Origin of the sequence: Algoriphagus sediminis, assembly GCF_030403435.1 — a bacterium.
In the GTDB taxonomy this organism is placed as follows: domain Bacteria; phylum Bacteroidota; class Bacteroidia; order Cytophagales; family Cyclobacteriaceae; genus Algoriphagus; species Algoriphagus sediminis.
Window position 1 is genome coordinate 346,029 of sequence record NZ_JAUEPH010000004.1, and the last position, 57,671, is coordinate 403,699.

Consider the following 57,671-nt stretch of genomic DNA (forward strand, 5'->3'; position numbering starts at 1 on the left):
GGCCTGGAAATAAAGATTTCCCAGAACCCTCATTTTATGCTTATATCTATCCAAACCTACCCGAATTCCGAAAAGAAAAGGTAAAGCCAAAGGAGGCCTATTGGAATGACAATCTCGGGGAATTCATGCTTCCTTATAATGTGGTGCAAAAATCAGCCAATGGTAACAAAACTCTTTTAGAATTTTTAAATTCAGCCTATGATGCGGGTGCTAAGGTCGCAGGCTGGGACACTGAAGCTCTTGAAACCAAATTCTAAGAGGTAAAAATTAATGAATCGAAAAGTTGCTATTATAGGTGCAGGACCCTCTGGGATTACTGCTTTAAAAAATTTATTGGACAAAGGAATTGAAGCTGTCGCTTTTGACAGGAATTCGGATGTAGGTGGAAACTGGATTTATTCTGAGTCAGAAAGTCACTCCAGCGTATTTGAAACCACCCACATAATTTCGTCTAAGACCCTTTCCCAATACGAAGATTTCACCTTCGATGAATTTGATCCGGAAACTTCTGATTATCCCTCACACGATGAATTAAGACGATATTTCCAGGCTTATGCCAAAAAATTCGACCTTTACCCTTTCATTCGATTCGAAACCATGGTCAAATCCTGTAAGTGGATAGATGATCAAACCTGGGAAATTACTATAGAAAAAGACGGAATCGAGGAAAAGGAAATTTTTACAGATCTGGCAGTATGCAATGGGCATCATTGGAAACCTAGATATCCGGATTATCCGGGGGAGTTCACTGGTGAGTTTATCCATTCCCACCACTTTAAGAAAGCAGCTCCTTTTAAGGATAAAAAAGTGCTGGTTATCGGTGGAGGGAATTCAGCTTGCGACGTAGCGGTGGAAACTTCCAGGGTCAGTAAAAAAACAGCCATCAGTTGGAGAAGAGGATATAGAATAGTTCCAAAGTTCTTTTTTGGAAAACCATCAGATAAAGTGGCTGAACGAACCAAATGGCTTCCAGTGGAAGTCCGCATGTGGCTGAATCAGATTTTATTAAAAATCATGATTGGTGATAATGAAGCCTATGGGCTCAGGCCGGTAACTGAACCATTTGGTGCTACTCACCCCACGATCAATGATGAACTTCTGCACAAAATCAGACATGGGAAAGTTAAACCACGGATGGATATTGAACGCTTTGATGGTAAAAAAGTCATTTTTGAAGATGGAAAAGAGGAAGATTATGATGCAATTGTAGCTTGCACGGGTTACTGGTTAAGCCATCCGTTTTTTGATCCGGAATTCATTGATTACAGCAAGGGCCCTGTACCCCTTTATTTAAAAATGTTTCATGAAAAATACCCCAACCTATTTTTTATAGGGATGTTCCAGCCATTGGGATGTATCTGGCCCGGAGCAGAGCTCCAAAGTAAAATTATGGCTAGAAACCTGAGCGGTGAATGGAAAAGACCGGAAAACATCCAGGAGCTTTGTGAAAAGGAAGTAAAAAACCCTCATTTCAAACAAGTCAATACTCCAAGACATACCATAACCGTCGATTATCATTTGTTTATCAAAGCCCTGAAAAAGCAACTACCAAAAGAATATGTTTCTAAATCAAAGCGGAAATCAAAGCTAGTTTCTTCATAGATTTAATCTCAACCCTCAATTATGAAGCTAAGCTTTCCTCACCCTATTATTATCCTACTCTCCTTTGTAGTGATATCCGCTCTTGCAACACTGATTATTCCTTCGGGTGAATTTGATCGGGTGCTGGATGAACAAACCGGAAGAGCTGTGGTGGTACCGGGAAGCTACCATGAGATTGAAGACAGGAATGCCAGCGTTTATGATATCTTCCTTGCTGTGCCAGAAGGCTTTATTGAAGGAGCAGATATCATTGTACTAATATTGCTTTTGGGTAGTTCCTTTTACGTCATCGAAAAAACAGGAGCTTTGGAGGCAGGTTTGACAGCTTTAATCTCTTCTTTTGGTAAAGCTAAATCTCTTCTCTTTTACCTTCTCTCCATATTCTTTGCTCTTTGCGGGGCGACTTTTGCCATGCAGGAAGAGATTATTGCTTTGGCACCAGTCCTTGTGATTTTTGGACAAAGAATTAATTATGATTTAAGAAGCGTAGTAGCCATTGTGTTGGGTTCCTCATTGATTGGAGGTAGCTTCTCACCCATGAACCCTTTTGGTTCTCTTTTGGCATTAAATACAGCTGAACTTGATCCTTCTGAGGGATTCATTTACCGCCTAGCCTTTTTGGCCTTGGCCATTCTGATCTGGACTACCTATCATGTCCGAGCTGGAAAATTAAAGGGAGCTACAAATGATGAGACGGAAATATTATCCAATACTCCCCTTAGCCTACGACACAAAATTATTCTTCTTTTGACACTTGGAGGAATTGGGGCAATGGGCTGGGGAATAGTCATTCAGGATTGGGGCTTTAATGAAATGTCCGCATGCTTTTTTGCAGTAGGAATTGCTGCAGGTCTAGTAGGAAAACTTGGACCTAATGGCACGGCGAAAACCTTTGCTGAAGGCTTTGGAGAAATGATTTTTGCAGGGGTAATAGTCGGGCTTGCCAGAAGCGTGTACTTAATTCTCCAGGATTCCTTAATTATTGATACTATTATTTATGGATTATTTCAACCCCTGGAATCGCTGCCTACACCACTAGCAGTGACAGGGATGTTTATAAGCAATTCACTAATTCATTTCCCTGTTCCAAGTACATCTGGCCAGGCCTTGCTTACTATTCCCCTGGCGGGTCCTCTCACCGATCTTCTAGGTCTCTCCCGACAGGTGGCAGTATTTACTTATCAATATGGTGCGGGACTTGTGGATGTATTTTCACCGACCAATGGCGGCATGATGGCAGTCATTGCGGCAGCCGGTATTAGCTATAATTATTGGCTGAGGTACATTTGGAAACCAATATTGATTATTATGGCTTTGGGCCTGATGGCCTCTATTCTTTCAATTTATTCTTTCTAAAAAACTTACGGAAATGAAAATAAACGATTCTTCCCCCCTAAAGACTTATGTAGCATCCGAAGACAGGTATGACAAGATGAAGTACCGGAGGTGTGGAAATAGTGGTTTAAGATTACCGGAATTGAGTCTTGGCCTTTGGCACAACTTCGGTAACAATGCAGATTTCACGAAAGGAAGGGAAATTCTGAGAACAGCATTTGATCTTGGGATTTGCCATTTTGATCTGGCAAATAATTATGGCCCACCATATGGCTCAGCTGAAGAAAACTTCGGGAGAATGTTTAAAAAGGACTTTTTACCCTACCGGGATGAGCTGGTGATTTCTTCTAAAGCCGGCTGGGATATGTGGCCCGGACCATATGGAAACTGGGGATCAAAAAAGTACCTTGTAGCAAGCCTAGACCAAAGCCTCAAGCGCATGGCGCTGGATTATGTAGATATTTTTTATCATCACAGGCCTGATCCAGAAACCCCATTAGAAGAAACTATGCAGACTCTGGACCTTATGGTTAGACAGGGCAAAGCTCTGTATGTTGGAATTTCTCAATATTCTGCAGAGGACACCCAAAGAGCCATTGATATTTTGAATGATCTGGGTACGCCCATGCTTATCCATCAGCCTAGGTATAGCATGTTTGATAGATGGGTAGAAAATGGATTAATGGATATTTTGGGATCCAATGGTGTCGGAAGCATCGCCTTCTCTCCTCTTGAACAAGGACTTTTAACCGATAAATATTTAAAGGGTATACCGAAAGATTCGCGCGCAGCAAAAGATGGTCGATATCTAACGGTCGAACAGATTTCTGAGGACAAACTTTCCGTAATCCGAAAACTCAATGATTTGGCTATTTCTAGAGGACAAACCCTCGCTCAGATGGCAATTAGCTGGCTTTTAAAAGATGAGCGGATTACCTCGGTTCTAATTGGTGTTTCCAGACCTGCTCAGATCCAGGACAATGTTGCAGCCATTGAAAATACAACTTTCACGAAGGAAGAATTAGACAAGATCGAGAGTATTTTGGCTGATAAATGAAAGCTATTTCCCAAAGGCGGGCGCTTATCCTGATTGTACTTGCACAATTTCTGGGGACCTCAGTATGGTTCGCGGGAAATGCAGCCATTCCCCAATTTGAGCATATTCTGGGGATGGATAACCTGACTAGCACACTGACTTCTTTGGTACAGATTGGGTTTATTTCGGGGAGTTTGATTTTCGCCATTTTCTCTGTGCCAGACAGGTTTTCTCCATCCAGTGTATTCCTGGCTAGTTCTCTTTTGACGGCCTTTGCTAATATTATCCCCAATTTTCTGGAACCTAATCTGGAAGTTCTTTACTTCTCAAGATTTTCTGTTGGGTTTTTCTTAGCAGGGATTTATCCGGTAGGAATGAAAATAGCATCAGATTATTTTGATAAAGGCTTAGGAGTAGCTTTGGGTCTTTTGGTTGGTGCACTTGTTATGGGTACTGCTTTTCCCTATTTGCTCGGTGGCCTTGCCTTAGAAATTTCGTGGACGGTAATCTTTTTCAGTACCTCGTTTCTAGCAGTCACAGGTGGAATAATTCTAGGGTTTTTCGTTCCTGATGGACCTTTTCGTAAACCCATGCCTAATTTTGACCTAAGGTTGATTCCAAAACTTTTCAAAATACCTAGTTTACGAAAAGCGGCATTTGGTTACTTTGGGCATATGTGGGAGCTTTATACCTTTTGGGCTTTTGCTCCCCTTTTGATCACCTATTTAAATCAGGAATCCGGCACTAACATTTCTCCACTATTATTGGCGTTTTGTGTGGTTGCCTCAGGTGGGCTTTCATGTGTGGCAGGAGGATATTTAGCGAGATCAACTACAAGTAAGTTTGTGGCTTCGTTAGCGCTTTTTGGGTCAGGGCTATCTTGTATTTTACTTTTGGTGATCCCCACAACTACCCCAATTATTTGGATTTTTCTACTGATTTTCTGGGGAATTTCGGTCACTGCGGATTCACCCCAGCTTTCCACTTTGGTAGCTCAAAGTGTCCCTCAAGAGTATAAGGGTACAGCTCTCACCATGGTAAACTCTCTAGGTTTTGGAATTACTGTAATCAGCTTATTTATTTTAGAAAGTCAAATTGAAAAAATCGGGATAATTGCAGCCATGAGCCTTTTAGCCATAGGGCCACTGGTTGGCTTTCTCAGTCTGAATTTTGGCACAAAAAAAAGAGGCCTCAAATGAGACCTCTGATGTACGATTTCTGAACCGGACTATCGTACCACGTTTTCTAGTGTTGCTAGGTAAACCCACTTTTGGTCCCTAGAGTTCAACCCTTCGTTCACTGCTGCTCTTTGGGCATCGTCCTGATTCATATCTTCATAAGCCTGCCCATTAAAAAACTGCATGTAATCCTTATACATATTCAGAGTTAAATGGGTGGACTTGGCTTGAGAGCCTTGCGGCAAAGCTGTTCTTAAAAAGGACCAATGCCCCATGACCCCTTGTTCGATCCGATTCTGATGGATGGGACGAAAAATCTCCATTTCTGCTCTTTCATAAGCATCAAACTGCCCTTCTCTTGCCTTCATCAAATCAAAAGAGGCAAGGACTCCGGGTTTCATCACAAAGTCATCATCCGTGCTTACGATTTCACGCATGTATAATCTCATGGGCATATCCCGCATTTCAAGTTCATCCTGAAACATTTTACCAATCTGAACATCCGTAAGGTGAGGGTATGCGATTTTCGTGTATTTAATCATGGCTTCTGTATCGAGGCCATTCATCATATTCACAGGATCATCGTAATGGGTTACCATAATATGCTGGAAATCTCCTTCATCTGCACCAGATTGAAGAGACCAAAAGTCCCATCCACTGATCTTTCCATCATTTAAAGCCTGGCGATAAACCTTTTCCATGAGGTCTTTATACTCGATGTAGTCAAAAATCATATCATTTTCGACCTTGATAAACTCGAACACCATGTACTTAGTGTCATCTTGTGCATAGCTACTGCTGACCCAGAGCAGAGCACAAATAATAATTGCAAAAATTTTTTTCATAGTTCTGTGGTTTGCATTAAGGGTTTGCTTTAATTTAAAAATTAAATTCGGTTTTATTGAATTATAATAGGATATATTTTGTCATGAGCGGATGAATTCAAAATTTCATTAAATACAATTTTATTTATCCAATCATAAAAAAAAATTAATATCACTACCTCAGATTTATTACATTCACAAGAAAAGAGAATAATTATGGAAGGATTATCAAGAAGGACTTGGCTAAAAAAAGCAACTCTAGGTGGAGGTCTAGCAGCCTTAGCCTCTCAAGGAGTAATAACCAGTCTGAGTGCAGAAGAAAGAAGAAAGTTTAATCCACGCCCGCTTGAGGATGTAATTCAACTAAGTTCCAATGAAAACCCCTTCGGTCCTTCTGAATCCATGAGAGAGGCCATGAGTTCTCACTTTGATCTTGGCTGTAGATATCCCTGGAAGTATAATGAGGAATTGGTGGAGATGATATCCAAGAAAGAAGGGGTTCCTGCAGATCATATTGTGATGGTTGCAGGATCCACGGAAGGCTTGAAGGTAACTGGACTCACCTTTGGTCGAGGAGGTGAAATCATCAGCTGCGCTCCCACTTTTCTGGCTATGATGAATTACGCAGAGCTTTGGGACACCGAAATCAACTGGGTTCCCTTGAACAAAGATCATGATTTTGATCTTGAAGAAATCGAAAAGCGGGTAAGCTTTGAAACCAACTTGGTCTTCTTATGTAACCCAAATAACCCAACGGGAAAGCTTTTGCCAGCGGATAAGGTGAAGGATTTCTGTAAAACTGTGAGCCAGAAAACGGTGGTTTTCAGCGATGAGGCATATTATGATTATATCAGCGAACCAAACTATCCTTCCATGGTACAATTGGTAAAAGAGGGGTATGATGTGATCGTTTCGCGAACCTTCTCCAAAGTCTATGGACTTGCTGGAATTCGACTGGGGTACTTGATTGCGAAACCAGAGATCGCCAAAAAACTTTCAGAGCGCGTGGTAGCCAACACGAATATCATGGCAATTGAAGCCGGTAAGGCAGCTTTGAAAGACGATGAGTTTTATAAATTTTCATTGGATCAGACCGTGAAAGCACGTAAGATGATCACGGATACCCTGGATGAAATGAACCTGGAGTACTTGCCCTCAAATACAAACTTTGTCTTCTTCCATTCGGGTAGAGATATCACGAAGCTTAATGAGCAAATGCTCGCCAAAGGTGTAAGAATCGGCAGACCCTTTCCTCCGCTCAATGACTGGTGCAGAATTTCAACGGGCACTTTAGAAGAAACAGCCATGTTCAACCAAGCCTTGAAGGAAGTTCTGGGATGATGGATTTTCCTTTGGATTTGACCCTCGAGGATGGGGGTCTTTTCCTTAGACCCCTCCAGAAAGAGGACTTTCCAAAGCTTCATAAGCTTTGTAGTGATTCTGATCTTTGGGATTATTTCACCCACGATTTATCAAAAATTGAAAGTTTTAAACCCTGGGCTGAAGATCATTTTCTGGGAAAAAGATTGCAACTGATTGTCACTGATAAGAATACGGGGGAATTTTTTGGCTCTTCCGGCTTCGGAAATTATTCGAAAAGAGATGAGCGGGTTGAAATCGGATGGACTTGGTTTGGTAAACAGTTTCACGGAAAAGGGATCAATCCCAGAGTTAAGAAATTAATGCTCCGCTATGCCTTTGAGACTTTGGCACTCAAACGTGTAGAGTTTAAAACGGACGTTTTGAATATTCCTGCAAGAAAGGCACTTCGCAAGTTAGGAGCTGTTGAAGATGGGGTTCTTAGAAGCCATACGCTTTTGCATCACGGAAGGCGTCGTGATACGATTTTCTACAGCTTTTTACCGCAGGATTGGTCAAAAATCAATTAGCCAAAACCTTTATACTCTCAGGCCTCAGCGTATGAATGAACCTTCTAAGAATATAAAATGTCTCAGGAATTCTAGGAACCACTGTCCATTCTAACCTATTGTCTTCTGGTTTTTCGTCGCTTCTGAAAATGTATTTGCTAAGAATTCCATTTTCAAACACACATTCAACAGATTCAAAATCCTCTGGTGCTTCTAATTCAATGGAAATTTCACCTTTTGTTTCTGCCAAACTTGAAAGCATGGCGGCTACCCTTTGGTTATAATTCTCAGGTTTTATTTCTCCTGTGCAGGCTCCACCACATATCGAATCCGTCATTTTCTTACAGTTAACCTTTCTGAGTCCACATAGCTTCTCACATAATTCAAATTTGGAAATAATTCCTCGAGTAAATTCCAGTGCTTCATCATGACTAAAGAATGTCTCTAAAGGCAGAATGCCTTTTCTCACAGGAGCGATCTGGAATCTTTGATACCCATTTCCATCCTCAAACTGAAAGAGTCCCCAGAGTCTTTTAGGTCTTTTTAGAGCCGAATTGTATTTCGGCCAAAGCCGTTTTATCTCCAAAGTTTCGAACAGCAAGGCAAAAAACTCTGTCCCCGTCAATTCCCACTTTAAATCCACTATTTCTGATTTCAGGGAATCTTTAATTTTTGGTAATAAGTTACCTGAAAAATGACTCTTAAATCTCTCTCGAATATTGATCGCCTTACCTACATAAATCACCTTCCCCTTTTCATTTAGCATGTAGTAGACCCCACATTCCTGCGGTATTTTATCAAATTTAGCCTTTGGAAAATTAGGTGGCAAAAAGGCCTCTCCTGTATTTCTCCTGAGAGATTTGAAAATAATTTCCTCATTCTCACGCATCATCTGCCCAAAGAGAATGGCAGTGGCTTTGGCATCACCCATCGCGCGGTGCCTTGCCTCTATTTTGATTCCTCTGCTTTCGCAAAGCCTTCCAAGACTGTATGATCTGTACCCGGGAAAAATCTTTCGCCCCAGTCTGACTGTACATAGTTTTTGAGCAGAGAAAGTAATTCCAGCCCGATTAAAGGATTCCCTAAGAAAATTGTAATCGAAATTCACATTGTGAGCCACAAAAATCTTATCCTTCAAAACATCGAATAAATCTTCGGCTATCTCCTCAAAGGTTGGGGCATTTCGGACCATTTGGTTGTCTATCCCGGTGAGGCCGGTGATGTAAGTAGGAATTCCTGTTTGAGGATTCACCAAGGTCTCAAAAGTCTCCAAAATTTGTTCACCATCATGAACCACCACTGCTACCTCAGTGATCCCTTCCATCCTGGCTGAACCACCAGTGGTTTCAATATCTACAACTGCAAAAAGCATGAATGAATTTAGTGATTATGCTGTCAGAAGAAGCATTTTCGACGTGGAATGTCTTAGAGTACCTGTTCTACATCTATTCTGGCATATTTGGCCAACAAATGCTCGGCACAGCGCTCACCATCCATCGCCGCTGATACTATCCCTCCTGCATAACCAGCCCCTTCGCCACAAGGGTAAAGTCGCTTTACAATTAGGTGCTCGAATGTTTCCCTATCTCTGGGAATTCTAACTGGAGAGGATGTTCTACTTTCAACACCAATTAGTTGAGCATCATTAGTAAAGTAACCCTTTTTCTTTTTCCCGAATGCTTGAAATCCATCGGCTAACCTATTAGAAATAAAGGGAGGCAAAACCGTATGCATATCAGCAGACTCTAAACCAGGTTGATAGCTGGTTTTCAAAAGAGATTGACTTTGTTTTCTGTTCACAAAATCGACCATTCTCTGGGCAGGAGCAGTTTGACTTTTCCCTCCATGCTCCCATGCTTTTCTTTCCACATCTGCTTGAAAATGCATGGCTGACAGTGGACCGAATTTATGATAGCCAGGAATATCTTCAAGCTCCACTGCAACCACTATTCCCGAATTTGCAAACTTTCCATCTCTTCGACTTGGACTCATTCCATTCACCACAAGCTCTCCCGGACTCGTAGCCGATGGAACTATGAATCCACCCGGACACATACAAAAGCTAAATACACCCCGCTGCACACCCTTAAAATGACTCTGATGGACCAAAGAGTAGGCTGATGGGGGAAGATATTGGCCTCGATCTATTTTACAGTGATACTGAATTTGATCTATCAATTGCTGGCTATGCTCGATTCGTACACCCAAAGCGAACGGCTTTGCCTCAATAAGCACTTTGCGATCAGCTAACAGTTTAAAAATATCTCTTGCCGAATGGCCTGTAGCCAATATTACTCCGAGACCTTTAACAACTTCTCCATCCTGCTTCTTAACGCCTTTGATTTCATTATCCTCTAGAACCAAATCATCCACTCTCGTATCAAATAGTATTTGACCACCAGCCTCCAAGATACTCTCTCGGAGATTCGCTACTAGTTTTGGCAGTTTATTGGTACCAATGTGCGGGTGAGCATCCACCAAGATTTCTTCAGTAGCCCCATGGATCACCAAAGTTTCCATAACTCTTCGGATGTTCCCCCTTTTTTTGGATCGGGTGTAAAGTTTCCCGTCAGAATAGGTGCCTGCCCCTCCCTCACCAAAGCAATAATTGGATTCGGGATTCACCACGTGATCTTTATTTATGGCAGCAAGATCCCTACGACGGGATCGTACATCTTTCCCCCTCTCAAAAATGATAGGTTTATAGCCCAGTTCTATAATTCTGAGGGCAGCGAAAAGGCCTGCCGGCCCAGCACCAACTATCAAGACTGGGTCTTTTGTGGAAACATTCTGAAGGTTAAGTTCTTTCTGAACCAAGGAGCCTGGGACTTCATTTACGAAGATTTCAGCTTCGATATTTACTTTGATCTGCTTACTTCTGGCGTCAATAGACCTTCTGGTCTGCCTTATAAATGAATTAGAAAAGTCATTTATTCCGGCCTTCCTTAAAGCAACCTTTTCAAATCTTGCCTCATCAAAGGCCTCCTCCGGTGGAAGTTGTAAATTGATCTTCTTTTTCATTGATCGACAAAATTACGCATTGCCTCAGGCAAAAAAAAAGCTGCCAAAAGGCAGCCAAATAAGTTTCATTTAAGAATTAATTCATCCTGTCAAGCACCTCGAATCTGGAAGAGTTTGAAATGAATTCGGGAACTATGGTCTTCAAATGCCCCACTAGTTCATTTTCTGAATTTTGGTTTACCAAATCCATAAATAAATCAATCTGACCATCAATCTTATGATAAGCAGAAGGTAAAACCTGGGCTATTTTAATCTTGGGATGGTGGGTAATTTTTACCGTTTCAAAATCATTCAGGAGCTCTTCATATAACTTCTCACCTTCCCTTAAGCCGGTAAATACAATCCTGATATCTTCATCCACTTTTTTACCAGACAGCTGGATCATTTTCTTAGCCAAATCAAGGATCTTAATCGGCTCACCCATGTCGAAAATATAAATCTCTCCGCCTTCACCCATTACTCCGGCCTCAAGGACAAGCTGACAGGCTTCAGGAATGGTCATAAAATAGCGAGTAATTTCTGGATGAGTCACAGAAATAGGACCTCCATTCATTATTTGTTTCTTGAAAAGAGGGATCACTGATCCGTTCGATCCTAAGACATTACCAAATCGGGTAGTGATAAATTTCGTATGATATTTCTTGTGATTCGTTTCGAGGTATTCATTAAGAGCCTGAACATACATCTCAGCTGCACGCTTACTTGCCCCCATTACATTTGTCGGGTTTACAGCTTTGTCCGTGGATACAAAAACAAATTTATCTACCTGACTCAGCACTGAAAGATCAGCTAGATTCTTAGTGCCTATTATATTCGCATGAATAGCTTCTTCAGGATAATTCTCCATCATAGGCACATGCTTGTATGCAGCAGCGTGGAATACAATCTGTGGCTTGTACCTACGGAACACCTCTTTGATTTTTCGCTTATTCCTTACATCACCCAATACAATCTGGATAGGACAAGAAATTTTACTCTCTTTAAATTCCTGTTCCACATCGTACAATGCTGACTCAGCAATATCCAATAGCACTAAAAGTTTTGGCTTGTAATGGCATATCTGTCTACAAAGCTCACTTCCAATAGACCCAGCTGCTCCAGAAACCAACACTACACGACCCTGTATATCTTCTTGTATTCTTGGGTTGTCCAAAACAATTTGCTCCCTACTAAGCAAATCTTCGATTTTCACCTCACGAATTGCCCTAGCAGTTAGGTCTCCATTAATCCACTGGTTCACCGGTGGAATAATTGAAACCCGAACATTCAATTTTAGACATTCATCGGTAATCTCATTTTTCCTTTCAACCGAAAGGTCTCGAATTGCAATAATAAGCTCAGTAACTCCTCGAGTTTTTACAAGGTGTTCCAGCTTTTCTATTCCTCTGTAAATTCTCTTTCCGTCAATGTTTTTCCCTTCTTTTTTGATGTCATCATCAAGAAAAGCAACGGTATTGAAACCAGACTCCCTATCGCTCTTAATTGCCTCCTGAGCAATAATTCCTGCTTCACCTGCACCGAAAATCACACCATTTTTCACCTCATTTTCAGCGATTCCATTCTTTACATATTGGAACAATTCTTTTACCAGAAGTCTGTAGAAAATAAGAACAAAAAGAGAGGACAAACTCGCAATAATCAGAACAGATGTTGGGAGTAAAAATCTGTCATTCAGAAAATTACCAGAAAAGAAATTAAGGAAAAGAAAAAGGCCAAAGGTGATAACCACCGTCTTAAAAATATTGGCACCATCTCTAAAGCCCGTATGCCTTACTATACCCTCATAGCTTCGGGTATTCTGCATAACCAATAATGCTCCTACAGTGAAAGTCAAACTTCCTACAAAAGCGTCATTCTGTTCAATTACAGCAAGGTCAAAGTTAAATCGAACGAGATATCCGAAGATGGCACAATAGAAAAATATTAATGCATCTAAGGAAGCGATGATCCATCTAGGAAGGATCTTGAGCCGGGTTAAAAAAGTCATTTTTTTACTTCATTAATTGAATGTCAAAAATTCAATTTCTAGAATTAATTGAATTCAAATTACCGAACAAAGTAAGTAACTTTTGAAGAATCTACAAACAACCGTCTAAAAGTTGCAACTTTTATAATAATTATTGAACTTTTCTTATGATTCAATCGTGGATAAGGAAGACCTCGTAAGAGACCCTCTTTCTGAGTTCCCCTTAAACTTTCCCACGGTCACATGACCTTTTTGGGTGATTCCTTTACCCAGCAAAACATTAAACAGGGTGATAAACAAAATCTTCCAATCCAGAAAAAATCCATAATTATCTACATACCAGACATCTAAGTCAAATTTCTTATCCCATGAGATGGCATTTCTTCCATTGATCTGTGCCCAACCTGAAACTCCAGGTTTCACCTCATGTCTCCTTGCCTGCTCATCTGTGTAGAGTTCCAGGTATTCTTCCAGTAATGGCCTTGGTCCTACCAAACTCATATCTCCTTTTATCACATTCAACAACTGAGGCATTTCATCCAGTGAAGTTTTCCTCACCCACTTTCCAACTTTGGTAAGGCGTTCAGAGTCTGGTAACAATTCTCCATTTGGACCAATAGTATCCTTCATGGTTTTGAATTTCAGAATCAAAAAGTTTTTACCATTCAGTCCTGGCCGACTTTGAGAAAAGAAGGGATTCCCAAGATGATAAACTGAAAGAAAAATAGTAAGAATCAGAAATATCGGGCTGAACAAAATCAGCATAGCTAAAGCTAAAAAAACATCAATTACTCTCTTTAGAAAACTTCTGTAAAACACTTATGAAATGGTATTACTGAGGTTGACTTTCATCAAGCCCACTATTTCCCTTTGATTGTCCAAAGATAAGTTTACCGAACTGGGTAGACAAAGCCCTGTTTGAAATAAACTTTGGGCTACATCACCTCCAAAGAAAGGCATATTTCTAAATACCGGTTGAAGATGAAGAGGTTTCCATAAAAAACGAGATTCAATATCCTTCTTCAATAGAAGTATTCGAAGTTTGTCATTATTGGTATGGGACAAGTCAGGATCGATCGTTATGGTCGTTAGCCAATGATTAGAAAAAACTCCATCTTTCTCATCCAAAAAGAAAATTCCGGGCATATTACCCAATAGCTCCCGATATCTTTTGTTAACATCCCTCCTCCGTTCGATAAATTGATCCAAAAGCTCCAACTGGGCAAGCCCTATAGCCGCAGCCATATTATTCATTCGGTAATTATAACCTATTTCAAGGTGCTGATAATAAGGTAGGTCTTCCCTTGCCTGAGCGGATAAGTAACGAGCCTTTTGCAAAAGTCGGGTATCACTCGAAATAAGAGCTCCCCCTCCTCCGGTAGTCATTATTTTATTTCCGTTGAAGGAGAAAATCCCTATAGTTCCAAAAGTACCACACTGCTTCCCATCAAGGGTTGATCCAATTGCCTCAGCTGCATCCTCTATTACAGGAATATCGTAACGCTGAGAAATTTCCATGATCTGATTCATTTTGGCAGGCATGCCAAAAAGATGCACAGCAATAATGGCTTTGGGTTTTTTACCCTCATTGATCCGATCAAGAATAGCGTCTTCTAGAAGTTCCGGAGACATATTCCAAGTGTCTCTTTCACTATCTACAAAAACAGGAGTGGCTCCCAGGTAAACAATCGGATTTGCAGAGGCGCAAAAGGTAAAGGATTGGCAAATAACCTCATCACCAGGCCCCACTCCTAAAAGGACAAGAGCAAGATGCAAAGCAGAAGTTCCAGAATTAAGCGCAACAGCCTCGTGGGTACCTAGTCTTCGAGAAAGAGCTGACTCAAACATCCCAATGAATTCTCCATGCGTCGCCAAATGCCCGGACTGAATCGCCTTAGAAGAATATCTTTGTTCATTTCCTTCAAAAACAGGGAAAGAAAGTGGTGTTTTAAATGTCATTCTTATTACTGGGTGTAGGCAGAACCTGTTTAAATTTAATCTAGAGTTTTACAAAAACCAAACCATAAACTTACAGACATAAAAAAAAGACCCTTGCGGGTCTTTTATTGTACTTGATCATATTTACTTTCAATTCAAATTGATCGTCGAGTCTTTAAAACCCTTTCGATCCACTACTGCCTTCCTCGTTTTTCTATTTTTCTTTTCTAGAACACGTGGTTCCTTAACAACCTTTTTCTTCACATATTTTACTGTGACTTTATCAAGCCTGTATCCCATAAATAATACCACGGCACTAATAATTGGAAGTGCAATATGATCTGAAAAATCTTTGAGAAGGAAGGCAAGAGCAATAAAAGCAACTTGTGTGATTCCTAAAATAAGTGCGACCTGGTCATGTCTGAGCCCCATTCTCATTAGAAAGTGGTGAACATGACTTTTATCGGGGGTCATGGGACCTAGTCCTTTACTTATTCTTCTGGCAAATACTCTTGCCATATCATAAAGTGGGAATAGCATCAGGGCTATTCCGGTGGTAAAAGTGGGTTGAAACTTAAGGACTGAGCCTTCCGGCAAAGCTGCATTAACCTCCATAAAGGCAATCACCAAAGCTCCCAGGGCAAATCCTAAGGTCAGGGAACCTGTATCTCCCATAAAGATTTTGGCAGGATGCCAATTGAAACACAGGAAAGCGAGGATAGCTCCAAGAAATACAAACGAAACCAAGGCGTAACTCTCCAAACCTTGGATATAAAACCATGCACCAAGAAATGCGAAAGTGATAGAAGCAATTGTTCCAGCCAATCCATCAAGCCCGTCAATAAGATTGAACGCATTGGTTAATGCAAGAATTACAAAGGCAGAAAATGCATAGCTAAAATAGAGATTGAGCTCTTCTACTCCCAGGAAACCATGTAAGTCTTTAATACGGATATCAGACACTACAACGACCAATAAAACAGCAACAAGTTGGCCCGCAATCTTGTGGGATGCTTTTAACTCCACCAGGTCGTCCCTCAAACCCACAAAAAACATGATAGAGATTGCACCTAGCAAATATCTAACATCTGGTATAGGAAACTGCCAGGCCCAAATGGCCAAGGAAACGGCAGCGGCTGCATAAATCGCAATTCCACCCATGGATGGAATAAATTTTTTATGAATTTTACGACCTCCAGGTTGATCACCTAATCCTTTGTTTTTAAGGACCTTAATTAAGATCGGAAAAAAAAGCAGAGCGATTGCGAATGCTATTACAGCGGCAAATAAAAAATCCATATCTCTAATGTTGACTTGACAAAATTACGAAAAAAGAAAAGAAATAAGCTTTCCGTTAAATTATTTATAATAACTCATTTAAAACAAGTTACCAAATACAAAAATTATAGTGTATAGTTCGAATTACTGAGTTTAAAAGAATAAAGATTAGTGAATCTAAGCAATTCTGCAGATAAACCAGGGATTCAAAAGATCTTCTTTATTGTAAATCAAACTTTCGCTACCATCAGGATAGCGATTGACCTTACCGCCTATTGCATTGATTATCCCATGAGCCGCTGCGGTATCCCATTCCATAGTGGGCGCAAAACGAGGATATACCTGAGCCTTCCCTTCCGCCACCAACATCAATTTTAAAGAAGACCCCATAGAAATTACCTCAGCGTCTTGGTATTGATCGATGAATTCTTTGGTCTCCTGACTTAAATGTGATCGACTCGCTACAATGGTATTGATTGAATCAGAATCTTTAATTTCAAGCTTTACTGGTACGCTTCCCTTTTCTGATTTCAACGCGCCATCAGATTCATTACCCCAGTACAACCAGTCCAGAACCGGAGCATAGACTACCCCCATCACAGGTTTATCTTTCTTAATCAGAGCGATATTAACCGTGAACTCTCCATTCTTCTTGATGAATTCTTTGGTTCCATCTAAAGGGTCAACCATCCAGAAATAATCATAACTCTTACGCTCTTCATAAGAAATATCTCTGCCTTCTTCTGAGAGTATTGGGAAGTTCGTTTTTGACAAAGCCTCTACGATCACCTGATGAGCCGCTTTATCCGCTTTGGTCAAGGGAGAATCATCACTTTTGGATTCTACCCCAAAGTCAAGGGAGTTGTAGATTTTTAGTATTTCTGCCCCTGCTGCTAAAGAAGCTTCTTTGGCAAGGTCTGTAAGATTTTTTAAATCGATCATTTTAATAACCACTAAGAGCACAAAGGGCTCTAAGCTATTTCTTAATTTATTACTCTTTTTATTCCATGCTTCAGAAGGTTCACATTGAAGTTGACCAGTAAGCCCAGCTTCTTGTCTGAAAGTTTAAGATAGGTTAAAACTTGAGCTAAATGAACAGAGTTCAGTTCTTCCACTGCCTTTAATTCTACAATTATTTCGTCCTCCACAAGGAGGTCAATTCTGTAACCAGCATCAATCTTAAGCCCATCATAAACAATGGGTAGAGAAAGTTGAGACTTAACGTTCAAGCCTATTTTTCTTAACTCATAGGACAAACATGCCTCGTACGCACTTTCAAGCAAACCCGGCCCCAAGGCAGAATGAACCTTAAAACATGCATCAAGGACAAGACTAAAAGTTCTCTCAAGTTTATCTTTCTGCATAAATATTAGTGTTGCATTTTGCGTCACTTGTAGTTAAACCACTCCTAATCCCTTGGTTTCTAGGTCTCTGAATATCCAATCTTTTGTTTCAATCAGAGAAAGCTAATAGCCCTTCGAGCCCTTGGTAATTGAACTATTGTAAATCTCTTTGTCCCCAGAATTCAACATTTCAAAGTCTCCAAATATCCAGCCATTAAGCCTAAATATCAAAGTAGCCCTTGTGTTCTTCGTGCTCTTTGTGGTTAGAAACTTAAATAATCATCCCCGCTCCTACAGTCTCATACGTATTCGGATCAATTAAAATAATCGAGCCGGTTTGTCTGTTTCTTTTATATGCATCCTTGAAAACAGGTTGTGCGGATCGGATAGAGATTCTGGCAATGTCATTCATCTGAATTTCACTTTCATTCTCAATCCTGTGAAGAGTATTCACGTCTACCTTATACTGAATATCTTTCACCATAGCCTGACATTCTTTCGTGGTATGCTTGATCAAAAGTTTGGTTCTGGACTGTAATGGCCTTTGGTTCATCCAACAAACCATAGCTTCCAAATCCTGAGTTGCATCAGGTTTATTATTCGGCCTCACAATCATATCTCCCCTACTAATGTCTATTTCATCTTCAAGAGTCATAGTGACAGACATGGGTGAAAAAGCTTCTTCAATTTTTTCGCCATTCAGCTCGATTGACTTGATCTTTGTGGTGAACCCTGAAGGCAAAACTTCCACTTCATCTCCTGATTTAAAAATTCCTCCTTCTATCCTTCCAGCATACCCTCTAAAATCCTGGTGTTCCAGAGTATGAGGACGGATAACCATTTGAACAGGAAATCTGCAGTCAACATGATTATAATCTGAAGCAATATGAACGTGTTCCAAATGATACAATAAAGTTGAGGCTTCGTACCATTGCATGTTCTTAGATCTTTCTACCACATTATCTCCTTTTAGCGCAGAAATAGGAACAAACTGAACGTCCTTAATATCCAGCTTTGAAGAAAAAGCCTCATAATCTGCAACTATCTTATTATACACCTCTTCCGAGTATTCCACCAGATCCATTTTGTTGATACAAACCACCACATGAGGAATTTTCAGTAAGGAGGCAATGAAGGAATGTCTATAAGTCTGCTCAAGGAGCCCCTTTCTGGCATCAATCAAAATGATCGCCAGGTTCGCTGTGGACGCACCCGTCACCATATTTCTGGTGTATTGGGTATGACCAGGTGTATCCGCAATGATGAATTTTCTTTTTGGGGTAGCGAAATAGCGGTAAGCAACGTCAATTGTGATACCCTGCTCTCTCTCTGATTTTAGACCATCTGTTAAAAGAGAAAGATCTACATAGTCAAAGCCCTTTTTCTCAGATGAGGTTTTTACTGCCTCAATCTGATCCTCAAAGATCGATTTTGAATCATATAATAATCTTCCGATCAAGGTGCTTTTTCCATCATCTACTGATCCGGCTGTAGTAAATCGTAGGAGTTGATTGTTTTCTTGAATGCTCATGGCTGAGTGATGTTAATGGTTAAAGGTTAAGCGTTAAAGGTTTGATAGTTCAGGGTTCTGGGTTCAATGTTGTCGAATTGATGAATTGAAGAATTGATAAAATCTATAATTGTCATTTCGAGCTCGCCTGCTTGTCGGGCAAGCCCGACTGATCGGCAGAGCAGGAAGTCTCAAGGCGTTCATTTGAGAAATTTGACTCAAGGCTTTATTAGAGATTTCTCACCCTTTCAGGGATTCGAAATGACGTTTCATTTGTCATTTCGAGGGAAGCGAAGCGACGAGCCCGCCTGCATACGGGCAGGAAATCTCATAGCGCTCATTCAACCCAGATCTGACTCCAATTCCTGAGAAGAGATTTCTCACCCCTGCAGGATTCGAAATGACGTTTCATTTGTCATTTCGACGAGGAACGAGGAAAAATCTCAGTGTATACTTTTATTCCCAACTTATATTAAAAATACCCCTGCTTCTTCCTGTCCTCCATCGCGGTCTCCCCTCTTTTATCATCAGCTCGGGTACCCCGCTCCGTCGTTCGGGTAGTGGCCACTTCTTCGATAATCAATTCCAGCGTATCCGCTTCAGATAACACCGCCCCGGTAATCGGCATATCACCACAAGTTCGATAGCGAACGACCATATTTTTCACTTCCTCATCGGGTTTCAACTGAATGAATTCCGAGTTTGCTAAAATGACTCCATCACGAACCACACAATCTCTTTTATGAGAAAAATATAGAGAAGGCAAATCTATCTGCTCCATTAAAATATACTGCCAAACATCCATTTCGGTCCAATTGGAAATTGGGAAAACCCTAAAATGTTCTCCATGATGTTTCTTACCATTGAACAAATTCCATAATTCAGGTCGCTGATTTTTTGGATCCCATTGCCCAAATTCATCTCTATGGGAGAAGAAACGTTCCTTTGCTCTGGCTTTTTCTTCATCCCTCCTGGCTCCGCCCATGGCCGCATCAATCTTATGCTCCTCCAGAGTATCCAAAAGAGTAACGGTCTGTAGCGCATTGCGGCTGGCATTTACACCTGTTTCCTCCCTCACTCTGCCTTTATCAATACTCTCCTGCACAGAACCCACAATCAACTGCACACCCAACTTCTCAACCAGATTATCTCTGAATTCTATGGTTTCGGGAAAATTATGTCCAGTATCAATGTGGATTAAAGGAAATGGTATTTTGGCGGGGTAAAAGGCCTTTTTCGCTAGGTGAGATAGAAGAATACTATCCTTTCCACCCGAAAAAAGTAAAGCCGGTCTTTCAGATTGTGAAACTACCTCTCGTATCACAAAAATAGCTTCTGCTTCTAATTCTTTTAAATGAGGTAAATAATAGGTTCCCATAGGGCTGTACTTGATTTAATCTTTAATTAATTCTTTAATTATAAACCTGTTCTAAACTTCATATTTTGTCTGAAGTTCAGGGTTCAAAGTTCAAGGTTTTGTCTATTTAGTTAAATTCAATTTTGGCAAGATCACTCCCAATACTTTTTGAATGGAGTCTTCCAGTTCTTCTTTATCTGAGTGAACATGTGCAACAGGATTCAAAGGTGCTTCATAAGGTGAATCTATCCCGGTAAAATTCTTAATAATTCCTGCCCTTGCCTTTTTATATAAACCTTTTACATCTCTTTGTTCGCAAACTTCAATCGGGCAATCCACGAAAACTTCCAAAAAATTATCTTTCCCAACCAAATCGGCAATCTTTGCCCTTTCATTCCTAAATGGAGAAATAAATGCAGCCACTACAATCAGGCCTGCATCCATCATCAACTTTGAGACTTCTGCTATTCTTCTGATATTTTCTATTCTATCTTGAACAGAAAAGCCAAGATCTTTATTTAAGCCACCTCTAATATTATCCCCGTCAAGTAGATAGGTTAAATAGCCCTTTTCGAAAAGATTAGATTCAATCGTATTTGCAAGAGTAGATTTCCCAGATCCCGATAAACCAGTAAACCAAATCAATTTAGGATTTTGCTTTAACCGATGTCTTCTCCTTGACCCAGAAATTCTAAAGTTATTTGGATATAAATGATCTTCCATATAAGGAAAGTATGGATTGTTTAATGACATATCAAAACTTCTAAATCAAGATATAGAAAGTCACAAAATTAGTGAGGGATTAACCTCTTGAATTCCTAGGTAAATTATTAGACTGACACACATAATCAATATTCCCTATGGGTTTTATAGGTTTTAGAAAAAAATAAAATTCTCTCGTACCCCTAAGCCCTCATAATTAATCTCCAACTTCTTTAATCTCACCATCTCTAATCTGATCGTTCCTCAGTTACCTTGATGCTCTTCGTGCCCTTTTCGGTTCTGTATCAAACCACTAAGCCCTCTAAGGACCCAAAGGTAATCTCCCCGTACCTTCGTCTTTAAGTCTCTTTGTTTTTTCAAAAAAACTTAGTGCTCTTTGTGCCCTTCGCGGTAAAAAATTATTGCACTTAACTTCCTTTGCGGTTACCCATCAAACCACTAAGGACTCAAAGCTATCCAGTTTTGTTCTCTCCATTCTATTGGTCCCTAAGTCTCTCCGTCTCCTTAGTGCTCTTGGTGCTCTTCGCGGTGAACCATCAAACCACCAAGCTCTCCAAGGACTCAAAGGTAATCTCACGAGTGATCCATCCAAATTACCTTAGAACAAATTGCCACCTGGCCCATCGCTAAATTTATTCACCGAATAAATTTTTAACGCTCCGTCCTCCCTTCGTCCCCAAGTCTCTCCGTCGCTAACCCAGTTGAGTTTAAATATTTGTACACAAAAAACCTTCGTGCTCTTAGCGCTCTTCGCGGTAATAAAGTTAGCGCTCTTGGCGGTTAACCATCAAACCACTAAGCCCTCCGAGGATTCAAAGCTAGTCTCACGAGTGATCCATCCAAATTACCTTAAAACAAATTGCCACCCGCCACCTGGCCCCTCGCTAAATTTATTCACCGAATAAATTTTTAACGCTCAGTCCTCCCTTCGTCTCCTTAGTGCTCTTTGTGCCCTTTGTGGTTCACCATCAAACCACTAAGCACTCTAAGGACTCAAAGCTAATCTGTTTTCATCCCTCATTTTGAATCTCTCAGTTCCTCCGTCTCCTTAGTGCTCTTTGTGCCCTTCGCGGTTAACCATCAAACCTCCAAGCTCTCCAAGTACACAAAGCGAAATCCTTACTTTGCCAATTTCTTCGTCCCTCAGTCTTTTTTTTTAAAAAGCTTCGGGCTCTTCGTGGACTTCGTGGTTAATCTCAGTCCCTCTTATTCCAGAAATAAATAAGACTCGCCTGAGCCATCACCGATGTCAGATTCTCCCCTTTTGGGAATTCAGGAGTACTATCAGGAGACAGCTGCCACTGATAGTTTTTCGCATGGATGATCTGGAGCTTTGAGCTAAGCAATAGGTTCCCAAATTTTCTATCGTAAAGAAACCCAAGGGAAAGATCTGTCCATGGTTTTCTTTCGCTTGGTTCATAGTATGATCGATAATAAAAGCCCTGATCTCGAGCTACTCTTTCAAATAATAAACCCAACTTATCAAATCCATCCACAAGTCCCACTTCAAGCATTTGAACATTTGCACCTTGACCGGTACCGACTCCCATACCTTGGCCAAAATTGGTAAATCCTCTAGCTTGAGCATGTTCATGCCAACTATTCCTCCCTCCTAATCCTGAATAACGAACAATCCTATTTATCGACTCCTGTTGGTGCGTGATTTCACTTCTAACTTGAATCTTGTAGTCCCACTCAGGAACCTTGAAAAGCTTCAAAAAGCCAAATAAGAAAGCCCTAGAATGGTCTGGATTTAGTACAAATTCTCTCCAATTTAAGGCGTGATCTCTCTTCCCATATTCGAAATAAATCTCCATCTGTGCCTTTGGAATTCTAAAATCTCCAAATAACACAACTTGTTGATCCCTTCCGTTTCCATCGAAATCAACGGTATTTCCGTCTTCGAAGAATCTCTCTTTTTGAAAAGGCTCAAATACTGGCAACCAATCAAAAAAAGAATTTCTAGGAATTGAATCGTAAACCTGAAAGGTCCTGGCAAAACCTAATGTTAAGTTGGGTACCCATTTAGGTTGGTAGCTTACCATCAATGCGTTTAGATACCTTTTATCATCAGGCAATGGACGCTCAATATATAAAGAGTTCAAACTGTCATTTTGCGATGGTGCTTGTAAACTAGATGAAGCTTTACCAATAAAAAGCTGTGCTTCAAAATCACCTATGAAAGTCTTTGCTGGTTTGGTTGTGTTAATAGTCAAATGAGGAAATCCTGGTGCATTGTTGGAAAAAGTCAAGGAGTTCCACTGTCCTGGTCCCCACCAGATATTTTGAGTTGAGAACCCAGCTTCAAAAGAACCAAAATTCGCAGTCAATTTAGATTGACCCCACCAAATCTTTGAATAGGATTTCGCAGCGTACCTTTCAGGAAAATCACCTCTACCCCAAGTGAAATAGCGATCTTTATAATTCCTGGTGGACAGATCCTCACCTAAACCCTGATGATTACCATTCTGAGCCCAAACAAATTCAGGTTGAACTTGCAATCTGAAAAATTTCCAAGTCACATTAATACCAGTCGAAATATATTGCTGGAACCCTACATTCGGAATCATCAACATATCACCCCAACCGTACGGTCTTTTTGTGTTTATCCTTGTAATTGCGTATATGGGGAGAATTCTTGTTTCTAATCCCTGTATGCCCAAATTGATGAAGGGGTCCATCGATAAAAGCGAATCTGAACCAAACCGAAGTCCGGGTCTTATAGGAAAGCTGGAATCAGAAGATTCAAGGCTGAAACGACGAGAACTTTCACTTAAAAGAGGAAAATCCCTGAAAACATCCTGAGCAACCGCATCAACTGTTAAAAAGCTAAAAACCGCAAGAATGACGATCTGTTTCATCAATTAATAATTGATATCAATTTTAACAATATAGAATGCCCATTCAATCAAGTATATGTTTCAAAAAAATCAAGCTTTGAGTAAATCAAAGTTTGATTGTACATTTTTAATTTTTGATGATCCATAAACAACATAATCTAATTTCAAATTCTTAATGTATTGTATAGCATCAGGAATATCGCTTACTCCTCCACTTGATAGTATGCTCATTCCCATTTTTTTAAAATAATGATCCTTTCCAATAAAAGTCTCAACCAAATTCAAATTTGGAAAAACATTGAAACCTTTTTTGTTAATGTTAAAACATACGACTAATTCACTCTGAACTGTAACTGGAAATTCTGCTATTGTTTTTTCAAGTATCAAAGGATTAAGTGTAATCAAACCAGGTTTAAAACCTTTTTTAATCAATACTTCGCAAAACTCTAAAAGCAGATCGTCGCGCTTCATTCCCAATACTAAATCCGTGACAATATTTTGAAGATACACATAGCTACCTTTTTCTAATTTATGTGGGAGTTCGAGTTCAATGATTAGTGGTAACAAGTCTTTAATATTCCTTGTAATTAGAAACTTAGGAGCTTTTCTGAATAACGAATTAAAAGAAGCACTCCTTAACGCATACTTAAACAATTCTAACATACCCTGCTCATTCACCATAGTTGCGAATTTATGTGGGTATGGTACACTATAATGGATCTCTTTACCTTTATCCAATTTTATCGAGGATACAATATTATAACCTCGGTCGTTAGAATTCATCATGAACCCATCAAGTCCAATCATCAAACTCTGAGAAATGAAGCTAATTATATCCTCATTAGATGAGAATTTAGCTTTTGTACTCTCTGCTTTATCAAGATCATTATGATTTATACCAAAAAATTGGTTATCTCCCAATATCTGTCTCATCCTTCGATAACGTTTTTAATTATTTCCCGAGTAATTAATGACTCTTCAACAGAGCCTATGACCTTTTGGTCACCTGTAAAGTCTTTCATTTGATCTGAAAATTCAACACCGCGCAAATAAAATTCTGTCGTCTTTGAAATATCCACTGTTGTTATCTTATTAATTACTTGATCATTTTGATTAACATGCTCTACTTTCTGTTGATCAACAATAAATTTTGACCCATCATTCATTTCATAAACCAACTTAAACACAGGTTTTCTGTAATTCTTATTTACCCAGTCAAAATGAAAAGAATAATCTATGTTCTTCGACCTAATATCGAACGAAACTATATCATCAACATCAGATACAATTGATCTTTTATCCAAAACTTCAATAATAGATTTGTCTAATCCTAATGTGTAAACGGCTAAATCCAGAATGTGAGATCCCATTTCATTGCTTACACCTGAATAAGGACCATTTCTCCAACCATTTGGTTTTTTTTCAATTGTATTACTAAAATAAGAACCTCTAAAAGCCACAACATCTTCAACAGGAAGATTTTTCTTAATCCATTGGATAACTGGAACAAATCGCAATACATAACCTACTTTTATTCGATCAAAATAATCACTTAAACCCTCATAGTTATCATCAACACCACCAAATGGTTTTTCAACAAAAATACTAGAATCTCCTCTAGATATACATTCCCTAATAATACCTAAATGAAACATTGGAGGGGTACAAATTAAAGTAAAATCCGAAGGTTCCTTAATCCTCACATCTGAAGCAAAAAACATTGCCTTAATATTATTTCGCGCAAAAGAGTTCACGAGTTTATTGGAATCTACCATTATATAATTCGCATCCTCCAATAATTGATTAAGAATGGCATAATGGGTTAAACCCATTCTGCCAAAACCATAAATAACGACTGATTTTTTATCCATTTAACCCAAATTTTTGACTTTTTCATTAATCATGTTGAATGCCAATTCTCCCTTTTTGAAGATATCTTCGTTTCTAGAAGAATCAGATGCTTTAATTAGTTTTTCCACAAGTTTACCCGAAGGATTTCTATGATAAGTCATAAGCTTATTCTTTATCAAGTAGTTGTCTACTTCGAGCAATTCTCCTTGATAGATTGACAAAGTTGGAACTCCTAAAATTGCTAACTCCCTTGTCATAGACCCACCTGCACCTATAAAAAATAAACACTCTTGAAAAATTTCTTTCAAAGGCAGAGGCGAGGTCCTTATTTCAACATTTCTAAATTCCTTATTATTCAGATGCTTTGCCTGCTCCTTGCTCCTGGGTAATATTACAATTGGATACTCACTTTCAAGTTGTTGAATAATGTTCTCTACGAAACTTCCATCTCCTGAATAATACTGAGCGGTCCAAGGCTCCAATCGTACAAAAATTTTCTTCTGTTTCGTTGGAGAGTCTGAAATATCAAAGAATTCAAACACCGAGTTTAAATAAATAGCCTCTTTTACTCCAGGATAAAATTGAAATTTGTTGTTTCTAATCCAGAAAATTTTTTTTGAATATGGAGCCAAAAACTCAGGCAACATATTCACCGTCGAGAATAAAAAGGCAATGTGATTTCCTTTGGCGTGTTCATTATCATTAAGGTAAATGGAAGGTATACCAAGAAAGCTACACACTACCGGAGAATAAAAGGAACTTTGGGAAATACCGATTGTCGGTTTATGCCTTTTGAGGTAGGATTTCAAATTCCAGACTCTTTTTGGAAAATAAGCGAGTTTTTTGAGGGTACTTTTTCCAGCATGGCCACCTACTTCCTCATATGACCACCCCTCTTGTTCAATAAGCGAAATGGTGTTGGCGAGATCTCTAGCAGTAATAATTAATTCTATTCCATTATTTTGCCATTTTTCAATAAAAGGTTTGAAAAAATTAATATGTGGTGAATTTGTAAGGTCAATCCAAATTTTCATAATCTTTCATTGTCTCCTTCAAAAAAGCGCAGAGCGCATAAAACATCCAAGCCTGTGCCCACCTCATGTATGGGATCTTTGAAGTAACACCTTTTTTCATTTGATAGAAATAGTAGCCTTTTTTAGACTTCATATTGGCAAATGTCCATCTCAAAACTTTCTCACAGAGCTGAATATTCTGTTTCAGTCGACCGGTCTTGATCAACGTAACTGTTAATTGAGCCGGAGAGTGAATATCGATAGGATAGGTCTTGTTGTGATAGTACTTGGGTATTCCATCTGCTTTGAAAAAGGATTTCAAGTAGAAATCGATACCACTATTAAATGAATCTTTGAAATCCATATCTCCAGTGTATTTCATGTATTCAAATATACACTCCAGGTTAAAGCCCGTATGGAAGCTGTCTACCCATCCCTGTACCGCAGCTTCCCCATAAATCCACGAACCATCTGCCTCTTGCTTATCGCAAATTGTCCTTACTGCTTTCTGTGACAGTTTTGTGTCATCTATGGAGCCTGAATAAGATGATGCCCGAGCCAATAATCTGGCTCCCAACAAGGAGGCATTGTATACCTTGGAATCATCTAAAGGTGAATAAGAGAAAATAAGCTCATCCCTATTTTCATAACGGTTGAGGTCATACTTAACAAAATTTGCTGCCGACAATGCCGCATCCAGAAGCCTCCGATCTTTGGTGATCTCATACCCCTCAAAGAGTGCATTGGCTACAAATGAAGTGGCTACCACTGTTGGGGTATATGCTGGCTGAAAGAAAACCCGGTTTTGCCAATCAAAATTATAGCCCCAACAAAAGTTATCATAACCTTTTGAGCGAAGCTCCAAAATCTTATTTCCAATAAAATGAATTCGTTTCAGAATTTCTGGGTCGTCTAGTCCCAGTGTCTTTTTCAAAGCATCACTACTACGGTAAAGGTCGCAATAACCATGTAGAAAAAGTCCAAGCCCTTTGGTGTTATAATCTTTCTTTACTGCGAGAAAAGGACGAAGGTTAAAAGGGTTGCGCTTAAAGAGTTGTATCCAGGCAAGTCTGGCAATCCTGGAGTGCTTCAGCGGAGTAGCCTGAAAAAACAGAGAATTTAGACCATCATATGGATCCCAGCCTTTGTAACCATTAGAATGACAGTAGTCAATTAAGTCTGAAAGCGCTTGATTTGACTCAGACCTCAACTTGTTGTCCTCCATTTTTTAATGAAGTAAGTACGTGAATGGTTGCTTTGCTGACTGCATATATTTCCTCAAAAGAAATAGGCGTTCTACCTTCGGATTTGAGCCCGTTGAAAAAGCTTTCAACCATCCCTTTCTGGCCTTTGTCCTGGTTTAGTAGCTTCTTCTTGACTGTATTTCCCTTCCCATAAATTTTGAGTTCTTTGAAATCGTTGATGATGGCAGAGCTACCAGAAGCAAATATTTCTATATATTCTTTCGGTAGGTCTTTGGCACCATTGGCATAATACGCCACCACGCCAGTTGAGCCATTGGCAAAGGTTAATAAAATATTGACCGTATCATTATGACCATGATGATCAGGCACTGCCGCTGCAGCCACCTTAATCGGTAAACTGCCATTGATGTAGGTAAGCAAGTCGATGAAATGGCAAACCTCTCCAATAATACGCCCGCCACCAATCTCCATGTCTTGTATCCAGGTATCTTTTGGAATCACTCCCGAGTTGATGCGATAGATCATGGACATTGGCCCATCGCCAAACTTCTGCTTTACCTTTTGAGTCAGTGGTGAAAATCTCCTGTTAAAGCCAACCATCAATGACCGGTCTTTCGCTTCGTAGATTTCTTTTATCTCCTCCAGCTCTTCAAGTGTGAGACATACTGGCTTTTCAACAAAGACATGCTTATCAGCTCGAAGTGCTACCATTACATATTTGGCATGTGAATCATGGCGCGTGGCTATGAATACTGAATTAGTTTTTTTATTGAGTACATCCTGTTCATTGGGAGTACAAAATTCAAAGTCGAATTTCTCTGCAACCCTTTTCGAAGTAGTACCGGTATTGGTCAATACGCCTACGCGGTTGATCCAATCAACTTTAGGTATGTTGGGTAGCAGATTTCCCTGTGCGTAACTTCCTGCTCCAATGAATGAGAGGTTGACCTTTGAAGACTTGTTGAACTTATTGATGCTCACCGCTTCGGTTTTTTGCGGTTTCTCTACGTCATATTTCAGAGCCACACCAATGAAAGGTTCAGTCCTGTTCATGATCAAGTCATAGGCCTTGGCTGCATCTGAAAAATCAAACTCATGTGTGGTCAGGTAACCTATGTCGATAGCCTTGGTGCTGAGCAATACCTGAAATGCTTGCATATTTCTACGTTCTGTCCATCTTACATATGCAGCCGGATAATCAATGCCTTTTTCTTCGTAATTAAGGTCGTATCTTCCAGGCCCATAAGAGCAGGCCATTTTCAGTTCGAGTTCTTTCATGTACCAATATGGGTCCCTGTCGAAGCCGGTTGGCACTGCTCCCAATATGATCACACTGCCTTTTTTCTTACATATGGAACCGGCAAAGTTGATAGGGTCTGAACTTTTGGTTGCTGCAGCGATGATCACCGAGTCTACTCCAATGCCGCCAGTAAAGTCCCGAATTTTTTCTTCAATGCCAGCAGTATCTCGCTGCAAGGTAAGATCAGCGGCGCCATTATCTCTGGCTAGCTTCAAAGTACCTTCAGCGATATCAATCCCCACAACCCTAACTCCCGAAGCTCTAAGCATAAGAGAAGCTAGCTGCCCAAGAAGCCCAAGGCCAATTACGGCACAAGATTCTCCCAGCCTAAGGTCGGCCTGGCGAATTCCTTGCAGGGCAATAGCACCCAGAGTGTTATATGCGGCATCTTTTAGACTTACACCTTCAGGTAATTTAACGCAGAGATTATTGGGTACGGCCACCACCTCCGCATGATTGGCATAACCAATCCCTGCACAGGCTACAAAATCTCCTTTTTTAATATCGGTCACCCCTTCACCCGATTCTAACACTTCACCGGCACAGCTGTATCCTAATGGTGAGTAGGCATCAAGCTTCTTTTTTACAGCTCTATAAGTTTGAATCGGACCTTGTTTTTTGAGCACATCCAGCACCTGCAATACTTGTTGTGGTCTTTCCTTAGCCTTACCAATCAAGCTTTTTCTTGCCGCAGAAACTGTGCTTTTCTCTGTTCCAGCGCTGATTATGGAATAATGATTTCTAACAAGAATCATCCCCTTACCTACCATTGGCATTGGCACCTCTTGAACCTCCATTTCACCAGACCCTAATTTTTGGGTAAGTTGTTGCATCAATTAGAATTTAAGATATTAATGTGTCTTTGTTGTTGCTCTTTAGTAAATCTATCTTTAATCTTTTTACAGGGATTGCCAACGCAAATTGAATATTCGGGAATATCTTTAGTCACTACACTGCCAGCACCAATTACAGACCCCCTACCGATAATAACTCCTGGAAGGATTGTCACATTTGCTCCAATCCAAACGTCATCTTCAATTTTTACTCCCTTAATAATCCGACTATAGCTGTTTTCAAACATGGTTCTACCAACTTTATCATAAACATGATTATCACACTCTATAACGACATTCGGACCAATCAAAATATCATTACCAATATAAAGATTCCTGGCCGAAATGTGAAAGTTATTTGAAATAAAAACATTACTTCCAATTACAATTTCTTCCGGTCTAATAAACACTCCATTTTTAGAAAATACTAAATTACTCCCTCTCTTTTTAAATTTTCGCAGACTACGAAAATAATATATTTCTTGTAATAAATTTCTCAACCACATCAGTTATTAATAATGTTATAAAAATCAAAATTTAATCTATCCGAAGAATACAACTTAGATTTTTCAATACTTACTTTATTAGGATTTGGCAATCTCAAGGCTTTATTCATTAATTCAGAAAAAACTTTAACATTTCTATCTTTTAAAACAAAGCCATTGACATTATGTTCTACCATATATTTCGCACCACTCACATTGGATGTAACAATATTTTTACCACATGCGAGAGCCTCAGTCATAGCGGTCGGCCAGCCTTCGAACAATGAGAACATAACAAAAATATCAGCAGCATTTAAATACTGTGAAATTTCATTAGGGCTTCTTCTACCTATTAATTGTATGGTTTCATTTTCAATTTCATCTTTAGCGTAAATGCGAATATCCTCTTCATCCTCACCATCACCGATAAAAATTAATTTTGAATTTGGCTCCTTCATGAGAAAGAATCGGTATGATTCAATTAAATCTTTCCACCCTTTGACATAAGATAACCTCCCCACTGAAACAATAAGTTTTACATTTTCCTTAATTTGCAAGCTATACCGTATATTAGTATTTTCATAAGGATAAAATATACTTGAATTAAACCTCGTTGGAAAAAAAACGATACTATTCTCACGCAATCTGAACTTTTCCTCTTTTTGCAAAATAGACTCTCTATCAGCCGCAGCTAAAATATAATCAAAGTTCTTCTTAAGATCATTAAAAAGCTTCTTCTCATACATTCCTCCTAAGAAACGCAAACGCTTAAACCTAGAATTTTCAACTGAATTCGTTAACCCTGCAAAACAAAAAACTGTTTTCTTCCATTTTAATCCACTTAACAAAAAAACGAATTGTGGTGTTTGGGTGAATACAACATCATAAAAATATGCATTTAAATGAATATACTTAATATATTTCCTAAGCATCAAATATGAAATCAATCGTTTAGGTAGCTTGCTATGTATCACTTGTGAAGTTGGCCCAATAGAAAAATAACTAATTGTCCTATCATTAAATTGTTTATTAAACCACTTTCCTACAGGTTCATTATCATCACCAAATCCAACCAAATAAAATTTCGCATCTACGCTGTGCACAAATTGTTTAGCAAAAGTTAAGGTACCACCAATTGGAAAGTTTAAAAAATTACAACTCTCCAAATATAAAATATTCAACATAACATTTAGAGTTTAATAAAATGATCGATTATTACATCTAAAGTCTCAAAAGTTCAAAATTCTATTCAAATATAAACCCGAAACATAGGAAACCCTATATTTTTCTAATTCATGTTTATCGATTGGCTCAATAGATTTCATATTATAAAAAAAATCTGACAAAAGCTTAGATAATTCCGTTTCAGAAAAAGATTTCAAAATATAACCATATTTACCATTACCTAAAAGTTCAGGAGCTGAACCTGTACTGGTTGCGATAATAGGCAAATTAAAAGCCATTGCTTCAATAAAAACATTTCCAAAGCCTTCCCATAAAGACGTTGAAACAAATAATGACGCGAATTTATAGAATGGAAAAGGATTATTTTGACTACCCAATAATAACACTCTCCCATTTAATCCAAGCGAATCTATTAAACTTTCAAGATTGGACCGTAGAGTACCTTCTCCAATAATTACAAGATAACACAAGTTTGATAATTGGCTTAAAGCATATGATTTAATTAATAGTTCAAAATTTTTTACTTTTTCAAGTCTGCCTACAGATAGTATAAACCGTTTTTCAATTAAAAAACTCGGAACAACGTAATCTTCATTAGCTAATTCATTTATATTTTCAGATATAACCGGGTTTTGAATTGTAACAACTCTTTTATGTTTAACGAAGCCACTAACAATTAAACTCTCTTTTGTTGATCTTGAATTACAAATTATCAATCCCGAATATTTAAAGCTCAATCTAAGTAAGTATTTTATAATTTTACCCCCAAAGTTACAATAATTTTGTAATTGTTCTGCTTGCCTAGTTACAACTAAGTATCTGCTTCTTGTAAACAAACTAGCAGCAAAATTGAGAATATTAGGAACATTTAAAGTAGATAAAACAAACTTTGGACGAATTGTATCAATAAGCTTTATTAAATCAAACAAAGCCAATAACTTATTGGTGGAAATACGTACTCTATTTACACTAAAATTCAATTGGTCAGAATAAAACTCATTTTCATATTGCGTAATAAGAGTTACATCATGTTTTAATGACCACTCATTAGCCAAATTAACAAATACTTTTTCAGCTCCTCCTCTCCCTAAACTAGGTAGAAATAATATTATTCTCATATCCTAATGAAGTAAATCGAATATTAAATTAGAGATAGCCCTCTACTAATACTTAAAGCCATAATAAATGTAAAAGGAACAAGCCCAAAATCAGAGTAAAAAGATCCATGCGTAGGAAGAGTTAAAAGTAAAAGAAGAAAAGAAAATAAAAGAATATATCGACAGTATTTGAAATTTGGGGATAGCAAAAACTTGATATAAAAAATTAAAATAAACAGAACACCAAAAATACCAAAATAATTAAGCAAAGTAAGGTAACCAGAATCAACAGAATATAGAGTAAAAGCTCGATTACCAGCAATAGAAGTATCTAAAAGTCCAATTTCTTTACCATATCCGGAATTATGATGAATAAAGCCCCACCCAAAAATTGGTTTTTCTAAAAATCTAGGGATCGTATAAATCAAATCAAGTTCAATCCTTCCAAAGGTAGTACTACCTTCGTCCGATCTTGATACAAAGTCCAAGGGAATAGAAATGAATTTATTTGTTATTTGTCCATTCAACCATACAAAGTCGAAAACTAGCAAAACAGGAAATGTAAGGCAGGCCCAAAATAACAATCGCAATACTTTTTTAGACTGTATTTGTAAAACTAGATACAAAAGTAATAACAAACTCAATACTAACAAATAAGACCTAAATCCTTGCAAACCAACTGCCATCAAAAACAATAATAGCAGTAACGAATTAACTATATTATTTTTGTTAGAATTTCGAATTGTAAAAAAAATATAAATCGCACCAAAATGTGGAAATAGCATAGTTTTCGAAATAAAGTCATTCCTTTGAAACTCATATTTGTACCTTTCTCGAGCCCTTACCTCTTGAAATAAATCACTAACTAATTCAGGAGAGATTGAATTTAATAATATTTGAATCGAAGTAAAAATTGCTAGAAAATAAAATAAATTTTTATAATAGCTAAAATTGTCATTCCTGATAATATCATTTATTAACAGATAAAATAGGGGCAGGATAAAGAAATCTCTACCTACACGGAATGACATAAAAATATTAATATCACCTCTAAAAGGCATGAAAAGAACAATACCTAAAACATAAAAATAAATAATTGTGAAAAAAGTAAAAGGTGTTGAAAACAGTGCATTAGAAAAGACTGGATTCATTAAAATTAATAAAATAAATACAATATTCAATAAAGCAATTGCCAAGTCATAAGAATGCAAACCAAAAAAAATTGCATCTGATTGGAAATTATACAAACCTAGGGCACCTGTAAATATAACAATCAATACTGTTAAAAAAACTTTCATGGAAGAATAGTTTTTTTCTTTAGCATTGAAAAAACGTGAATAAAATAATAAGTTGTCACAATTAACACTGCCAAACCTATTGAAAACACGGCGCCTTTTAGCCCGAAGAGAGGGATAAACAAAAACAAACCAACAACCAATACAATTAATTTAAGAATTGTACCGTTAAAATAAGCCTTGTCTCTTTCCAGATTATTTAAATAAGATGATAATAGGGCATAGATTGGCCAGAGGGGCATTAAAAAAATACAAAAATATTTAAATATAATCTTCGAATCTTCAAAACTTTTACCAAATAATATATCAATAATTTCATCACCTAGCACAATGGAAAAAGAAGAACAAATAACACCAATGAATAAATATAGAAATAATAGATTTCCAAACATTCTTCTCCTAACAGACAATGGCTTATTTTGAGATTCAACAATCCAAGGAGAAAAGACCAAATTTATGGAATGAAGAAGAGTTGTCAAAACCAAAAACAACTTAAATGAAGCGCTATAAACTCCTACATCTTTTGAAGCCAAAAAAAGAGGAATTATTATGATTGGCAAAGAAGAAACAAAGAAGTTTGACTTCGCACCTAATCCTAATAAGAAATTGCCTTTTAACAGATAAAAACCTTTCTTCAAACTAAATAATTTCATTTGAATGATTATTTTTTTCGTTACGGGAACGATTAAAATCACAGCCTCAATCAATCTTCCAAAAAAATTAAAGAGAAGAACAATTAATATTGAATTAATAAGGCCTTCAAATAAAAGTAGCATAATTAAAAAAAAAAATTGACCAAAAAATGAACTGAAGCTTGGTAAAAATGCTTTTTTTTGTCCATAATAAAAATAGTCTATCGAAAGAGCAACACCAAAATTAATAAGTATCGCCATAGATATATATTTAAAATTTTCAATGGAACCAAACGAAGGAAAAATAAGAAGCAATATAATTCCCCCGAAAAACCATAAAGAAAGGCGAGCAGGTGTTATTCTTTCAACAATTTTTAAACCACCTTCCGGAGATTTTGCAACGTCTCTAATTCCTTTTGCTAAAAAACCCCAATTTGCAGGTAAAAATGCATAACCGGCTAGAGCAATAGCATAACTATAAATACCATAATCATTTGGCCCCAAGGCACGTGAGATTATGGGAACAGAAATAAAAGAGACAATACTACCTAAGGTGACAAAACCAACTCTACTAAAAAGATTTCTAATTATTATTACACTCACCTTTAATTAGTATAAGTAGCCATTATCATATGGAAATTCAAATTCAAAGTCTTGCATCTACTTTCTGTTTAGGTAATATACTTTTCACATCAAACACCACTTGATTATCAGATTTCTGGATTTGCCAAGATTTGAACTCTATATGTGCCACAGCCAAAATAATCGCAGAGTACTGATCTAAGTTCTCTTTGGTTTTGCCATTGATAATTTCTAAGCCATACTCATGCTTAACTTCAGCTGGATCAGCCCAAGGATCATAGATATCTACATCCATATCGAAGGATTTGAGTTCTTGGTAGATATCGATCACTCTAGTATTCCTCACATCCGGACAGTCTTCCTTAAAGGTAAAGCCTAAAATCAAAACCTTAGCATCAATCACTTTCAGGTCCTTACGCATCATGTGCTTGATTACCTCGGTAGCCACGTGCTTACCCATGGAGTCGTTGAGTCGACGTCCTGCTAAAATAATTTCCGGATGATAGCCTACTTCTTGTGCCTTTTGGGCGAGATAATAAGGATCAACTCCAATGCAGTGCCCTCCTACCAGTCCAGGTCGGAAAGGAAGGAAATTCCACTTTGTTCCTGCAGCTTCTAAGACTTCCTGCGTGTCGATATCCAATAGATTAAAGATCTTGCTCAGTTCATTGACAAAGGCAATGTTGATATCCCGCTGGGAGTTTTCGATCACCTTTGCCCCTTCAGCTACTTTAATGGAGGAGGCTTTGTGCGTACCAGCTGTGATTACTGACTTGTATAGCTCATCCACATAATCTGCTACTTCAGGAGTACTCCCCGAAGTAATCTTGAGGATTTTGGTTACTGTATGCTCTTTATCTCCAGGGTTGATGCGCTCGGGAGAATAGCCAGCGAAGAAGTCCTCATTATATTTCAGACCTGAAATTTTTTCCAAAACCGGCACACATTCTTCTTCCGTTACGCCCGGATAAACGGTGGATTCATAAATTACTACATCCCCTTTTTTTAGTACTCTCGCGATGGCTTCCGAGGCTTTGAGCATAGGAGTAAGAATCGGGCGATTGTGTTTATCTGTTGGGGTAGGAACAGTTACGATAAAGATATTTGCTGTGGAAATGGGTAAAATAGCATCCGTAACCTGCAGTCCCCTTCCTCTTTCTTCTAATTTTAAAGGGTTTTCAACAAGTACTGATTGAAGATCACTGTCTTCTACCTCCAAGGTCCGATCATGACCTTTTTGCAGTTCATCCACTCTCTTTGGATCTATATCATAGCCTACTGTTTTGAATTTTTCAGCAAAGGCAACTGCCAAGGGAAGACCTACATAACCAAGGCCGATAATGGCGATTTTACTTTCATTTAATGGTTTTAGCATGGAAGAAGTGACGAATTTAGGGTTTGGATTTCAGGTTCGAGGTTCAATGTTCGGAGTTCAATGTTCCGAGTTGGTATCAAATACAATTAAGAATGTTCAAGGTTCTTTGTTCGAGGTTCGGGGGTTAGCTCATTAGGGATTAATTGATTAAGGATTAAAAGTTTAACCGAAATACTAACCTAATTCCTTACCCTTGATTTTAAGTCTTTTGAAGAGTTAATTTGATACTTATACAGAGCGTTTAACTTCTTTATGATTATATCAAGATTATTTCTCAGCTGCTCATACTGCTGATTCTCAATGTATTTCATATCCAAAGCATAACTTAAATGATCGATTGTTTCCAATGCACTGGCGAAAGAAATATTTGTAAAATGGGCTTGGTCTTTTAGGCTAGCTCTTCCGGAACCTTCAGCAAGATTCGTGGCTATACTTGAACTGGATCTTCTGATCTGAGAGATAAGTTCGAAGCGTTCATTTTTCGGGAAATTTAGAGTCAATTTCTTGATTTCAATTCTAAACTTCCTGGCCAATTTATAAACCTCTAATTTTTCAAATGAATAAGAAAAATACATTTTGACCTCAATTAACCTTTAAACAATTAAAAGATTAACCAATCCTAACTTCCAAACTCGATTAGACTTAACCTTGCGCTCGATACAGCTTCGCCCTTTCAGTCCCAGGGACTTAGCAAAAAATTCTTGAAAAATCGGGAAACCCGTTCCCTAAGATTTTTGATAACTAGATCAAATAGAGTTGCAAATTAGCAATGAGCTTGCCATCCTAATTAATTCTAAATTATCAATAAGTTATTTGAGTTTACTTCCTTCTTAAAGCTCTTTTCCACCAAGGCAGTTGGGCTTCCTCATGGTACCCGTAAGAGTTGTTTCCATAACCGTAACCATACCCGTATCCATATCCATACCCGTAACCTTTATCCACATGCACATCATTAAGAATGCCGTAAATCTTGGACACCCCTCCCTTTTCCACCAGATTATTTAGAATTTGTGTATTTCCTTTCATCGAGTATGCCTGACGGAACACAAAGAAGTTGATATCAGAGAAGGCGAATAATTCCTTTGTTTCTGATACCAATCCAACGGGAGGACAATCAAAAATTACCACTTCGTATTCTGATTTTATTTCTCTCAAAATCTTGCCAAATTTTTCCTGTAAAAGTAACTCAGCCGGGTTCGGAGGAATAGGCCCCGAAAGTAATACATCAAAGTTTTTATAACCCGTGGGTTTTACTGCTTTTCTCCAATCTGTGTCACTACTCAAACAGGTACTCATACCCACATCATTTGGAAGATTAAAATCTTCAGCAATTTTTGGTTTCCGAAGATCCAGGCCGAGAAGAATCACCTTCTTGCCCATCAGGGCATAAACAGAGGCCACATTAATGGATACGAAGGTCTTACCCTCTCCGGAAATTGAAGAAGTAAATAGAATAGTAAGATTATCCCGGCTTGGACTAAGATAGGACATATCTGCCCTAAGCGATCTAAATGATTCGGTTACAGAAGACCTGGGATTATTTAATACCGGAATAGCATCCTCTGATTGATTTCTACCAATCATTCCAATAAGAGGTACTTTTATCTGCTTCTCCAGCTCCTTGGGATCCTCAATTTTTGTATTCAAAAAGTCCTTAACCGTAATGAAACCTATGGGCACAATAAAGCCCAGAATTAATCCTATAAGCAAATTAAGACTGGTTTTTGGTGCAATAGGTAATTGTCCGGCTTTCGCCGTGTCAAGAATGGTATTCTTTGGCATATTGGCTGCCATAGTAATCTGAGCCTCCGCCTTTTTCTGAAGCAGATAAACGAAAATATTCTCGTTGATCGTAAACTGCCTCTGAATGCTAATCAGATTTCTTTCAGTTTCGGGAAGAGAACTCACATCGCTCTCGATCATTCGAATTCGGCTATTCAAGTCAGCCAATACATTTTCGGTATTGGCGATAGCAGAATTCACATTTTCCAGCAAAGCTCTTTTGGAATTCGCTATCCTATTTTGATTTTCCCTGACGAAAGGTGATTCCTCAGTGAAATTAGAAGTGAGCCTTTCATTTTCGGCCTGTAATTCACTCAGAGATTCAACCAGACTATTCAATAATGGATCTGCCACTCCTATAAGTGATGGAGCAACCAGATCTCCTGATTGATTTGATAATAAATAGTCTTTCAGGGTCTGATAATACCTCAGGTTAAGTTCGGTCTGGCTCTTTTCTTTTTCCAGTTCTTGTAATTGTTCAAAAATTACAGAACCCTCTTGAGATAGGTTAAAAACCTGATTTTCAGTTCTATATTCCTGAAGACGGCTTTCAGATGACTGCAAATCTGCTGATATACCTGTTAGCTGATCATCAATAAATTCAATGGTACTTTCAGATGCCCTGTTCTTTTCACCAAGCTCACGCTGAAGGTACATTTCCATCAGTTTATTGATATAATCTTCACCAAGTCTACGAACGGGGGTCTCCAAAGTCAGGGTAAGAATGGCTGACTGCTTGTTTGTGGGTGCAACGGCTAAATCCTCTCTATATTTAAGCGCCAGACTTGGGGAGTCCACCAATCTAAATAACAGGTTATCTCCTGCGAGAGACGACACCTGGTTTACCGTGAATGCAAAGTCCTCACCTCTTATTTCCTCTCCAAAATTATAGATACTCTTGGATAACCTTACCTGGTTTTTAGGCTGAGTTTTATAATATGGATCTTTGGGATCAAAAATTTTAAACTCGTCATTTTCAATTGTCAACTCAAAGGATTCATCATTGAGCACCTCCAAACGGAACATACCCTCAACAAGCTGATTTTGGTTCCAATCCACAGAGACAAGAATGGCCGGGTTATCATAGCGTCTTGTTGTCCGTACAAAGCCCTCTTCAAAATACTCTACATTTAAATCCAGAGCATTTATTGACTCCTCAGCCAGAGTGTAGGATTTAAGAATCCCAATTTCATTCTCAATGTTGCTTTGTCCCTGAAATCCTCCAAATCCTGCAGATTCAAAAAGATCCATCCCTAGGGAGGCTTCCTCATCTTCTATCAGAACACTGGATTGAATCTGATAAATCGGTGTTGAGTAGCGATTAAACGCAAATGCAAAGACAATCCCCAGGAACATACAAATCCCAATCCAGGGCCAGTATTGCAGATAATTAAAAAGCAAAACCTTTAGATCAATTTCATCCTCCTTGTTCGCAACAAAAGGGTTTGCTTGCTGATTTCCGTTATTTGGAATATTTGAATACATGTAATTCCTTAATTATTAATCAGGTTAAGGATCAGGGCCAAAGCAGTAATTGCTGATATTACCAGAGCGATTGATTCAGCTGCATTTTCACCTGCACCTATTTCTCTCACCTTCATGGGCTCAGCATAAATCTGATCGTTTGGCTGAATAAAGTAAAATGGAGACTCAACTATTTGTCGATCCAAAAGATCTATCTTATGAAGTTTGGTGCCATCAGGGTATTGACGAATTAAGAGCACTTCATCTCGTTTTGCAACAGGACTCAAATCTCCGGCATTGGCTATGGCTTCAAAAATGGTCATTCTATCCTGCAGAACTACGAACTTACCTGGGCGTCTAAATTCTCCTAAAGCAGAATATCTAATTCCTCCCAGCTTCACTTTTACATAAAGCTCGGTTTTTACAATAGATTTTAATTTTTCTTCAATGGCCACTCTTGCTTCATCAATGGTCTTGTCTTTTACATTTACTTCTCCAACAATAGGTAGTCTAATATTGCCATTAGTATCAATGGTATACCCCGTCATGTAGTAAATATCACCACCGCTCTGTCCAGCTACATTTCCCATTTGAGCATTCATAGGTATATTTTCGCCGTTAAAGCCATTTTCTATCAGCTGCTCAATGGTCTGTACATTTACATCAAGGATGTCATTGTACTGTAGCCTATACTCCGGGATTTCGTAGGTGATCAAAGAATCCTCAGAAATGGGTTCATTCTCTTCCAGATTCTGGAGATAGATGATTTTTTTATTGGAAACGCAGCTGGAAATAAGAATTAACACCAAAAAAGGTAAGCCTGCCTGTAAAATTCTACTCATATAAACTCTTTGATGCTTCGGATTAAAACGTGGTAAAAGTATAAATTTTCACCTTATTCAACCTACTTAATTGCTGATTTTGCAAAAAGAAATCCTCTATTTTAACGAAAACTTATTTATGGCCTTTTCTAAATCTTCCTGAGTGTCTATTGCAATCGGTTGAAAAGAAGTTTCTACCATTTTTATTTTCAAACCTAAATCAAATGCTCTCAACTGTTCCAGCATTTCCACTTGCTCCAAAGCCGACTTAGGAGCTGAAGTAAGTTTCAGCAAGGCTTCCTTTCTATACGCATAAATCCCCAGGTGCTTCCAATAATGCACATTTTTAGAATTATCCCGATTGAAAGGAATTTTAGAACGGGAAAAGTATAGAGCCTCATTATTCGAATTCGTCACCACCTTCACCACATTAGGATTATCGGCTTTTTCAGATGAAATTTTCGTTTTCAAACTAGCCATTTTCACTTTTTCATCCCTAAATACTTCAATAAGGGATTTGAGAGTAGGTTTATCCTGAAAAGGTTCGTCCCCCTGCACATTTACAACCAAATCAGCCTCCACTTCTTCCAACGCTTCAGCTATACGATCCGATCCACTTTCATGTTCCTTTCGGGATATAAAGACATTTCCTCCTAACTCTTTTATTTGCCCTTCGATCTCACTTGAGTCAGTCACGACCCAGACTTCATCAAACAAACCAGTTCCCAGAGTACTCAAATAGGTTCTTTGAATGACAGATTTACCCCCAAGATCCTGAACAAGCTTTTTCGGAAGGCGAGTGGAATTGAGTCTTGCGGGAATTAAGGCGACTGTTTTCATTAAACTCTAAAAGCCTTTCTAATCTTCTTGAAGAGATTCCAATCCTTCTTCTTAATCAACTTCTTTTTGTTTTCAAGATCATCCCCATAGTAATTATACATGTACTTGTTGTTCTGGGAATAGAGGTAGGTATTACCATATCCGTAATTGTAGCCCTCGTAATGGTAACCAGAATTCACGATGCCATTAAAGACTCCATATACATTCACCACCTGCTTGTTATTAAAGAGGTCATTTATCATAACCAGGTGATCTTTAACGGTATAGCTTTGTCTGACTACATAAAGATTGATATCGAAAAGACGCATCAGATCAATGGTCTCAGAAACCAATCCCATTGGAGGCGTATCAAAAATGATGATATCAAAATTGGCTTCGAGAAAGGCAAGGAAAGTTTTAAGCCTGGGTGTTTGTAATAATTCTGCAGGGTTTGGAGGAATTACACCGGATGGAACATACCATAAGTTCTCCTGCTCAGTATCACAAATAATATCACGAGCCTCAGCTTTTCCAATTAAATACGTGGAAAGCCCCACTTTCTCATCACCCCCAAAATAGGTAGCAAGCTTCGGCCGCCTCAAGTCTCCTCCTACCACAATTGTCTTTTTGGAACCCAATGCCATGGCAGAAGCCAGGTTTAATGAGGTAAATGTTTTCCCTTCTCCCGAGACGGAGGAGGTAACCAAAATTTTCTTTGAAGCTTTATTGCTTGCCAGATAGGTAATGGCCGATCTTAGCGATCTAAATGATTCGGAAACGGCCGACTTTGGGTGATCCAAAACCACTTTATTGGTATCCTTTTCACTAAAACCGATGACCCCAAGCTGGGGAATCATAAAATGCTTTTTCAGATCTCTCTGGTCCTTGATGGTATCATTAAATAGATCCTTGACCACGATAAAGCCAAAAGGAACAAGGAAACCCAAAATGACTGCTAAACCGTAGTTTTGCTGCTTCTTTGGGAAAACAAGAGTGCCCTTCTTGGCTGGATCCAAAATAGAATTATCCGACACATTCGAAGCCATCGCAATCCCTGCCTCGGCTCTCTTTTCCAATAAATAGGTATAAAGAGACTCCCTCAGCTTAAACTCTCTGAATATTCCCGAATATTGGGATTCTGATTCGGGAAGGGTTGAAAATTCAGCATCATAAACTGCGATATCGTTATCTATAGTCTGGATTTTCTGTTGCGTATTTGCGATCAGGTTATCAATATTTTCTTCCAGAGCTTCCTGAACCTCCATCATCTGCACATCAATCTTGATTACCTCGGGATGCCTCTCACTTACGGAAGCCAAAAGCTCTCTTCTTTCCTGTGATAGGGTGACCAAAGTTGTAATCAAACCATTCAAAAGTGGATCCGGAACTCCAACTACGGATGGGGCAATCACATTAGAGTAATCCTTGCTGCGGGAATCCATGTAGCCCTTGATCTGCCTGAAGTAATTGAGCTGATAGTCTAATTCTGCTTTAGTTTCATCCAGCATATTCATTTTTCCAAGGATATTGGAAAATTCTGCTGAAACATCGAGTAACTGATTCTCCACTTTGAACTCCTGGAGTTCCTGCTCTTTATTTTTCAGGGAATCCTCAAGGAAACCCAGCTGCTCTTCGATAAAGGCCAGGGTATTTTCCTGAATCTGATTTTTTTCATTAAGGTCAAATTCTATGTAGGAAAGCATCAGCGCATTAATGTAATCGCTTCCCTTTTCAACCACTTTCGTGGTTAGACTAATATTCAAAACAGATCCATATTCATTAGCCAGACCCACCGAAACCTTGTTTGAATACTCATTCGCCAATTCTAATGGATTCCTGAAATTCACCACCACGGCATCTCCTACTCTCCCTGGATTCACCAGATGAACAGTAAACTTGGATCTTGCTGTGCTAATCTCATCTCCAAAGGAGTAGGTTTTATTATAAATCGATTCATCACCTGCCGAAGCGGTAGCGTTCATACCCAAAAAGTCATCTTCTTCAGGAACCAACTTATATGTATCATCCGAAAGAATCTGAACTTCTATTGGAGTATCGGTAATCTGAAGGTGTTCCCAATCCACTTCTACTCTAATCGGAGATCTATCGTAAAGCTCAATGGCTTTGATATTTGTCTTGGCAAAGTACTCCACATCGAAATGCACTTTTTCCAATGCATTAAGAGCTAAGTTCTTTGACTTCAGTCGGGCGATATCGTTTTGAAGGTTTAGGCCTGTGGAAAAAATATTCGAGCGGTCAAAAATTTTGGACTCCGGAGAATCATTGGTTTTGATTACCATCGAACCATTCACCTCAAATTCATCCACCGTGTATCTGTGGAAAAGGAAAGTCCCCACAAAAAAGACGAAAATAAAGAGCACATACCATGGCCAAAAGCGAAGGTATTTGGCCACCACATACCTTATTTCTAAGGCTTTCTCTTCATTATCCAGTTGGCTGAGATCTAACTTCTCCATATTAGTTACTTCCAGAGACCAAATTAATGATTAGCAAGGTAGATGCCAATAGTCCCGCAAATAAAGCCATAGTTGCAGTAAGATTATCAGCTGTACCAATTTGGCGTATTTTCATGGGTTCCAGATACAAAATATCATTGGGTTGAATGAAATAAAATGGGCTGGCAAGCAAAGCACGATCATTTAGGTTGATTTGATGGATTTTCACTCCATCATCATACTGCCGGATCAGAAACATTTTATTTTTCTTTCCTAGAATGGTGGTCTCACCTGAGTTTGCCAGAGCATCGAAAATAGTTGCCCTATTTTTAAAAATGATCTGAATACCAACACTATTAAACTCTCCAAGTGTGGTATAGCGAATTCCGGCTATTCGTAATCGAACATATACCTCTTCCTTAAAAAAGGCATTGATCTCCTTCTGCACCAAATTCTTCGCCTGCTCCTCTGTTAATCCTGCAATCTTGATTTTTCCCAGCTTTGGCACCTCCACCATTCCCTCCTGATCAATTGAATACCCTGTGAAATAAAGTGGATCAGATCCACCTTGGCCTCCACCACCGCCGCCCATACCTCCTACTCTTCCCTGATTTCCGGTATTGTTTTGAAAGGAAAAGGCCTGGGTGAATTCTTCATTGCTAGACGCAAAGCTGATTTCCACTATATCAAAAGGCTGAAGCACATATTCATAATCTACTTCTGCATAAGGAATAAATTCCTCAAGCTCAATGGGTTCATTCTCGGGTAAATTTTGGAGATAGGTGATCCTTTTATTGCTGATACAGCTCGCGCAAACTGCCGCCAAAAAAATTATCAAGTAAACTTTTCTCATGAAGGGTAAATTGATGGGCTAAATATAGAAGTTTTAGGTTATATGTTGTCCGTGTTGGTCCCGATAGCTATCGGGATAGGTTGTAGGTTTTTGGTTGTAGGTTCGGAGTTCAGAGTTCAAGGTTTAGGGTTCAGGGTTGTAGGTAAAGAGTTAAAGGTTAACGGTTAACGGTTAACGGTTAACGAATTTTGTTCATGTGTTTGAGATTACTAATTGGATTTAATAATGACTAATCTCAATTTCCTAATCACTAATCCCTATTCTCTAAGTCTCTTAGTCTCTCCGTCTCCCATTCTCTCATTCCCTAGTCTCTTCTATCCAATCCCTACTTAACTAATCACCAATCAACTAACCACTAAACCCAAATCCCCATTCTCTCATTCTCCTAATCACTAATCAACTAATCCCTAACCACTAAACCCAAATCCCTATTCTCTCATTCTCCCAATCACTAATCAACTATCCCAAATCTATATCCAAACCCCAGAAGAGATTTCTCACCCTTTCAGGGATTCGAAATGACATTTAAAACATTTAACCAATTAACTAATCTCTAATTCTCTCCTCTCTAATTTCCTAATCCCTATTCTCTAATGAACTAATCACCAATCAACCAATCACTAAACCCAAATCCCTTATCTTGCGCCTCAGTTATGCAAATCAGAAAAGCTTCCGAAGAAGATATCCCAGCTATTATTCAGCTCTTAAAAGAGTCCTTGGGCGAGTCCATGATTCCAAAATCTGAAAACCTTTGGCGATGGAAGCATATTCATAATCCCTTTGGAGAATCACCTGTATTGCTGGCTGAAGAAGACCAAAAGCTTATCGGAGTGAGAGCCTTTCTCCGTTGGGACTTTATTCATTCCGGCAAAACCTACAAAGCCTGTAGGGCCGTAGATACTGCCACCCATCCCGATTACCAGGGAAAGGGAATATTTAAAACCCTCACCACTCAACTGATCCAGGAAATTCATGAACAGGGTATTGACTTTATTTACAACACTCCCAATAAGCAAAGTACCCCGGGTTACCTGAAGATGGGATGGGAAAAATGGGGTCAACTTCCTCTTAAACTTCATTTTCATCTTAACTCTGGAAAAAACACCCATCCGCTAGACCCTCTACCCTGGAAGGATATTGAGGGTTTGGTGAGTCAGATTGAAGACCGGGATGAAGTAAGTGATGGTACTGCCTTAAAGAAAGGGTATTTGAAATGGAGGTATCTGGATTGTCCGCTTTTTCCATACTACTATTTAAGCGATTTTGAATCCTATCTTCTTTTCTACCGAATCAAAGAAGGTAAGCTCGGTAGAGAAATAAGAATTTGTGATTTCTTTAAAACCAGAGATTTAAACCCAAAAGAAATTGAAGATTTGAAAGCTCAACTGAGTGAGGCACAAAATCTATCTGGAGCGAGATTTACGTCCTTTTCGGGTTTAAGCTTTGCGAAGCAAAAAGAAATAAACTTAGGCCCCATCCCAATTCTCAAAGCCGGACCATTGGTTACCTTAAGACAGGTCAATCCAGACCTCAATCCATTTGAAATCTCCTGGAACTGGTCACTGGGGGATTTGGAACTATTTTGATTTTTCAAATCACTTTTTCTTTCATCATTTGGCCAAGAGACGCCATATGCCTGGACTGCATCCCCTCACGGTGGTCGGTGTCCCCACCGAACACTGAATTCCTACCTTCTCCTCACCGTGGTCGGTGTCCCCACCGAACACTGAATTCCTACCTTCTCCATGGTCTGTGTCTTAAAACACATCAAAATCTCTCTCGATAATCTGTTAAAATTCCAAATTCATCTTGGCCACCTTCATAAAATCTCGCCGAAGACCATTTATACGCCTCCGGACTGACCGCTAAGTTCCAATGTACCTGCAAAGGATTCAAATGTATATACTTGATCTTCTGCTCTACCTTCGCCTTGGTGTCCATCAGAACCGCCAGAGGATCACGCTGCCATATGCGAACTTTTCGATCTGATTCATCCACCAAAAATCTTGAATGAAGCGAAAGGTTTTCGAATTTTATTTTTTTGGCTAAAAGATGACTTGTAAACTTATTGAAGCTTGCATGAGGCATCTCTTTTCCATTCATCTCCATCATTTCCCAAATTAAATGAATGTGATTCGGCATGATCACAAATGCATAAATCTTTATTTTTCCTCTCATCACCAATTCCTGAAGTGAGGAAATTAAGACCCCTTTATATGCATCCTTGGAAAGTACTTTTATCCAATCCTTGATCGTGTCGGTCCAAAAATAAACCTCCTCTAAATCCATTTGCGAATTCCTTATGTTTTCAGTTAAAGGGGTCATAACTTATGTGGTCTGCGAGGGGATTAAGTGGTCTGTGAGGGAATTATCTGGTCTGTGAGAGGATTAAGTAGTCTGTGAGGACACAGACCACGGGGGGGGGAGCTCTAAAGTAACTGTGAGACACAAACCAAGGGTGAGGTGATCTGTGAGTGAATTAAATGGTCTGTGAGGACACAGACCATGGGTGCGGTCACTGGGGGATTTGGAGCTCTTTTGATTTTTCAAATCACTTTTTCTTTCATCATTTGGCCAAGGGAAGCCATATGCAGGGATTGCATTCCAAAATTCTCCCTTAGTAAATCATAATAATCTAAAATCTCCTGCAATTCTTTGAGGCATTCTTGAGGGGCTGAACCAAAATTATGAGGGTGCCACCAAAGATGATAAACCTCTCCATTTTCTGCTGCAAATGCCATTTCATCCTTCACTCGCTTTAATCTTTGGCTATTCATCCATCCATTCTTTAAAGAATAAGGTCTAAATATCCTCGATGCAGGAATAATCAAGGGTTCATTCGGATATTGAACCATCTCATCATATCCATAGGAAGTCTTGGCCCCTACCGGGAAAAAGCAGTCTGCAGATCGGAAGAGCTTTTTGCTAAAGCTTTCATGTTGGGTTTCCTGCCAATACCAATTCTTGGGATTTCCCCTCACTTGCTGATAACCCTCCTCTAAGCAAACCTTAAGATAAAGTTCATTGATATGGTTTCTGGGAAAGACCAGCGACTCAAGGCTAAGGCCAAATTTCTCTTTTGCAATTTCCTGGGTAGCCTGTAAATCCTGCCGAAACTGCTCGGGGCTTTGCCCACGCACCAAAGTGTAATAATGTGCATAGGAATGAGAACCCAGTTCCTGTCCCGGAGTATCCAAAATCATCTTCACCAACTCCGGAGCAAAATGCACTTCAGGCTTAATTCCATATTGCTTCACCCAGTGATAGGCCGATAGTTCCCTATCCCGATAAGAAGGCTGAAATTCGGGCGAATACTCCTTCCATTCTTCTTCATTTTCCGCAAAAAGCATCCCTACCGTCGCCCAGGTAACCTCCACCTTATGAGCTACAAACATCTCCAGCATGCGAGGAATCAGCTCCCGCGTATTCGAAAAGTACTCAGGTTTATACTTGGTTCCCACTTTGTCAAATATCCCCCAAAGGAGTTCGAAGTCGAGGCTTATTGTGAAGGTGGCGTTTTTGATTTTAGTAAGGATTTAAATTAAAATTGAGGAATCGACTGTTTGAAACTAGAGAATAGAGAAACAAAAATGAGGGATCAGGGAATTGGGATTAGGTACTTTGTATTCCAGACATATGAGTGAAGAAATCATTCTCTGTTTTTTTCTGTGAGGTATCTGATATATCCATTAAGAATCTTCAGAGATTTCTGACATTCCTCTTTCAAAGATTGAAAAGTATCTTCTGAGATATATTCCTCTTCTTTGGCTTCAATTAAATGATCTAATACTTCAGCTAAGGAACCGCGAGAATTATAAAAGAATTTTCTACTATCCAAAAAGTGGTACCGGCCCCAACCCTCAGCAATATTTGCGGTAGCAGACCTAGCCGCTCTCAGTAGTTGAGAATGCAACTCATATTTTTCTTTTGTAGGAAGGTTATTTAACACCTCTGTTTTAATTCTTCTCTTCAGTGTTTGTGCCGCCTGCCAACACTTTAAATCCTCAAAAGTATCCAAAACCCTTATTCCTGATAAACTATTTCCAAATCCCTAACCACTAATCAGCTAATACCTCACCCCTAATCACCAATCAACTAATCCCTGACCCCAAATCTCAACACCCTCCCCGCATCCTGGCCCCTCGCTAAAATGATACTCAATCATTTTTTAACGCTCGGTCCTCCCAAATCCCTATTCTCCTATTCTCTCAATCTCATATCAACCAATCTACTTCTCAACTACTAAACTTTCCTCCTCAAGCCTCCTCCTCTCCTCCTCCACAATCCTATTAAAAATCTCACCTCTTTTCTTAATCCGGTTTGTTTTCTGCCAGTCCATAAAGGCTACGATCACAAAGAGCATGAAATACATGATCTGTGACTTCTGACGGATAATGATTCCCAGATTCGACATTACGAAAGTCATGGAAATAGAAATAGAAATAAATACCACTCCGGACATCTTCACCATAGCAGGTGCCTGCTTGATGTAGGTGATAAAATCCTTTTTCAGGATCTTGCTAAACATGTAGATGTAAAGTGCATTCTCCATGGAAACCACCAGACCTATGGCATTCGGAGAGTCTATAAATAGCGGCCTAAACCAAAAAGTAAACAGCTTCATCGGTAGACTATAGGAACCCATATCAACAGCAGATCCTGCAGATTGTAGCCTTTGCCTATTTAGGGCGGATTCCTCATAAAAACTTTCAACAATATTATTCGGGTCATATCCCAAAAAGGAAATCAAGTCTTCATACACATAAATGCTCATACCTATGGCGAAAAGCACAACCAGATACTTCTGATAGACGGGGACTTTCTCTCTACCCAAAACAAAGCCTACTCCCATTCCAATGAGTGTAGCAAAGAGTATGTGAGGGCGAATCATATAGGTGAGAAATGCTCCAAATGCAATATGGTAAGGTCGTTTGGCAGGCCAGGACAATCCATAAACCAAAAAGCCAATCCCAGCAAAAATTATGGCTCCCTTGCCCAAAGAGGCTGTCCAGAAATGCATATTTGGCAAAAACATAAACAGGGTAATCGCATCCCAACCTTCGAACTTGGGATTAAAGCGTAGGTTTTCCTTAAAAAAACAATAAAAATAAACAAAGCCCCAGTACCCCAGCCAAGTACAAAGGAACATCATCATATCATAGTTAAAGCCCAGCCAATTGGCAAAGGGATAATTCAACCATTCCACAAATTGGGTTCCCTCATGAAATGCATCAAACCAATTATTGTAGTGTTTATAGCTTTCGTAGTATACTACAGAATCAGATCTATTAAACTGAGCATAGGTCCAATACACCAATCCAAAGAACATATGATACCAAAAAAGTTGATTTAACAACCCTGCTTTCAGCCATTTATGCCGTTTCTGAAGATTACTCAGTACCGGCTGGCTAATGCCAAAAAGGATCAATATAAGTATTACTGCGCCGAGCATTTATCGGTTATCCGTTATCCGTTATCTGTTGTGGGTTGTCAGTTGTCAATAAAACTTAATGTTGATTTGTCATTTCGAACAAAGGGAGAAATCTCTATTGGTTTTAGGTTCGGGGTTCAGGGTTCGGAGTTCAGGGTTCGTCTAATCTCTCATTCTCTTGGTCTTTCCAACCCCCTAGAAGATATTTCTCACCCTTTCAGGGATTCGAAATGACACTTGAAACAATTCACCAATCAACTGATTAACCAATTAACTAATCATAAACTAATTGATTCTCCATTCTCTAAATCTCTCACTCTCTATTCTCGTTTCAACCAATCCCTAATCAACTAATAACCGATTCATAAACTGCCTCAATCTCCTTCACCATTCTCTTCATACTAAACTTCTCCACTACCCTGGCTCTGGCTGATTTAGCCATTTTAGACTGCAGTTCAGGATCGCTCAATAATTTGATACAATAATCAACCAACTCTTCATACTCATCAATTTCGGAAAGAAAACCTTGATTTCCATGTTGGATGATCTCTCCAATCCCACCTGCTCGGGTAGCCACCACAGGCACCTCGCAGGACATGGCTTCCAGCATTGCTATGGGTAAACCCTCGAATTCAGAGGTGCTCAGATAAATATCCATTATGGATAGATATGGGATCACCTCCTTTTGAACCCCTACCAAATGAAAGTTATTCCCAAAACCGGATTTCTCTATTTGCTCCTCAATTCTTTCTCTCCACTCTCCATCTCCCACCAGCAAAAAATGAGTTTCGGGTTTCAACTCTAAAATCTTCAAAGCTAAATCAACCCAGATCCATAAGCGCTTTTGGGAACGAAATACTGCGACTTTGCCGATGATTTTAGAACCTACTGGAATTGATAGTTCTTCTTTCAAATTATGGGTTGTACTGGGTTCCGCGATAAAATTTTCCAAATTAGTTTTAGAGATTCGGGATTGGGGATTAGGGTTACCTTGAGAATTCTCATAATTAGAGACAGTAGGCTTTGAAACTGCACCGGACTTAGAGACTAAGGGACTAGGAGATTCAGAATTCTTCTCGGGATGATCCCTTAGTCTCCCAATCTCTAAGTCTCTATGTCCTTCTATACCTTTCCCCTGATCCCTATCACCTATTTCCTTTCCCCTTATCTCTAATCCCTGATCCCTATTCTCAATTGGCCGCCCACATCCTGGCCCCTCACTAAATTTATCCACTGGATAATTTTTTAACGTTCGGTCCTCCATATCAACTATTTCCTGTCCCCTATTACCTAATCCCAAATCACTGTTCCCACATACTTGAGCCCTATTCACAAATCCCTGCTCCCCAAAAACAATTCGTCTAAAAATATCGGTATTCACCCCATTCCGAATCACCCTCACCTTTAATCTCCCTCCTCTTTGGTATGGGTCAAAGATGGAATTCAGCTGCATGGAAAGTGCCACCTCATTGGAAACGGCGATGGCTACGTCCTGTTTTTTGAACGTAAAGCGATTACCCCAATAGGAAATAGAATTATATCTATCCCAGGTATTGTGCTCTGTGTATACGATAGGAATATCAATTTCCTTTCCCACCAATCTGGAAAGTATCCCTGCCCAGGGCAAATGAGCATGTACTATATCGATTCCCTTTTTCTGGATAAACTCCCGAACCTTTCGGACCTGAAAAAACAAACCCAAATTACCGGAAGGAATTAATTCTACCTGAATACCTGATCCTTCAAGTTCATCTACAATATTATTCTCCTGATGATAGAAATAGAGGCAGAAAAAATCGTATTTCTCCTGATTATGTACCTTGGCTGTCTCGGGTATTAATTTTTCAGCTCCCCCTCGGCCCAAAGACTTTATTAAATGAAGGACTTTGACCCTTTTATCCATTCTTTTCGATAAGTTCTTTATAAAATATCTCGAATTCTGTTGCCACTTTACTCATGGTTAAGTTTTCTGAAACCAACTGAAAAGCCTCTTCTACTTTTGTTTCTAGTTGTTCTTTTGGTTCATTAAAAACCTTTTGAATGGCTTTGGCAAAACCTAAAGAATCCCCGGCAGGAACCAACCAGCCTGTTTTCTCTGATAATACTTCAGAAATCCCTCCTACATCATAAGCTATTACAGGAACCTTACAATACATGGCTTCTAAAATTACCCCAGGTAACCCTTCAATTTTTGAAGGCATCAATAAGGCACGAGCTTGTTTTAAAATGGGAAATATATTCGCTTGGTTAGGAATAATCTTCACTTTATCCCTAAGCCCTCGTTCATTTATAAATCTTTCAAGCTGTGATTCAAGTTTTCCAGAACCCAAAAAAACCAAATGAAGATCGTTCCTTTCCAATTCTTCAAAAATACTGAGCATCCCTATAGGGTTCTTTTCAGAAACCAAACCTCCGATTTGGATAATAAAATTCTCTGGTAAAGAAATTTCAGGGATGTCTTCCATTTTTTCGTCAATTTCAGAATTAACTATTCCGATTGTCAATGTTTGATGTGACTTTAATGAAAGATTGAAACTTTCCATCAAATCATTTTTTGCTATTTCTGAAACGGAAGCTATTCCATCTATTTGATTCAGAAGGAATTGATTGAATTTTCTGTGGAATGTTCCTCTGATAAAATCACCCATCATATTAGCATTTCGGTAAACCAAAGGACTTTTCCAGCCAAACAAAAGTTTGGAAAAAACACCGAATTTTAACGTATCTGCAGCATTCAGTTGGATAAGATCTGGTTTAGATTCTCTAATTAACTTTGCGAATGTTCTCCATCCTACATAATCAAAAAACCTATTTTCAAGTCTTCTTTGAAGATGAATCGTTCCACCTGAAAAAGTTATCATATTTTCTTCCTTGAAAATGGAAACCAATCTCACTTCATGCCCCATCTTTTGGAGTGCTTCAGAAAGTTGTATCGCGAAAATCTCAGCTCCACGGCGTTGGGGTTTTTGGATGACCTGGATTATTCTCATTTTTCTATTCGTTCGAAAACCGAATAAAGTACTTTCTCATAATCCTTTGAGATTACCTCTATATCAAAATCTTTTTTAGCTTTTTGCCTAGCTTTTTCTCCCAAAACCTTCACTTTCTCCTTGCAAGAAATTGCCCAAATCATTTTTTCAATCAAAGCTTCTACCTGACCCACAGGGTAAACAAGGGCGGTCTCGCGATCGGAAACGGCTTCAAGGTTCATCGAGATATCCGAAGCAATAATTGGTATTCCTACCATCATGGCTTCTACCAAGGCCCCTGAAAAACCCTCATACCATGATGGGAAAATGAAGCAGTCGTAATTGAGCAGTAAATCAGCTGGATTAATGACTTTTCCTGGTAAGGAGACAGAATCTTTTATAGCCAATGTGTGAATAAGATCTTCTAAATTATGCCGAAAGGTCCCTTCTCCAAAAATAGTCAAAGTACAATTTGGATATTTTTGCAGGACCATTGAAAAAGCTTGAATAGCATCCTGAAATCCCTTCCGCTCCAATAAACGGCCATAGGAAAGGAAATTATAACCCTTTTGAGATTGCTTCGTCATTGCGAGCGAAGCGCGGCAATCTGATTCTGACTTTCCTTTACCTAAGTCCCTTTTCCCTTTTCCCTGATCACTATACTCTAATTCCTCCCCACATTCTGGCCCCTCACTAAATTTATCCACTGGATAATTTTTTAACGTTCGGTCCTCCCTATTCCCTAATCCCTGATCTCTTTTTCCTAATCCCTGATCCCTACTCACAAATCCCTGCCCCCCAAAAAAAATCCGTCTAAAAATATCGGTATTCACCCCATTCTGAATCACTCTGACCTTTAATCTACCTCCTCTTTGGTACGGGTCAAAAATGGAATTCAGCTGCATGGAAAGTGCCACCTCATTGGATACGGCGATAGCCACATCCTGCTTTTTGAACGTAAAGCGATTGCCCCAATAGGAAATGGAATTATATCTGTCCCAGGTATTATGCTCGGTGTAAACAATAGGAATATCAATTTCCTTTCCTACCAGTCTGGAAAGTATTCCTGCCCAAGGCAAATGTGCATGTACTATGTCAATTTCTTTTTCCTGAATAAACTCCCGAACCTTTCGGACTTGAAAAAACAAACCCAGATTACCGGAAGGAATTAATTCAACCTGAATCCCTGATGCTTCAAGTTCTTCTACAATATTATTTTCCTGATGATAGAAGTAGAGACAGAAAAACTCGTAATTCGCCTGATTATGCACCTTGGCTGTCTCGGGAATTAGTTTTTCTGCCCCCCCTCGGCCAAGCGATTTAATTAAATGAAGAATCTTTAATTTCTTAGGCATTGGTGTCAATTACTTTCCGATAAAAATCTTCAAACTTGGATGTAACTTGAGGCAAGTTGTACTCCTTTTCAACCAGATTTTTTGCACACTCTAATTTTCTATCCAAATCTTTTTGATTTGAATTAAGAACTTCCTCAATTGCCAATAAGAAAGAGTCGACATCACGCGTAGGTACCAACCAGCCAGTGTTACCAGATAAAACTTCTGAAATTCCTCCAACATCATAGGCAACGACAGGTACTTTACAATACATTGCCTCAAGAATAACTCCTGGTAAACCTTCAATTTTTGAAGGCAAAATCAAAGCCCGAGCTCTTCTTAGAATAGGGAATATATTCGATTGGTTAGGGATAATCTTCACCCTATCAGCTAGCTCTCGTTCATTTATCAATCTTTCAAGTTGTGATTCCAGTTTTCCAGAACCTAAAAAAACTAAATTAAGATCAGGCCTTTCCAAAGTTTGAAAAATACCGAGCATGCCTATTGGATCCTTTTCAGGCACCAAACCTCCAATCTGGATGACAAAATTCTCAGGTAAAGAAATTTCAGTGTTACGATCTATTTTTTGTTCGATATCAGAATTGACTATTGCGATGGTTATGGCTTCATGTACCTTGTATGAGTGATCGAATGTTTCAATCAAATCGTTTTTTGAAGATTCTGAAACAGATGCAATTCCATCCACTTTATTCAAAAGGAATTGATTGAATTTTCTGTGTAACACTCCTTTGATAAAATTGCCCATCATATTGGCATTTCTGTAAACCAGAGGAATCCTCCAACCAAACAAGAGTTTCGAAAAAACGCCAAACTTCAAGGTGTCTGCGGCATTTAACTGAATAAGATCTGGTTGAAATTCTTTGATTAGAAGAGCAAAAGCCCTCCAACCGAACCAATCATAAAACCGCTTTTCAAGTGGTCTATTAAGGTGATTAATCCTTCCTGAAAACACCAACTCATTTTCATTTTTGAAAATGGAAACCAGCATCACTTCATGGCCCATTGTTTGGAGTCCTTCAGACAGTTGTATCGCGAAAATCTCAGCTCCACGGCGCTGGGGTTTTTGAATAACCTGGAGTATTCTCATACCGCTATTCGAGCAAAAACGGAATGAAGTACTTTCTCATAATCTTTTGAGATAACTTCGATGTCAAAGTTGTTTTTTGCTTTTTGTCTGGCTTTTTCTCCCATACTTTTCATTTCCTCCTCATGGGAAATAGCCCAAATCATTTTTTCAGTCAAAGCTTCTACCTGACCCACAGGGTAAACCAAAGCGCTCTCCCTAGCGGAAACTGCTTCTAGATTCATGGGTATATCTGATGCAATAATGGGTATTCCTGCCATCATGGCTTCCACTAGGGCCCCTGAAAACCCTTCATACCAAGAAGGAAATATGAAGCAGTCATTTTCTAATAAAATCGTGGTGGCGTCATTGCGAGCCGACCGAAGGGAAGGCGTGACAATCTCATTCTCTTTCCGATAACTATAGCTACCTCCAAATCCAAATTTACCAGGAAGTTTCACATGATCAGTGAGGTCTAGACTAGTAATTAAACTTTCTAATTCAGATCGATAAGGCCCTTCTCCATAAATGGTCAGGGTACAGGCAGGATATTTTTTAATCACCTCAGAAAAGGCATTTATGGCATCTTGAAAGCCTTTGCGTTCCAGTAGACGACCGTAAGAGATGAAGTTTCGAATCTGACCCGTCATTGCGATCCCGATAGAATCGGGAGAAGCAGTCTCCTCATCAGAAGATTTTTCATTGTCTTTCGAGATTGCTTCGTCCTCGTACCTCGTCCTCTCTCCCGATAGCAATCGGGAGACGTCTCCGCTGTCATGCACAATATAAGGAGCAGCCCTCCCCCGATAAACCACCGAAATCTTATTTCGGTCAATTTTCAATGTCTTTACATGTGAATCTGCTAACGATTTAGCATTGGCAATCCAATGAACTGGAACTTGGGCAGTCCATTTATCCAACCAATAAACGATTTTATATTTCAGCCCCTTCTTATTAGTCCAAGCAATAGGCGCATAACTATCATTTACCAAAGTACCCACCAAGGGTATTCCAGTAAAAATGGAAGCCATTCTGGTGATGATATCTGCCCTCCAAAGCGAGGAAACTAGGAGGTCAGGCTTTTCCATCTTGATCAATCCAACCAAACGATAAATGGCCAAAGGGAAATGATAGGTTTCGGGAATATCCAAAAAAACGAGCTTGATATCTGAGCGCTCGTATTGTTCGCGTAGGTCATGCTTTGGGTAGAGGTAGACAAAAATCAAGTCAATTTCATCCGAAAACCTTGAAATTAATTCCAGATGACTTTTTTCAGCACCACCCGCATACAATCCATCTTGAATAAAGAAGAGCTTCAATATAAATCCATTGTTTTACCACTCACACCTTTGTTGTAATGGTAAATGGCAAGCCAAATAAGCCGGAAATTTTTCAGACCATAATTGATCCCAAATCGAAAACCATAGAAAGATTTCAACACCCACTTTTGATACAATCTTAACTTCATTGCTTTTAAGGTCAAAGTATCTGAAATCATGAGAAGGTTTCTTAGGCTATAATACTCTCGAATAAGGTTGTTCTTTTTTTGATAGAGGGGTCTTTCAAAATTAAGACGTTTTGCTGCTTGTCTTGCTTCCAGAAATAATGAGCAATCCACCATCAAAGCATAACCAGCTCGAGATACTTTCAGACAAAAATCCAATTCTTCGAATCCAAAAAAGAGCTTTGGATTAGGTGCAATTTTTTTCTTGGCAACTTCTGAACTTACAAGCATACACATACCCCCTGCGACATAATCTACCTCCACAATCTCTTTTTTCTCCAGCAAACGAGTTTGAACGCGTTTGATAACACCTTTTTTCCGATCAAAAAATTGACCAACACATCCCAAAACACCAGCAAATGGATTCTTTGTGCTAATTGCCAATAGTCTCTCGAAACAGTCATTTCGAAAAGGAGGGTCATTGTCATCGCCCCAATAAATCCAATCTACACTCTCTTTGGCACACAATTCCAACCCCTTGG

48 protein-coding genes (2 of these 48 cut by a window edge) are annotated in these 57,671 nt (G+C 39.0%); 8 read left to right on the top strand and 40 right to left on the bottom strand.

Annotated features, from left to right (window positions below; genetic code table 11):
• The 5 genes in view from QVH07_RS10835 to QVH07_RS10855 are tightly spaced (at most 21 nt apart) and all read left to right on the top strand, a layout consistent with a single transcriptional unit that may run on beyond the window.
• A protein-coding gene (locus QVH07_RS10835; protein ID WP_290000311.1) for a DUF5996 family protein crosses the window boundary here: on the top strand, positions 1-257 show its end. The gene continues 646 nt to the left of window position 1, outside the view; only the last 257 of its 903 coding nucleotides appear in the window; its start codon lies beyond the left edge, outside the window; the stop codon is at positions 255-257.
• Between the two features lie 13 nt (positions 258-270).
• Positions 271-1,602: a flavin-containing monooxygenase gene (locus tag QVH07_RS10840; RefSeq protein ID WP_290000312.1), complete on the top strand. Its 1,332-nt coding sequence runs from the start codon at positions 271-273 to the stop codon at positions 1,600-1,602.
• A 21-nt stretch (positions 1,603-1,623) separates the two neighbouring features.
• On the top strand, positions 1,624-2,958 hold the full coding sequence (locus QVH07_RS10845) for a YfcC family protein (protein WP_290000314.1): 1,335 nt from the start codon (positions 1,624-1,626) through the stop codon (positions 2,956-2,958).
• Positions 2,959-2,971: 13 nt separating this feature from the next.
• Positions 2,972-3,994, top strand: a complete 1,023-nt coding sequence (gene mgrA / locus QVH07_RS10850) for an L-glyceraldehyde 3-phosphate reductase (protein WP_290000316.1) — start codon at positions 2,972-2,974, stop codon at positions 3,992-3,994.
• Positions 3,991-5,172 (top strand): MFS transporter, encoded by a 1,182-nt coding sequence (locus QVH07_RS10855; RefSeq protein ID WP_290000317.1) that lies wholly within the window; start codon positions 3,991-3,993, stop codon positions 5,170-5,172. Before mgrA ends, QVH07_RS10855 begins: the two co-directional genes overlap by 4 nt.
• Before the next feature lie 29 nt (positions 5,173-5,201).
• On the opposite strand, the gene QVH07_RS10860 is transcribed toward QVH07_RS10855, so the two are convergent.
• Positions 5,202-5,996 carry a hypothetical protein gene (locus QVH07_RS10860; RefSeq protein WP_290000318.1) on the bottom strand — a complete coding sequence of 265 codons (795 nt, stop codon included), beginning with the start codon at positions 5,994-5,996 and terminating at the stop codon, positions 5,202-5,204.
• Positions 5,997-6,191: 195 nt separating this feature from the next.
• Between QVH07_RS10860 and QVH07_RS10865 the strand changes: the two genes are divergently transcribed.
• Together QVH07_RS10865 and QVH07_RS10870 are read left to right on the top strand one after the other, a co-directional pair.
• Positions 6,192-7,316 carry a pyridoxal phosphate-dependent aminotransferase gene (locus QVH07_RS10865; protein WP_290000319.1) on the top strand — a complete coding sequence of 375 codons (1,125 nt, stop codon included), beginning with the start codon at positions 6,192-6,194 and terminating at the stop codon, positions 7,314-7,316.
• Positions 7,313-7,864, top strand: a complete 552-nt coding sequence (locus QVH07_RS10870) for a GNAT family N-acetyltransferase (protein ID WP_290000320.1) — start codon at positions 7,313-7,315, stop codon at positions 7,862-7,864. Before QVH07_RS10865 ends, QVH07_RS10870 begins: the two co-directional genes overlap by 4 nt.
• Here QVH07_RS10870 and QVH07_RS10875 read toward each other — a convergent pair.
• The 29 genes from QVH07_RS10875 to QVH07_RS11015 all read right to left on the bottom strand — a co-directional run bounded on the left by QVH07_RS10875 (position 7,857) and on the right by QVH07_RS11015 (position 44,867).
• Positions 7,857-9,215, bottom strand: coding sequence for an exonuclease domain-containing protein (locus QVH07_RS10875; RefSeq protein WP_290000322.1), 1,359 nt, complete (start codon positions 9,213-9,215; stop codon positions 7,857-7,859). The two genes, QVH07_RS10870 and QVH07_RS10875, sit on opposite strands and share 8 nt — an antisense overlap.
• 53 nt (positions 9,216-9,268) lie before the next feature.
• On the bottom strand, positions 9,269-10,864 hold the full coding sequence (locus QVH07_RS10880; protein WP_290000324.1) for an NAD(P)/FAD-dependent oxidoreductase: 1,596 nt from the start codon (positions 10,862-10,864) through the stop codon (positions 9,269-9,271).
• Positions 10,865-10,940: 76 nt separating this feature from the next.
• Positions 10,941-12,851: a polysaccharide biosynthesis protein gene (locus tag QVH07_RS10885; RefSeq protein ID WP_290000325.1), complete on the bottom strand. Its 1,911-nt coding sequence runs from the start codon at positions 12,849-12,851 to the stop codon at positions 10,941-10,943.
• A gap of 144 nt (positions 12,852-12,995) precedes the next feature.
• The gene (locus QVH07_RS10890) at positions 12,996-13,649 is read right to left on the bottom strand and encodes a sugar transferase (RefSeq protein WP_290000326.1); all 654 of its coding nucleotides are present in this window, start codon (positions 13,647-13,649) and stop codon (positions 12,996-12,998) included.
• Positions 13,650-14,789 (bottom strand): DegT/DnrJ/EryC1/StrS family aminotransferase, encoded by a 1,140-nt coding sequence (locus QVH07_RS10895; protein WP_290000327.1) that lies wholly within the window; start codon positions 14,787-14,789, stop codon positions 13,650-13,652.
• Between the two features lie 129 nt (positions 14,790-14,918).
• A complete protein-coding gene (locus QVH07_RS10900) occupies positions 14,919-16,067 on the bottom strand; it encodes an MraY family glycosyltransferase (RefSeq protein ID WP_290000328.1) in 1,149 nt (382 codons plus the stop codon).
• Between the two features lie 156 nt (positions 16,068-16,223).
• The gene (gene cysQ / locus QVH07_RS10905; protein WP_290000330.1) at positions 16,224-16,988 is read right to left on the bottom strand and encodes a 3'(2'),5'-bisphosphate nucleotidase CysQ; all 765 of its coding nucleotides are present in this window, start codon (positions 16,986-16,988) and stop codon (positions 16,224-16,226) included.
• 41 nt (positions 16,989-17,029) lie between these two features.
• Positions 17,030-17,410 carry a GxxExxY protein gene (locus QVH07_RS10910; protein WP_290000332.1) on the bottom strand — a complete coding sequence of 127 codons (381 nt, stop codon included), beginning with the start codon at positions 17,408-17,410 and terminating at the stop codon, positions 17,030-17,032.
• Positions 17,411-17,660: 250 nt separating this feature from the next.
• Entirely contained in the window at positions 17,661-18,920 is a 1,260-nt protein-coding gene (gene cysN / locus QVH07_RS10915; RefSeq protein WP_290000334.1) for a sulfate adenylyltransferase subunit CysN, read from the bottom strand.
• Positions 18,921-19,371: 451 nt separating this feature from the next.
• Complete coding sequence (cysD, locus tag QVH07_RS10920; protein WP_290000336.1) at positions 19,372-20,277, bottom strand: sulfate adenylyltransferase subunit CysD; 906 nt, start codon at positions 20,275-20,277, stop codon at positions 19,372-19,374.
• Between the two features lie 102 nt (positions 20,278-20,379).
• A complete protein-coding gene (gene cysC / locus QVH07_RS10925) occupies positions 20,380-20,979 on the bottom strand; it encodes an adenylyl-sulfate kinase (RefSeq protein WP_290000339.1) in 600 nt (199 codons plus the stop codon).
• A gap of 1,196 nt (positions 20,980-22,175) precedes the next feature.
• Positions 22,176-23,840 (bottom strand): capsule assembly Wzi family protein, encoded by a 1,665-nt coding sequence (locus QVH07_RS10930; RefSeq protein WP_290000340.1) that lies wholly within the window; start codon positions 23,838-23,840, stop codon positions 22,176-22,178.
• 69 nt (positions 23,841-23,909) lie between these two features.
• On the bottom strand, positions 23,910-24,752 hold the full coding sequence (locus QVH07_RS10935; RefSeq protein ID WP_290000343.1) for a hypothetical protein: 843 nt from the start codon (positions 24,750-24,752) through the stop codon (positions 23,910-23,912).
• Entirely contained in the window at positions 24,749-25,690 is a 942-nt protein-coding gene (locus tag QVH07_RS10940) for a Gfo/Idh/MocA family oxidoreductase (RefSeq protein ID WP_290000345.1), read from the bottom strand. The genes QVH07_RS10935 and QVH07_RS10940 overlap by 4 nt, the downstream gene beginning before the upstream one ends.
• On the bottom strand, positions 25,691-26,704 hold the full coding sequence (locus QVH07_RS10945; protein ID WP_290000347.1) for a DUF354 domain-containing protein: 1,014 nt from the start codon (positions 26,702-26,704) through the stop codon (positions 25,691-25,693).
• A complete protein-coding gene (locus QVH07_RS10950) occupies positions 26,688-27,908 on the bottom strand; it encodes a delta-aminolevulinic acid dehydratase (protein ID WP_290000350.1) in 1,221 nt (406 codons plus the stop codon). Before QVH07_RS10950 ends, QVH07_RS10945 begins: the two co-directional genes overlap by 17 nt.
• Positions 27,883-30,021: a bi-domain-containing oxidoreductase gene (locus QVH07_RS10955; RefSeq protein ID WP_290000351.1), complete on the bottom strand. Its 2,139-nt coding sequence runs from the start codon at positions 30,019-30,021 to the stop codon at positions 27,883-27,885. Before QVH07_RS10955 ends, QVH07_RS10950 begins: the two co-directional genes overlap by 26 nt.
• Positions 30,021-30,521 carry an acyltransferase gene (locus QVH07_RS10960; protein WP_290000352.1) on the bottom strand — a complete coding sequence of 167 codons (501 nt, stop codon included), beginning with the start codon at positions 30,519-30,521 and terminating at the stop codon, positions 30,021-30,023. Before QVH07_RS10960 ends, QVH07_RS10955 begins: the two co-directional genes overlap by 1 nt.
• A gap of 5 nt (positions 30,522-30,526) precedes the next feature.
• On the bottom strand, positions 30,527-31,690 hold the full coding sequence (locus QVH07_RS10965) for a glycosyltransferase family 4 protein (RefSeq protein WP_290000353.1): 1,164 nt from the start codon (positions 31,688-31,690) through the stop codon (positions 30,527-30,529).
• Positions 31,691-31,735: 45 nt separating this feature from the next.
• Complete coding sequence (locus QVH07_RS10970; protein WP_290000354.1) at positions 31,736-32,809, bottom strand: glycosyltransferase; 1,074 nt, start codon at positions 32,807-32,809, stop codon at positions 31,736-31,738.
• A gap of 23 nt (positions 32,810-32,832) precedes the next feature.
• Entirely contained in the window at positions 32,833-34,086 is a 1,254-nt protein-coding gene (locus QVH07_RS10975) for a hypothetical protein (protein ID WP_290000357.1), read from the bottom strand.
• Complete coding sequence (locus QVH07_RS10980; protein ID WP_290000358.1) at positions 34,083-35,318, bottom strand: lipopolysaccharide biosynthesis protein; 1,236 nt, start codon at positions 35,316-35,318, stop codon at positions 34,083-34,085. Before QVH07_RS10980 ends, QVH07_RS10975 begins: the two co-directional genes overlap by 4 nt.
• 43 nt (positions 35,319-35,361) lie before the next feature.
• The gene (locus tag QVH07_RS10985; RefSeq protein WP_290000360.1) at positions 35,362-36,672 is read right to left on the bottom strand and encodes a nucleotide sugar dehydrogenase; all 1,311 of its coding nucleotides are present in this window, start codon (positions 36,670-36,672) and stop codon (positions 35,362-35,364) included.
• Positions 36,673-36,851: 179 nt separating this feature from the next.
• Entirely contained in the window at positions 36,852-37,247 is a 396-nt protein-coding gene (locus QVH07_RS10990; protein WP_290000361.1) for a four helix bundle protein, read from the bottom strand.
• A gap of 244 nt (positions 37,248-37,491) precedes the next feature.
• The gene (locus QVH07_RS10995) at positions 37,492-39,939 is read right to left on the bottom strand and encodes a GumC family protein (RefSeq protein ID WP_290000362.1); all 2,448 of its coding nucleotides are present in this window, start codon (positions 39,937-39,939) and stop codon (positions 37,492-37,494) included.
• Between the two features lie 8 nt (positions 39,940-39,947).
• A complete protein-coding gene (locus QVH07_RS11000) occupies positions 39,948-40,760 on the bottom strand; it encodes a polysaccharide biosynthesis/export family protein (protein WP_290000363.1) in 813 nt (270 codons plus the stop codon).
• Between the two features lie 96 nt (positions 40,761-40,856).
• Complete coding sequence (kdsB, locus tag QVH07_RS11005; protein ID WP_290000364.1) at positions 40,857-41,579, bottom strand: 3-deoxy-manno-octulosonate cytidylyltransferase; 723 nt, start codon at positions 41,577-41,579, stop codon at positions 40,857-40,859.
• Positions 41,579-44,035 carry a GumC family protein gene (locus tag QVH07_RS11010; RefSeq protein WP_290000365.1) on the bottom strand — a complete coding sequence of 819 codons (2,457 nt, stop codon included), beginning with the start codon at positions 44,033-44,035 and terminating at the stop codon, positions 41,579-41,581. Before QVH07_RS11010 ends, kdsB begins: the two co-directional genes overlap by 1 nt.
• A 1-nt stretch (position 44,036) precedes the next feature.
• The gene (locus QVH07_RS11015; protein ID WP_290000368.1) at positions 44,037-44,867 is read right to left on the bottom strand and encodes a polysaccharide biosynthesis/export family protein; all 831 of its coding nucleotides are present in this window, start codon (positions 44,865-44,867) and stop codon (positions 44,037-44,039) included.
• Positions 44,868-45,520: 653 nt separating this feature from the next.
• Here QVH07_RS11015 and QVH07_RS11020 point away from each other — a divergent pair.
• Positions 45,521-46,453: a GNAT family N-acetyltransferase gene (locus QVH07_RS11020; protein ID WP_290000369.1), complete on the top strand. Its 933-nt coding sequence runs from the start codon at positions 45,521-45,523 to the stop codon at positions 46,451-46,453.
• Between the two features lie 181 nt (positions 46,454-46,634).
• Here QVH07_RS11020 and QVH07_RS11025 read toward each other — a convergent pair whose 3' ends face one another.
• From QVH07_RS11025 to QVH07_RS11070, 10 genes are all read right to left on the bottom strand, one after another.
• The gene (locus QVH07_RS11025) at positions 46,635-47,192 is read right to left on the bottom strand and encodes a transposase (RefSeq protein WP_290000370.1); all 558 of its coding nucleotides are present in this window, start codon (positions 47,190-47,192) and stop codon (positions 46,635-46,637) included.
• 221 nt (positions 47,193-47,413) lie between these two features.
• The gene (locus tag QVH07_RS11030; protein WP_290000371.1) at positions 47,414-48,328 is read right to left on the bottom strand and encodes a polysaccharide deacetylase family protein; all 915 of its coding nucleotides are present in this window, start codon (positions 48,326-48,328) and stop codon (positions 47,414-47,416) included.
• Positions 48,329-48,516: 188 nt separating this feature from the next.
• Positions 48,517-48,885, bottom strand: coding sequence for a four helix bundle protein (locus QVH07_RS11035; protein ID WP_290000373.1), 369 nt, complete (start codon positions 48,883-48,885; stop codon positions 48,517-48,519).
• A 210-nt stretch (positions 48,886-49,095) separates the two neighbouring features.
• The gene (locus tag QVH07_RS11040) at positions 49,096-50,196 is read right to left on the bottom strand and encodes a hypothetical protein (RefSeq protein ID WP_290000375.1); all 1,101 of its coding nucleotides are present in this window, start codon (positions 50,194-50,196) and stop codon (positions 49,096-49,098) included.
• A gap of 448 nt (positions 50,197-50,644) precedes the next feature.
• Positions 50,645-52,201: a glycosyltransferase gene (locus QVH07_RS11045; RefSeq protein ID WP_290000376.1), complete on the bottom strand. Its 1,557-nt coding sequence runs from the start codon at positions 52,199-52,201 to the stop codon at positions 50,645-50,647.
• Positions 52,194-53,288: a glycosyltransferase gene (locus QVH07_RS11050; protein WP_290000377.1), complete on the bottom strand. Its 1,095-nt coding sequence runs from the start codon at positions 53,286-53,288 to the stop codon at positions 52,194-52,196. The genes QVH07_RS11045 and QVH07_RS11050 overlap by 8 nt, the downstream gene beginning before the upstream one ends.
• Complete coding sequence (locus QVH07_RS11055) at positions 53,285-54,622, bottom strand: glycosyltransferase (protein ID WP_290000378.1); 1,338 nt, start codon at positions 54,620-54,622, stop codon at positions 53,285-53,287. The genes QVH07_RS11050 and QVH07_RS11055 overlap by 4 nt, the downstream gene beginning before the upstream one ends.
• Positions 54,615-55,709, bottom strand: a complete 1,095-nt coding sequence (locus tag QVH07_RS11060; protein WP_290000379.1) for a glycosyltransferase — start codon at positions 55,707-55,709, stop codon at positions 54,615-54,617. The genes QVH07_RS11055 and QVH07_RS11060 overlap by 8 nt, the downstream gene beginning before the upstream one ends.
• Entirely contained in the window at positions 55,706-57,004 is a 1,299-nt protein-coding gene (locus QVH07_RS11065) for a glycosyltransferase (protein WP_290000380.1), read from the bottom strand. The genes QVH07_RS11060 and QVH07_RS11065 overlap by 4 nt, the downstream gene beginning before the upstream one ends.
• Positions 57,001-57,671, bottom strand: partial view of a glycosyltransferase family 2 protein gene (locus QVH07_RS11070; RefSeq protein WP_290000381.1) — the 3' portion only. 217 nt of this gene lie beyond the right edge of the window; the window shows 671 of its 888 coding nt (coding positions 218-888); its start codon lies off the right edge, out of view; it ends in the stop codon at positions 57,001-57,003. The genes QVH07_RS11065 and QVH07_RS11070 overlap by 4 nt, the downstream gene beginning before the upstream one ends.

Bases quoted from the DNA above. Each gene is read 5' to 3' on its own strand.
- QVH07_RS10945 (WP_290000347.1), bottom strand. From the start codon at position 26,704: ATGAAAATTTGGATTGACCTTACAAATTCACCACATATTAATTTTTTC.
- QVH07_RS10955 (WP_290000351.1), bottom strand. From the start codon at position 30,021: ATGCAACAACTTACCCAAAAATTAGGGTCTGGTGAAATGGAGGTTCAA.
- QVH07_RS11000 (WP_290000363.1), bottom strand. From the start codon at position 40,760: ATGAGTAGAATTTTACAGGCAGGCTTACCTTTTTTGGTGTTAATTCTT.
- QVH07_RS10970 (WP_290000354.1), bottom strand. From the start codon at position 32,809: ATGAGAATAATATTATTTCTACCTAGTTTAGGGAGAGGAGGAGCTGAA.
- QVH07_RS10880 (WP_290000324.1), bottom strand. From the start codon at position 10,864: ATGAAAAAGAAGATCAATTTACAACTTCCACCGGAGGAGGCCTTTGAT.
- QVH07_RS10860 (WP_290000318.1), bottom strand. From the start codon at position 5,996: ATGAAAAAAATTTTTGCAATTATTATTTGTGCTCTGCTCTGGGTCAGC.
- cysC (WP_290000339.1), bottom strand. From the start codon at position 20,979: ATGGAAGATCATTTATATCCAAATAACTTTAGAATTTCTGGGTCAAGG.
- QVH07_RS10975 (WP_290000357.1), bottom strand. From the start codon at position 34,086: ATGAAAGTTTTTTTAACAGTATTGATTGTTATATTTACAGGTGCCCTA.
- QVH07_RS10995 (WP_290000362.1), bottom strand. From the start codon at position 39,939: ATGTATTCAAATATTCCAAATAACGGAAATCAGCAAGCAAACCCTTTT.
- QVH07_RS11040 (WP_290000375.1), bottom strand. From the start codon at position 50,196: ATGTTCTTTGGATTGGTGTATTGGACCTATGCTCAGTTTAATAGATCT.
- QVH07_RS10885 (WP_290000325.1), bottom strand. From the start codon at position 12,851: ATGACTTTTTTAACCCGGCTCAAGATCCTTCCTAGATGGATCATCGCT.
- cysD (WP_290000336.1), bottom strand. From the start codon at position 20,277: ATGGGAACCTATTATTTACCTCATTTAAAAGAATTAGAAGCAGAAGCT.
- QVH07_RS10985 (WP_290000360.1), bottom strand. From the start codon at position 36,672: ATGCTAAAACCATTAAATGAAAGTAAAATCGCCATTATCGGCCTTGGT.
- QVH07_RS10865 (WP_290000319.1), top strand. From the start codon at position 6,192: ATGGAAGGATTATCAAGAAGGACTTGGCTAAAAAAAGCAACTCTAGGT.
- QVH07_RS11045 (WP_290000376.1), bottom strand. From the start codon at position 52,201: ATGGATAAAAGGGTCAAAGTCCTTCATTTAATAAAGTCTTTGGGCCGA.
- QVH07_RS10935 (WP_290000343.1), bottom strand. From the start codon at position 24,752: ATGAGACAGATATTGGGAGATAACCAATTTTTTGGTATAAATCATAAT.
- QVH07_RS10875 (WP_290000322.1), bottom strand. From the start codon at position 9,215: ATGCTTTTTGCAGTTGTAGATATTGAAACCACTGGTGGTTCAGCCAGG.
- QVH07_RS11025 (WP_290000370.1), bottom strand. From the start codon at position 47,192: ATGACCCCTTTAACTGAAAACATAAGGAATTCGCAAATGGATTTAGAG.
- QVH07_RS11010 (WP_290000365.1), bottom strand. From the start codon at position 44,035: ATGGAGAAGTTAGATCTCAGCCAACTGGATAATGAAGAGAAAGCCTTA.
- QVH07_RS10910 (WP_290000332.1), bottom strand. From the start codon at position 17,410: ATGCAGAAAGATAAACTTGAGAGAACTTTTAGTCTTGTCCTTGATGCA.
- QVH07_RS10855 (WP_290000317.1), top strand. From the start codon at position 3,991: ATGAAAGCTATTTCCCAAAGGCGGGCGCTTATCCTGATTGTACTTGCA.
- QVH07_RS10840 (WP_290000312.1), top strand. From the start codon at position 271: ATGAATCGAAAAGTTGCTATTATAGGTGCAGGACCCTCTGGGATTACT.
- kdsB (WP_290000364.1), bottom strand. From the start codon at position 41,579: ATGAAAACAGTCGCCTTAATTCCCGCAAGACTCAATTCCACTCGCCTT.
- QVH07_RS10990 (WP_290000361.1), bottom strand. From the start codon at position 37,247: ATGTATTTTTCTTATTCATTTGAAAAATTAGAGGTTTATAAATTGGCC.
- cysQ (WP_290000330.1), bottom strand. From the start codon at position 16,988: ATGATCGATTTAAAAAATCTTACAGACCTTGCCAAAGAAGCTTCTTTA.
- QVH07_RS11060 (WP_290000379.1), bottom strand. From the start codon at position 55,709: ATGAGAATACTCCAGGTTATTCAAAAACCCCAGCGCCGTGGAGCTGAG.
- QVH07_RS11055 (WP_290000378.1), bottom strand. From the start codon at position 54,622: ATGCCTAAGAAATTAAAGATTCTTCATTTAATTAAATCGCTTGGCCGA.
- QVH07_RS11015 (WP_290000368.1), bottom strand. From the start codon at position 44,867: ATGAGAAAAGTTTACTTGATAATTTTTTTGGCGGCAGTTTGCGCGAGC.
- QVH07_RS10930 (WP_290000340.1), bottom strand. From the start codon at position 23,840: ATGAAACAGATCGTCATTCTTGCGGTTTTTAGCTTTTTAACAGTTGAT.
- QVH07_RS11020 (WP_290000369.1), top strand. From the start codon at position 45,521: ATGCAAATCAGAAAAGCTTCCGAAGAAGATATCCCAGCTATTATTCAG.
- QVH07_RS11050 (WP_290000377.1), bottom strand. From the start codon at position 53,288: ATGAGAATAATCCAGGTCATCCAAAAACCCCAACGCCGTGGAGCTGAG.
- QVH07_RS10940 (WP_290000345.1), bottom strand. From the start codon at position 25,690: ATGGATAAAAAATCAGTCGTTATTTATGGTTTTGGCAGAATGGGTTTA.
- QVH07_RS10870 (WP_290000320.1), top strand. From the start codon at position 7,313: ATGATGGATTTTCCTTTGGATTTGACCCTCGAGGATGGGGGTCTTTTC.
- QVH07_RS10965 (WP_290000353.1), bottom strand. From the start codon at position 31,690: ATGTTGAATATTTTATATTTGGAGAGTTGTAATTTTTTAAACTTTCCA.
- QVH07_RS10845 (WP_290000314.1), top strand. From the start codon at position 1,624: ATGAAGCTAAGCTTTCCTCACCCTATTATTATCCTACTCTCCTTTGTA.
- cysN (WP_290000334.1), bottom strand. From the start codon at position 18,920: ATGAGCATTCAAGAAAACAATCAACTCCTACGATTTACTACAGCCGGA.
- mgrA (WP_290000316.1), top strand. From the start codon at position 2,972: ATGAAAATAAACGATTCTTCCCCCCTAAAGACTTATGTAGCATCCGAA.
- QVH07_RS10900 (WP_290000328.1), bottom strand. From the start codon at position 16,067: ATGGATTTTTTATTTGCCGCTGTAATAGCATTCGCAATCGCTCTGCTT.
- QVH07_RS10895 (WP_290000327.1), bottom strand. From the start codon at position 14,789: ATGACATTTAAAACACCACTTTCTTTCCCTGTTTTTGAAGGAAATGAA.
- QVH07_RS10950 (WP_290000350.1), bottom strand. From the start codon at position 27,908: ATGGAGGACAACAAGTTGAGGTCTGAGTCAAATCAAGCGCTTTCAGAC.